This is a genomic window from Streptomyces sp. NPDC126499 (genome assembly GCF_040302485.1).
Taxonomy (GTDB): Bacteria; Actinomycetota; Actinomycetes; order Streptomycetales; family Streptomycetaceae; genus Streptomyces.
The window spans coordinates 1-55561 of sequence record NZ_JBEOUO010000022.1; the positions used below are offsets into that span (position 1 = coordinate 1).

At 73.7% G+C, this 55561-nt stretch carries 51 protein-coding genes and 3 pseudogenes (1 of these 54 cut by a window edge); 26 read left to right on the forward strand and 28 right to left on the reverse strand.

The annotated features are described in order from the left end of the window. Together ABTZ91_RS26745 and ABTZ91_RS26750 are read right to left on the reverse strand one after the other, a co-directional pair. A pseudogene (locus ABTZ91_RS26745) lies at positions 1-195 on the reverse strand (hypothetical protein); the annotation flags it as partial. A gap of 196 nt (positions 196-391) precedes the next feature. Further along, positions 392-1777, reverse strand: coding sequence for an SWIM zinc finger family protein (locus ABTZ91_RS26750; protein WP_352079798.1), 1386 nt, complete (start codon positions 1775-1777; stop codon positions 392-394). A 138-nt stretch (positions 1778-1915) separates the two neighbouring features. Here ABTZ91_RS26750 and ABTZ91_RS26755 point away from each other — a divergent pair, with 138 nt between their 5' ends. Then, entirely contained in the window at positions 1916-3088 is a 1173-nt protein-coding gene (locus ABTZ91_RS26755) for an AAA family ATPase (protein ID WP_352079799.1), read from the forward strand. On the opposite strand, the gene ABTZ91_RS26760 is transcribed toward ABTZ91_RS26755, so the two are convergent. Continuing rightward, entirely contained in the window at positions 3058-3648 is a 591-nt protein-coding gene (locus ABTZ91_RS26760) for a hypothetical protein (protein WP_352079800.1), read from the reverse strand. The two genes, ABTZ91_RS26755 and ABTZ91_RS26760, sit on opposite strands and share 31 nt — an antisense overlap. Here ABTZ91_RS26760 and ABTZ91_RS26765 point away from each other — a divergent pair. The 4 genes from ABTZ91_RS26765 to sucD all read left to right on the forward strand — a co-directional run bounded on the left by ABTZ91_RS26765 (position 3574) and on the right by sucD (position 10064). Continuing rightward, entirely contained in the window at positions 3574-6153 is a 2580-nt protein-coding gene (locus tag ABTZ91_RS26765) for a DUF5682 family protein (protein ID WP_352079801.1), read from the forward strand. The genes ABTZ91_RS26760 and ABTZ91_RS26765 overlap by 75 nt on opposite strands. After that, entirely contained in the window at positions 6150-7358 is a 1209-nt protein-coding gene (locus ABTZ91_RS26770; protein ID WP_407078028.1) for a VWA domain-containing protein, read from the forward strand. The genes ABTZ91_RS26765 and ABTZ91_RS26770 overlap by 4 nt, the downstream gene beginning before the upstream one ends. Before the next feature lie 623 nt (positions 7359-7981). Further along, on the forward strand, positions 7982-9160 hold the full coding sequence (gene sucC, locus ABTZ91_RS26775; protein WP_345486178.1) for an ADP-forming succinate--CoA ligase subunit beta: 1179 nt from the start codon (positions 7982-7984) through the stop codon (positions 9158-9160). Positions 9161-9179: 19 nt separating this feature from the next. Next, a complete protein-coding gene (sucD, locus tag ABTZ91_RS26780) occupies positions 9180-10064 on the forward strand; it encodes a succinate--CoA ligase subunit alpha (protein WP_345486177.1) in 885 nt (294 codons plus the stop codon). A 142-nt stretch (positions 10065-10206) separates the two neighbouring features. Here the strand turns inward: sucD and ABTZ91_RS26785 are convergent, their stop codons facing one another. After that, complete coding sequence (locus tag ABTZ91_RS26785) at positions 10207-11616, reverse strand: sigma factor-like helix-turn-helix DNA-binding protein (protein ID WP_352079802.1); 1410 nt, start codon at positions 11614-11616, stop codon at positions 10207-10209. Between the two features lie 119 nt (positions 11617-11735). Here ABTZ91_RS26785 and ABTZ91_RS26790 point away from each other — a divergent pair, with 119 nt between their 5' ends. After that, entirely contained in the window at positions 11736-13256 is a 1521-nt protein-coding gene (locus ABTZ91_RS26790) for a DUF6350 family protein (RefSeq protein WP_352079803.1), read from the forward strand. Positions 13257-13415: 159 nt separating this feature from the next. Here the strand turns inward: ABTZ91_RS26790 and ABTZ91_RS26795 are convergent, their stop codons facing one another. Continuing rightward, positions 13416-14111, reverse strand: coding sequence for a hypothetical protein (locus ABTZ91_RS26795; RefSeq protein ID WP_352079804.1), 696 nt, complete (start codon positions 14109-14111; stop codon positions 13416-13418). Positions 14112-14318: 207 nt separating this feature from the next. Between ABTZ91_RS26795 and purN the strand changes: the two genes are divergently transcribed. Both purN and purH read left to right on the forward strand, forming a co-directional pair. Then, complete coding sequence (purN, locus tag ABTZ91_RS26800; protein WP_352079805.1) at positions 14319-14948, forward strand: phosphoribosylglycinamide formyltransferase; 630 nt, start codon at positions 14319-14321, stop codon at positions 14946-14948. Further along, a complete protein-coding gene (purH, locus tag ABTZ91_RS26805) occupies positions 14923-16488 on the forward strand; it encodes a bifunctional phosphoribosylaminoimidazolecarboxamide formyltransferase/IMP cyclohydrolase (protein ID WP_352079806.1) in 1566 nt (521 codons plus the stop codon). The genes purN and purH overlap by 26 nt, the downstream gene beginning before the upstream one ends. 72 nt (positions 16489-16560) lie before the next feature. Here purH and ABTZ91_RS26810 read toward each other — a convergent pair whose 3' ends face one another. The 5 genes from ABTZ91_RS26810 to ABTZ91_RS26830 form a co-directional block, all read right to left on the reverse strand. Further along, entirely contained in the window at positions 16561-17019 is a 459-nt protein-coding gene (locus ABTZ91_RS26810) for a hypothetical protein (RefSeq protein WP_352079807.1), read from the reverse strand. A gap of 120 nt (positions 17020-17139) precedes the next feature. Further along, positions 17140-18057 carry a hypothetical protein gene (locus ABTZ91_RS26815; protein ID WP_352079808.1) on the reverse strand — a complete coding sequence of 306 codons (918 nt, stop codon included), beginning with the start codon at positions 18055-18057 and terminating at the stop codon, positions 17140-17142. 96 nt (positions 18058-18153) lie between these two features. After that, positions 18154-19032: a M23 family metallopeptidase gene (locus ABTZ91_RS26820; protein ID WP_352079809.1), complete on the reverse strand. Its 879-nt coding sequence runs from the start codon at positions 19030-19032 to the stop codon at positions 18154-18156. 59 nt (positions 19033-19091) lie between these two features. Then, positions 19092-20597, reverse strand: coding sequence for a protein kinase domain-containing protein (locus tag ABTZ91_RS26825; RefSeq protein ID WP_352079810.1), 1506 nt, complete (start codon positions 20595-20597; stop codon positions 19092-19094). Further along, positions 20594-21406 carry an FHA domain-containing protein gene (locus ABTZ91_RS26830; protein ID WP_352079895.1) on the reverse strand — a complete coding sequence of 271 codons (813 nt, stop codon included), beginning with the start codon at positions 21404-21406 and terminating at the stop codon, positions 20594-20596. The genes ABTZ91_RS26825 and ABTZ91_RS26830 overlap by 4 nt, the downstream gene beginning before the upstream one ends. A 307-nt stretch (positions 21407-21713) precedes the next feature. Here ABTZ91_RS26830 and ABTZ91_RS26835 point away from each other — a divergent pair, with 307 nt between their 5' ends. Further along, positions 21714-23186, forward strand: a complete 1473-nt coding sequence (locus ABTZ91_RS26835) for a DUF2079 domain-containing protein (RefSeq protein ID WP_407078029.1) — start codon at positions 21714-21716, stop codon at positions 23184-23186. Positions 23187-23360: 174 nt separating this feature from the next. Here ABTZ91_RS26835 and ABTZ91_RS26840 read toward each other — a convergent pair whose 3' ends face one another. Beyond that, positions 23361-23999 (reverse strand): RDD family protein, encoded by a 639-nt coding sequence (locus tag ABTZ91_RS26840; protein WP_352079812.1) that lies wholly within the window; start codon positions 23997-23999, stop codon positions 23361-23363. A 228-nt stretch (positions 24000-24227) separates the two neighbouring features. On the opposite strand from ABTZ91_RS26840, the gene ABTZ91_RS26845 reads away from it, so the two are divergent. The 3 genes from ABTZ91_RS26845 (at position 24228) to ABTZ91_RS26855 (ending at position 26981) form a co-directional block, all read left to right on the forward strand. After that, positions 24228-25088, forward strand: coding sequence for a bifunctional methylenetetrahydrofolate dehydrogenase/methenyltetrahydrofolate cyclohydrolase (locus tag ABTZ91_RS26845; RefSeq protein ID WP_345486169.1), 861 nt, complete (start codon positions 24228-24230; stop codon positions 25086-25088). 2 nt (positions 25089-25090) lie between these two features. Then, positions 25091-25675: a DUF3017 domain-containing protein gene (locus tag ABTZ91_RS26850; RefSeq protein ID WP_352079813.1), complete on the forward strand. Its 585-nt coding sequence runs from the start codon at positions 25091-25093 to the stop codon at positions 25673-25675. 316 nt (positions 25676-25991) lie between these two features. Then, positions 25992-26981: a malate dehydrogenase gene (locus ABTZ91_RS26855; protein WP_352079814.1), complete on the forward strand. Its 990-nt coding sequence runs from the start codon at positions 25992-25994 to the stop codon at positions 26979-26981. Between the two features lie 221 nt (positions 26982-27202). Here ABTZ91_RS26855 and ABTZ91_RS26860 read toward each other — a convergent pair. Together ABTZ91_RS26860 and ABTZ91_RS26865 are read right to left on the reverse strand one after the other, a co-directional pair. Next, a pseudogene (locus tag ABTZ91_RS26860) lies at positions 27203-28005 on the reverse strand (isocitrate lyase/phosphoenolpyruvate mutase family protein). Further along, on the reverse strand, positions 28002-28526 hold the full coding sequence (locus ABTZ91_RS26865) for a carboxymuconolactone decarboxylase family protein (protein ID WP_352079815.1): 525 nt from the start codon (positions 28524-28526) through the stop codon (positions 28002-28004). The pseudogene ABTZ91_RS26860 and the gene ABTZ91_RS26865 overlap by 4 nt, the downstream one beginning before the upstream one ends. A gap of 47 nt (positions 28527-28573) precedes the next feature. On the opposite strand from ABTZ91_RS26865, the gene ABTZ91_RS26870 reads away from it, so the two are divergent. Further along, positions 28574-29992: a PLP-dependent aminotransferase family protein gene (locus tag ABTZ91_RS26870; RefSeq protein WP_352079816.1), complete on the forward strand. Its 1419-nt coding sequence runs from the start codon at positions 28574-28576 to the stop codon at positions 29990-29992. Between the two features lie 150 nt (positions 29993-30142). On the opposite strand, the gene ABTZ91_RS26875 is transcribed toward ABTZ91_RS26870, so the two are convergent. Further along, entirely contained in the window at positions 30143-30982 is an 840-nt protein-coding gene (locus tag ABTZ91_RS26875) for a hypothetical protein (RefSeq protein WP_352079896.1), read from the reverse strand. A gap of 132 nt (positions 30983-31114) precedes the next feature. On the opposite strand from ABTZ91_RS26875, the gene ABTZ91_RS26880 reads away from it, so the two are divergent. Next, entirely contained in the window at positions 31115-31399 is a 285-nt protein-coding gene (locus ABTZ91_RS26880; RefSeq protein WP_352079817.1) for a hypothetical protein, read from the forward strand. 8 nt (positions 31400-31407) lie between these two features. Next, positions 31408-32598 (forward strand): glutathionylspermidine synthase family protein, encoded by a 1191-nt coding sequence (locus tag ABTZ91_RS26885; RefSeq protein ID WP_352079818.1) that lies wholly within the window; start codon positions 31408-31410, stop codon positions 32596-32598. A gap of 21 nt (positions 32599-32619) precedes the next feature. On the opposite strand, the gene ABTZ91_RS26890 is transcribed toward ABTZ91_RS26885, so the two are convergent. From ABTZ91_RS26890 to ABTZ91_RS26905, 4 genes are all read right to left on the reverse strand, one after another. Then, a complete protein-coding gene (locus ABTZ91_RS26890; protein WP_352079819.1) occupies positions 32620-33333 on the reverse strand; it encodes a polysaccharide deacetylase family protein in 714 nt (237 codons plus the stop codon). A 162-nt stretch (positions 33334-33495) separates the two neighbouring features. After that, positions 33496-34701, reverse strand: coding sequence for an ornithine--oxo-acid transaminase (gene rocD, locus ABTZ91_RS26895; RefSeq protein ID WP_352079820.1), 1206 nt, complete (start codon positions 34699-34701; stop codon positions 33496-33498). Between the two features lie 277 nt (positions 34702-34978). Continuing rightward, positions 34979-35773: a hypothetical protein gene (locus ABTZ91_RS26900; RefSeq protein ID WP_352079821.1), complete on the reverse strand. Its 795-nt coding sequence runs from the start codon at positions 35771-35773 to the stop codon at positions 34979-34981. Beyond that, positions 35766-36374: a sigma-70 family RNA polymerase sigma factor gene (locus tag ABTZ91_RS26905; RefSeq protein ID WP_352079822.1), complete on the reverse strand. Its 609-nt coding sequence runs from the start codon at positions 36372-36374 to the stop codon at positions 35766-35768. Before ABTZ91_RS26905 ends, ABTZ91_RS26900 begins: the two co-directional genes overlap by 8 nt. A gap of 56 nt (positions 36375-36430) precedes the next feature. Between ABTZ91_RS26905 and trpS the strand changes: the two genes are divergently transcribed. Both trpS and ABTZ91_RS26915 read left to right on the forward strand, forming a co-directional pair. Next, positions 36431-37444: a tryptophan--tRNA ligase gene (trpS, locus tag ABTZ91_RS26910; protein WP_352079823.1), complete on the forward strand. Its 1014-nt coding sequence runs from the start codon at positions 36431-36433 to the stop codon at positions 37442-37444. A gap of 124 nt (positions 37445-37568) precedes the next feature. After that, positions 37569-38165, forward strand: a complete 597-nt coding sequence (locus ABTZ91_RS26915; RefSeq protein WP_352079824.1) for a 2'-5' RNA ligase family protein — start codon at positions 37569-37571, stop codon at positions 38163-38165. 134 nt (positions 38166-38299) lie between these two features. Here ABTZ91_RS26915 and ABTZ91_RS26920 read toward each other — a convergent pair whose 3' ends face one another. After that, complete coding sequence (locus ABTZ91_RS26920; RefSeq protein ID WP_352079825.1) at positions 38300-39055, reverse strand: decaprenylphospho-beta-D-erythro-pentofuranosid-2-ulose 2-reductase; 756 nt, start codon at positions 39053-39055, stop codon at positions 38300-38302. Between the two features lie 9 nt (positions 39056-39064). Beyond that, the gene (locus ABTZ91_RS26925) at positions 39065-40441 is read right to left on the reverse strand and encodes an FAD-binding oxidoreductase (protein WP_352079826.1); all 1377 of its coding nucleotides are present in this window, start codon (positions 40439-40441) and stop codon (positions 39065-39067) included. Between the two features lie 184 nt (positions 40442-40625). Here ABTZ91_RS26925 and ABTZ91_RS26930 point away from each other — a divergent pair. The 4 genes and pseudogenes from ABTZ91_RS26930 to ABTZ91_RS26945 all read left to right on the forward strand — a co-directional run. After that, positions 40626-41144: pseudogene (locus ABTZ91_RS26930) on the forward strand (phosphatase PAP2 family protein); the annotation flags it as partial. Positions 41145-41367: 223 nt separating this feature from the next. Further along, entirely contained in the window at positions 41368-42330 is a 963-nt protein-coding gene (locus tag ABTZ91_RS26935; protein WP_407078030.1) for a decaprenyl-phosphate phosphoribosyltransferase, read from the forward strand. A gap of 185 nt (positions 42331-42515) precedes the next feature. Further along, positions 42516-42905 carry a GtrA family protein gene (locus ABTZ91_RS26940; RefSeq protein WP_352079898.1) on the forward strand — a complete coding sequence of 130 codons (390 nt, stop codon included), beginning with the start codon at positions 42516-42518 and terminating at the stop codon, positions 42903-42905. A 16-nt stretch (positions 42906-42921) separates the two neighbouring features. After that, complete coding sequence (locus ABTZ91_RS26945) at positions 42922-43884, forward strand: YihY/virulence factor BrkB family protein (protein WP_352079827.1); 963 nt, start codon at positions 42922-42924, stop codon at positions 43882-43884. Here the strand turns inward: ABTZ91_RS26945 and ABTZ91_RS26950 are convergent. Continuing rightward, entirely contained in the window at positions 43814-45088 is a 1275-nt protein-coding gene (locus ABTZ91_RS26950) for a D-alanyl-D-alanine carboxypeptidase (RefSeq protein WP_352079828.1), read from the reverse strand. The two genes, ABTZ91_RS26945 and ABTZ91_RS26950, sit on opposite strands and share 71 nt — an antisense overlap. Positions 45089-45221: 133 nt before the next feature. Between ABTZ91_RS26950 and ABTZ91_RS26955 the strand changes: the two genes are divergently transcribed. The 3 genes from ABTZ91_RS26955 (at position 45222) to ABTZ91_RS26965 (ending at position 48614) form a co-directional block, all read left to right on the forward strand. Then, positions 45222-45467, forward strand: a complete 246-nt coding sequence (locus tag ABTZ91_RS26955; RefSeq protein ID WP_352079829.1) for an SCO4848 family membrane protein — start codon at positions 45222-45224, stop codon at positions 45465-45467. A 5-nt stretch (positions 45468-45472) separates the two neighbouring features. Beyond that, positions 45473-46873: a metallophosphoesterase gene (locus tag ABTZ91_RS26960; protein WP_352079830.1), complete on the forward strand. Its 1401-nt coding sequence runs from the start codon at positions 45473-45475 to the stop codon at positions 46871-46873. Between the two features lie 181 nt (positions 46874-47054). After that, positions 47055-48614, forward strand: a complete 1560-nt coding sequence (locus ABTZ91_RS26965; RefSeq protein ID WP_352079831.1) for an ABC transporter substrate-binding protein — start codon at positions 47055-47057, stop codon at positions 48612-48614. Here the strand turns inward: ABTZ91_RS26965 and ABTZ91_RS26970 are convergent. From ABTZ91_RS26970 to ABTZ91_RS26980, 3 genes are read right to left on the reverse strand one after another with little or no spacing between them, the layout of a single operon-like run. Further along, positions 48601-49341: a TetR family transcriptional regulator gene (locus tag ABTZ91_RS26970; RefSeq protein WP_352079832.1), complete on the reverse strand. Its 741-nt coding sequence runs from the start codon at positions 49339-49341 to the stop codon at positions 48601-48603. The two genes, ABTZ91_RS26965 and ABTZ91_RS26970, sit on opposite strands and share 14 nt — an antisense overlap. Before the next feature lie 23 nt (positions 49342-49364). Next, on the reverse strand, positions 49365-49802 hold the full coding sequence (locus tag ABTZ91_RS26975; protein ID WP_352079833.1) for a DCC1-like thiol-disulfide oxidoreductase family protein: 438 nt from the start codon (positions 49800-49802) through the stop codon (positions 49365-49367). A gap of 18 nt (positions 49803-49820) precedes the next feature. Then, positions 49821-50270 (reverse strand): hypothetical protein, encoded by a 450-nt coding sequence (locus ABTZ91_RS26980; protein WP_352079834.1) that lies wholly within the window; start codon positions 50268-50270, stop codon positions 49821-49823. Positions 50271-50395: 125 nt separating this feature from the next. Here ABTZ91_RS26980 and ABTZ91_RS26985 point away from each other — a divergent pair, with 125 nt between their 5' ends. Next, entirely contained in the window at positions 50396-51178 is a 783-nt protein-coding gene (locus tag ABTZ91_RS26985) for an alpha/beta hydrolase (RefSeq protein ID WP_352079835.1), read from the forward strand. Here ABTZ91_RS26985 and ABTZ91_RS26990 read toward each other — a convergent pair. Continuing rightward, positions 51165-52367, reverse strand: a complete 1203-nt coding sequence (locus tag ABTZ91_RS26990) for an MFS transporter (RefSeq protein WP_352079836.1) — start codon at positions 52365-52367, stop codon at positions 51165-51167. The two genes, ABTZ91_RS26985 and ABTZ91_RS26990, sit on opposite strands and share 14 nt — an antisense overlap. Positions 52368-52519: 152 nt before the next feature. On the opposite strand from ABTZ91_RS26990, the gene ABTZ91_RS26995 reads away from it, so the two are divergent. Further along, on the forward strand, positions 52520-53059 hold the full coding sequence (locus ABTZ91_RS26995; protein WP_352079837.1) for a MarR family transcriptional regulator: 540 nt from the start codon (positions 52520-52522) through the stop codon (positions 53057-53059). On the opposite strand, the gene ABTZ91_RS27000 is transcribed toward ABTZ91_RS26995, so the two are convergent. The 3 genes from ABTZ91_RS27000 to sdhA all read right to left on the reverse strand — a co-directional run. Next, on the reverse strand, positions 53060-53584 hold the full coding sequence (locus ABTZ91_RS27000) for a hypothetical protein (RefSeq protein ID WP_352079838.1): 525 nt from the start codon (positions 53582-53584) through the stop codon (positions 53060-53062). A gap of 98 nt (positions 53585-53682) precedes the next feature. Beyond that, positions 53683-54441: a succinate dehydrogenase iron-sulfur subunit gene (locus ABTZ91_RS27005; RefSeq protein WP_352079839.1), complete on the reverse strand. Its 759-nt coding sequence runs from the start codon at positions 54439-54441 to the stop codon at positions 53683-53685. Continuing rightward, positions 54441-55561 carry the 3' portion of a succinate dehydrogenase flavoprotein subunit gene (sdhA, locus tag ABTZ91_RS27010; protein WP_352079840.1) on the reverse strand. Its footprint extends 634 nt past the window's final position, so 1121 of the gene's 1755 nt are visible here — the last part of the coding sequence; the start codon falls outside the window, past its right edge — the gene reads right to left on this strand; it ends in the stop codon at positions 54441-54443. Before sdhA ends, ABTZ91_RS27005 begins: the two co-directional genes overlap by 1 nt.

Here is a 55561-nt window from a genome sequence, read left to right on the forward strand (position 1 = left end):
CCGCCGGCCGTCCTCGGGCGCCGCCTCCAGCGGGGCCGCCGCCGGACCGGGCCGCAGCCCCGCCCGGCGCCGTACGGTGTGCACGGCGGCCGCGTCGAGCAGCGCGACGGCCGCCGCGTCCCCCGCGCTCCCGGCGGGCGGCTTCCGGTCGGTGCCCAGCAGTGCCGACGTGACGAGCTCTTCCCAGGCGTCCATGGACTCCTCCAGACGTGTGTGGCCGAGTGGTCGGCGACGGTCGACGGTCGGCGGTCGGCGTGCGACGTTTCAGACGGGCGGCACCGTCTCCCCGGCGGGCGGCGACGGTCGACGGTCGGCGTGCGACGTTTCAGGCGAGCGGCACCGTCTCCCCGGGCGGGGGGGCGGCGACGTTCGACGGTCGACGTGCGACGTTTCAGACGAGCGGCACCGTCTCCTCGGGCGCCTCCGGAGCCCAGGCGGCCAGCGGGGTGAACCCCTGATGCCCGATCTCTCCGAAGACGGTGATCGGCCCCCCGCCCGACAGGGCGACGAGACGCCACAGCCCGGAACGCCCTTGCGCGCCCCGCGTCAGCGGCACGGCGCCGCGCTCGTCCGCGCGCCCCCCGGCGCTCGGGGGGACCGGCTCCGGCGGCTCCGCTCCACCCGCGTCGGCCAGCTGCCAGCCGTGGTCCGCGCGGGCCGGGACGACGCCGGAGAGGGTGACCGGCCAGGTGTCCAGCCAGGGGTCCTCCTTCAGGACCCGGCCGTAGGCGGCGAGGGCGTCGGCGAGGGAGGTGCCGGAGGGCGGGGCGGTCGAGGGGGAGAGGCCGAAGCGCTCGACCAGCTCCGCGCGGAGGCCGCCCCCGCCCTCGTACGGCCGCAGTGCGGCGTCGAGCACCGACCCGACCGGCAGCGCGAGTTCGGGCGCCCGGCCCGCGGCGCCGAAGGAGAGGAGGAGGGCCGTGCGGCCGCTGGTGCGGCCGTGGAGCCAGACGCGGCGGGTCGTCAGACGGCCGTCCGCCGAGTCGTACTGGGCGAGCACCAGCCACCCGTCGCGCACCACGGGACCCTCCGGCGGCGCCGACAGGCCGACCCGGCTCCGTACCGTCGCCGCCAGCGGGCCGGGCAGCCGGTCGGTGGACAGCCAGGCGCGGTCGAGGAGATGGGTCAGCGCGCACTCCTCCAGGAGGCGCACCGGCCAGCCGGCCCCCGAGCCCGGTATCGCCCCCAACTCCCGCACCCGGCTCGCGAGCCCCGGCGCCTGCGCGTCGACCATGCGGGCCGCGGTCTCCTCCCACAGCCCGTACCCGGCGGTCTCGGCCGAGGCCAGCCCGCCGCGCAGCAGATCCGCGAGCCGCCGCTCCAACTCCTGCGCGCCCGCGGTGATCCGGGCCGCCCTCCGCTCCGAGCGGCGCCGCGCCGCCTCCGGATCGGCCGGGCCGGTGTCCGCCTCGGCGCGCGCCCCCTCGGCCCGCTCGCGCCGCCCCGCCAGCCACTTCTCCGCCCAGTCCGGCGCCCCCGCCTCCGTGTCCGGCACCCCGCCGCCGGCCCACAGCAACAACAGCCCCAGCGCGTGCTTGCACGGAAACTTCCGGCTCGGACAACTGCACGCGTAGGCCGGGCCGGTGGTGTCCACGACCGTCCGGTACGGCGTCCGCCCGCTGCCTCTGCACAGCCCCCACACGGCCCCCCGACCGCCGCAGCCCGTCCCGGACCACGGGCCGGCCACGCCCAGCTTGCCTCCCGCCCTGCGCGACGCGTCGTCAGGAGCCAGTGCCAGCACCTGATCCGCCGTCCAGCGCACCCCCTGCTCAGTCATACGAACGACCGTACGGGCCACCACTGACAATGCCCCTCGACCGCCTCCCACCTGCGGTTTCCCCGGCCGCGAGCCGATTGTCAGTGGCATGGGGCACCGTGGATCGCACAGCAGGTCGAACGATCTGGAGGGGGACCCATGACCCTGCCCGAAACCACCACCGCGACTGCCGGGGCGACCACCGCGACTGCCACGGCGACCACCGCGGCGACCGCCGCGCACACCTCCCGCGAGACGGTCCTGCGGCCGCACGCCGAGGACGCCTTCGCCCACGAACTCACCGCACTCGCCGCCGCCGACGACCGGCCGCGCCCCACCCGCTGGCGCCTCTCGCCCTGGGCCGTCGCCACCTATCTCCTCGGCGGCACGCTCCCCGACGGCACGGTGATCACACCCAAGTACGTCGGTCCGCGTCGCATCGTCGAGGTCGCCGTCACCACCCTCGCCACCGACCGCGCCCTGCTCCTGCTCGGCGTGCCCGGCACCGCCAAGACCTGGGTCTCCGAGCACCTGGCCGCCGCCGTCAGCGGCGACTCCACGCTCCTCGTCCAGGGCACCGCCGGCACCCCCGAGGAGGCCATCCGCTACGGCTGGAACTACGCGCGGCTGCTCGCCCACGGCCCCAGCCGCGACGCCCTCGTGCCCAGCCCCGTCATGCGGGCCATGGCGCACGGCATGACCGCCCGCGTCGAGGAGCTGACCCGCATCCCCGCCGACGTGCAGGACACCCTCATCACGATCCTGTCCGAGAAGACCCTGCCCATCCCGGAGCTGGGCGAGGAGGTGCAGGCCGTCGGCGGCTTCAACCTCATCGCCACGGCCAACGACCGTGACCGCGGCGTCAACGAGCTCTCCAGCGCGCTGCGCCGCCGCTTCAACACCGTCGTGCTGCCGCTGCCCGCCACCCCGGACGCCGAGGTGGACATCGTCGCGCGGCGCGTCGACCAGATCGGGCGCTCGCTCGACCTCCCCGCCGTGCCGGAGGGCGTGGACGAGATCCGCCGGGTCGTCACCGTCTTCCGCGAGCTGCGCGACGGCGTGACCACCGACGGCCGCACCAAGCTCAAGTCGCCCTCCGGGACGCTCTCGACGGCCGAGGCGATCTCCGTCGTCACCGGCGGACTCGCCCTCGCCGCCCACTTCGGCGACGGCGTGCTGCGCTCCGCCGACGTCGCCGCCGGTCTGCTCGGCGCGGTGATCCGTGACCCGGCGGCCGACCGGGTGATCTGGCAGGAGTACCTGGAGACGGTGGTCCGCGAGAGAGACGGCTGGAAGGACTTCTACCGCGCCTGCCGCGAGGTGAGCGCATGACGCGGCGCATGGGCGGCCCGGCCGCGCGGGTCAGGGGCGCGGGAATCGGTGCGGGTGAGGCGCTGGGTGGCGAGGTGCGTGCTGCCGTTGCGCGGGGCGGGGAGCTCCGCGTCGGCGGTGAGGCGCTGGGGGGTGAGGTGCGTGCTGCCGGTGCGTGGGCCGGCGAGGCCCGCGTCGGCGAGGTGGCCGGTGGTGAGGCGCTGGGTGGTGAGGGCCGTGCGGCGGCCGTCGCCCGCGCCGGAGCGGCTCGCGTCGGGGAGGTGGCCGGTGGTGAGGTACGTGCCGGGGAGGTCCGCGTCGGCCGGGCGGCCGGCCGTGAGGTACGTGCCGGCGTCGGCCGGGGCGGAGAGGGCCGGGCCCGGGCCGTTGGGACGAGCGTCGGCGGCGGGGCCCGCTCCACCGAGGCCGGTGCCGGCACGGTGGACGCCCGCGTGGGCGAGGGCCCCCTCGGCGAGGCCCGCACCGCCGTCGCCGGTGCCGTCGGCGTGCGTACCCCCGTCGGTGCACGCCGTGCCGGCACCACCGGCCCCGGGCCACTCGTGCTCGGCGTGCGGCACCACGGGCCCGGCTCGGCCCGGGCCGTGGCCGCGGCCTTGGAGGCGGGGCGGCCCAAGGCCGTGCTCATCGAGGGGCCGCCCGAAGGCGACGCGCTGGTCGCGCTCGCTGCGGACGAGGAGATGCGGCCTCCCGTCGCCCTGCTCGCGCACGCCGCGGACGACCCGGGGCGGGCCGCGTTCTGGCCCATGGCCGAGTTCTCGCCCGAGTGGGTCGCCATCCGCTGGGCCCTCGCCCACGGCGCCGCCGTCCGCTTCATCGACCTGCCCGCCGCCCACACCCTCGCCGCCACGGACCCCACCTGGGGCGACGAGGACGAGGTCGCCGGCCAGGGACTGCGCGTCGACCCCGTCGCCGAGCTCGCCGGCGCCGCGGGCTACGACGACGCCGAGCGCTGGTGGGAGGACGTCGTGGAACTGCGCGGCGCCGCCGACCCCTTCGCCCCCTTCGAGGCCCTCGCCGACGCCATGGGCGCGCTGCGCGAGGCGTACGGGGACGGGGGCCACCCGCGCGACCTGGTGCGCGAGGCGTACATGCGGATCCAGCTGCGGGCCGCGCAGAAGGAGTTCGGCGACGACGTGGCCGTCGTCTGCGGTGCCTGGCACGTGCCCGCGTTGCTCCGCAGGAGCCGGGTCACCGCCGACCGGGCCCTGCTCAAGGGGCTGCCCAAGGTGAAGACCGAGCTGACCTGGGTGCCGTGGACCCACCGCCGCCTCGCCCGCCGCTCCGGTTACGGCGCGGGCATCGACGCCCCCGGCTGGTACGCGCACCTGTTCTCCGCCCCCGACCGGCCCGTGGAGCGGTGGATGACGAAGGTCGCCGGGCTCTTCCGGGACGAGGACCTGCCCGTCTCCTCCGCCCATGTCATCGAGGCGGTGCGGCTCGCCGACACCCTCGCCGTGCTGCGTGGCCGGCCGCTGCCCGGCCTGGGCGAGACCATCGACGCCGTCCGGGCCGTCATGGGCGACGGCTCCGACGTGCCCCTCGACCTGGTCCGCGACCGGCTCGTCGTCGGCGACGTCCTCGGCACGGTCCCGGCCGGCGCCCCCGCCGTACCGCTCCAGCGCGACCTCGAACGGCTCCAGCGAGCGTTGCGCCTCAAGCCCGAGGCGCACGAGCGCGAGCTCGACCTCGACCTGCGCAGGGACAACGACGCGGCCCGCAGCCGGCTGCTCCATCGGCTCCGGCTGCTGGGCGTCGGCTGGGGCACACCCGTGGCGGGCCGCGGCTCCACCGGCACCTTCCGGGAGAGCTGGCGGCTTCGCTGGGAGCCCGAGCTCCACGTCCAGGTCGCCGAGGCGGGCGTCTGGGGCACCACCGTCGAGGCCGCGGCCACCGCCAAGGCAGCCGCGCAGGCCGCCGCGGCGGAGGACCTCGCGACCGTCACCGCCCTCGCCGAGCAGTGCCTGCTCGCCGGGCTCGGTGACGCCCTGCCCGCCGTGCTGCACGCGCTCGCCGACCGCGCCGCCCTCGACGCGGACGTCGCCCACCTCGCCCAGGCCCTGCCCGCGCTCGCCCGCTCCCTCCGCTACGGCGACGTGCGCGCCACCGACACGACCGCCCTCGCCGAGGTCGCCACCGGCCTCGCCGAACGCATCTGCGTCGGCCTTCCACCCGCTTGCACGGGCCTCGACCCGGACGCCGCCGCCGACATGCGCGACCGAATCGACGCCGTCCACACGGCGATCGGCCTGCTCGCGCCCCTGGCCGGCCCCCCAGCGGTCCGCCCCGACGGGCTGCCCCCGTCCCCCGCCACCGGCCCCGAGGAACGGCCCGCGCCGGAGGACGACGGGCCGGCCCAGGCCCACGACGGCGGACCGGCCGGGGCCGAGGCAGCCCCGCCCGCCACCGCCCTGCCCGCCGGCGCCCAGGCCGTCCAGGCCGTCCAGGGCGCCGGTCCCGCCGCCCGGACCGTCGACGACATCGAGACCGCCACGGCCCGGCTCTCCCCAGGGCACAACGGGCCGCCCGTCAGGGGGGAGGCCCCCGACCACGACACCGGGCTCGCCGCACGGTGGAGCGGCGTGCTGGGGCGGCTGGTCGGGCGGGAGCGGGTGCCGGGGGTGGTGCGGGGGCGGGCCGCGCGGTTGCTGTTCGACGAGGGGCGGATCGCCGAGGGGGAGGCCGCGCGGCTGATGGGTCTCGCGTTGTCGCCCGGTGCCCCGCCCGCCGACGCCGCCGCGTGGATCGAGGGCTTCGTCGGCGGCGCCTCCGGAGGCGGTCTGCTCCTCGTCCACGACGAGCGGCTGCTCGGTCTGGTCGACGACTGGCTGGGCGCCGTACCGGCCGAGGCGTTCACCGACGTGCTGCCCCTGCTGCGCCGGACCTTCGCCGCGTACGAGTCCGGCGTACGCCGCGCCCTCGGCGAGCTCGTCGCCCGTGGCCCCGCCGTCGGCGGCCCCGGCCAGGCCGCCGCCGTCCCCGGCTTCGCGCCGGACGCCGACGAGCGGCGCGCCGACGCCGTCCTGCCCCTGCTCCACCTCATCCTCGGCACGGAGGCACCCGCATGAACGCGACCCCGCACCCGCCCGTCCCCGTCCCCGACCATGTCCCCGTTCCCGTCCCCGACCTCGTGACCGCCGACGACGAGCGGCTGCGCCGCTGGCGGCTGGTCCTCGGCGGCGGTGAGGCCGACGGCACCGGCCGCGCCCTCACCGGCACCGACGCCGCCATGGACGGCGCCCTCGCCGCCCTGTACGACAAGGCGCCGCGCGGCCGCGAGCGCTCGGCCGGGCTCGGCGGATCCGCGCCCTCCGTGGCCCGCTGGCTCGGCGACATCCGCAGGTACTTCCCCAGCACCGTCGTCCAGGTCATGCAGCGCGACGCGATCGACCGCCTCGGGCTCGCCACCCTGCTCCTGGAGCCCGAGACGCTGGAGGCCGTCGAGCCGGACGTCCATCTCGTCGGCACCCTGCTGTCCCTGAACAAGGCCATGCCGGAGACCACCAAGGAGACCGCTCGGGCCGTCGTCCGCAAGGTCGTCGACGACCTGGAGAGGCGGCTCGCCACCCGCACCCGGGCCACCCTCACCGGCGCCCTGGACCGCTCGGCCCGCATCAGCCGCCCCCGCCACCGGGACATCGACTGGGACCGCACCATCCGCGCCAACCTCGCGCACTACCTGCCGGAGTACGGCACGGTCGTCCCCGAGCGGCTGATCGGCTACGGCAGGGCGTCCAGAGCGGTCAGGAAGGAGGTCGTCCTGTGCATCGACCAGTCCGGCTCCATGGCCGCCTCCGTCGTCTACGCCTCCGTCTTCGGCGCCGTCCTCGCCTCCCTGCGGGCGATCACCACCCGACTCGTCGTCTTCGACACCTCCGTCGTCGACCTCACCGACCGGCTCGACGACCCCGTCGACGTGCTCTTCGGCACCCGGCTCGGCGGCGGCACGGACATCAACCGCGCGCTCGCCTACTGCCAGTCGAGGATCACCCGCCCGGCCGACACCGTCGTCGTCCTGATCAGCGACCTCTACGAGGGCGGCATCCGCGACGAGATGCTCAAGCGGGTCGCCGCGATGAAGGCCTCGGGCGTGCAGTTCGTCGCGCTGCTGGCGCTCTCCGACGAGGGCGCGCCCGCCTACGACCGGGAGCACGCGGCCGCGCTCGCGGCCCTCGGCGCCCCCGCCTTCGCCTGCACCCCCGACCTCTTCCCCGAGGTGATGGCCGCCGCCCTCGAGAAGCGCCCGCTGCCGATACCCGCCGCCGACGCGTGAGCCCCGCCGCCTTGCGCCTGCCCCCCGACACGCGCCCCCCCGACACTTGGCCCCGGACACTTGCCCCCCGACACTGGCCCCCGCCGCTTGACCCCCACCCCCGGACGCCCGCCCGGCCCCGCCCCGGCGCACGTAGGAGGAAACCCGCACGACACTGGCCGGCCCCTACGGAATCCGTCACCGGACCCGTACGGAATCCGCACGACCCCCGTTCACCGGACCCGTACGGAATCCGTTGCCGCGACACCACCCGGACGGGTGCCCCATGTGCGGCCGACCTGTCACTGAGGGCCATATCACACTCCGGCCCCGGCGGCCCTCACGTCACCGCACGGCGCGCCGTGAGGGGCCGGACGCCCGCGCGCGGCCTGCCCCGAGGGCGCCGGGAGCCGCCGTCGCAGGGCCTACGGAACGCCCCGTCGCCCCTACGATCTGTGACCCGTATCACCGCTCCGTTGTGACCTGCGATTTAGGGACCCACGGCCCTCGGGGATAACCTGCGAGACGGACATGCCGCGTCCACGGACACCGTGTACGCCTCCCTAGTGACAGCGCAGTCACGTTGCCCTTCGCGGCACGCCCACGCAGACAACGAACCGCGATCATCTAGAAAAGGGACGCGCGTGGACCTGTTCGAGTACCAGGCGAGGGACCTCTTCGCCAAGCACGGTGTACCGGTGCTGGCCGGTGAAGTCATCGACACGCCTGAGGCGGCGCGCGAGGCCACCGAGCGGCTTGGCGGCAAGTCGGTCGTCAAGGCGCAGGTGAAGGTCGGCGGCCGCGGCAAGGCCGGCGGCGTCAAGCTGGCCGCCACCCCGGACGAGGCCGTCGCCCGCGCGACGGACATCCTGGGCATGGACATCAAGGGCCACACGGTCCACAAGGTGATGATCGCGGAGACCGCTCCGGAGATCCTCGAGGAGTACTACGTCTCGTACCTCCTCGACCGCACCAACCGCACCTTCCTCGCCATGGCCTCCGTCGCCGGTGGCATGGACATCGAGGAGGTCGCCGCGACGACCCCCGAGAAGCTGGCGAAGGTGCCGGTCGACGCCAACAACGGCGTCGACATCGAGAAGGCCCGCGAGATCGTCGCGCAGGCGAAGTTCCCGGCCGACGTGGCCGAGAAGGTCGCCGAGATCCTCGTGACCCTGTGGAAGACCTTCGTCGCCGAGGACGCCCTCCTCGTCGAGGTCAACCCGCTGGCGAAGGTCGCCTCCGGCGACGTCATCGCCCTCGACGGCAAGGTGTCCCTGGACGCCAACGCCGACTTCCGTCAGCCCGAGCACGAGGCGCTCGAGGACAAGGCCGCAGCCAACCCGCTCGAGGCTGCTGCCAAGGCCAAGGGCCTCAACTACGTCAAGCTCGACGGCGAGGTCGGCATCATCGGCAACGGCGCCGGCCTGGTCATGTCGACCCTGGACGTCGTCGCGTACGCCGGTGAGAACCACGGCGGCGTGAAGCCCGCCAACTTCCTCGACATCGGCGGCGGCGCCTCCGCCGAGGTCATGGCGAACGGCCTGGAGATCATCCTCGGCGACCCGGACGTCAAGTCCGTGTTCGTCAACGTCTTCGGCGGCATCACCGCCTGTGACGAGGTCGCCAACGGCATCGTGCAGGCCCTGGAGCTTCTCGCCTCCCGTGGCGACGAGGTCACCAAGCCGCTGGTCGTGCGCCTCGACGGCAACAACGCGGAGCTGGGTCGCAAGATCCTGTCGGACGCCAACCACCCGCTGGTCCAGCGCGTGGACACCATGGACGGCGCGGCCGACAAGGCCGCCGAGCTCGCGGCTGCGAAGTAAGGGACGAGGACAAACAGCCATGGCTATCTTCCTCAACAAGGACAGCAAGGTCATCGTCCAGGGCATGACCGGTGCCACGGGCATGAAGCACACCAAGCTCATGCTGGGTGACGGCACCAACATCGTCGGCGGCGTGAACCCGCGCAAGGCCGGCACCAAGGTCGACTTCGACGGCACCGAGGTCCCGGTCTTCGGCACCGTCGCCGAGGCGATGAAGGAGACCGGCGCCAACGTCTCGGTCCTCTTCGTCCCGCCGGCCTTCGCCAAGGCCGCCGTGGTCGAGGCGATCGACGCCGAGATCCCGCTCGCCGTGGTCATCACCGAGGGCATCGCGGTCCACGACTCCGCCGCGTTCTACGCGTACGCGGTGGAGAAGGGCAACAAGACCCGCCTCATCGGCCCGAACTGCCCCGGTCTCATCACCCCGGGCCAGTCCAACGCCGGCATCATCCCGGGCGACATCACCAAGCCGGGCCGCATCGGCCTGGTCTCGAAGTCCGGCACGCTGACGTACCAGATGATGTACGAGCTCCGTGACATCGGCTTCTCCTCCGCCGTCGGCATCGGTGGCGACCCGGTCATCGGCACCACGCACATCGACTGCCTGGCGGCCTTCGAGGCCGACCCGGACACCGACCTGATCGTCATGATCGGCGAGATCGGCGGCGACGCCGAGGAGCGTGCGGCCGACTTCATCAAGGCCAACGTCACCAAGCCGGTCGTCGGGTACGTCGCGGGCTTCACCGCCCCCGAGGGCAAGACCATGGGCCACGCCGGCGCCATCGTCTCCGGCTCCTCCGGCACCGCCCAGGCGAAGAAGGAGGCCCTGGAGGCCGCCGGTGTCAAGGTCGGCAAGACCCCGACCGAGACCGCCAAGCTGGCGCGCGCCATCCTCGCGGGCTGACTCGCACAGCAGCCTGACAGGTCGCCACGAAGCTGACGGCCGTACGTGAGTGGGCCCCGCCCCTCCCGGGAGACCGGGCGGGGGCGGGGCCCACTCACGTACGCGTCACCTCATGTGCCCATGCACGCGCTCACCGACGCGCTCACTCGGGGCGCGGGACCAGCCGCTCAGGACCCGGGTTCGGGGCGGAGCGCAGCTTGTCGCGGAGTTCCCTGTCCTCCGGGCGCAGCTTCTGCGGGCCGCCGCGGACCGGGACGCCGTCGACGACCTGGCCGGGCACGTTGACGGGGATGTACCGGGTCGGCGCGGTCGCCGCCGTGAAGGCCGTGACGCCGATCAGCGCGGCCGTCACCCCCATCACCGCCCGGGTGAACAACCGGGTCCGCCGCTCGCTGCCGGTCCGCACACTGCTCGCCGGGGCCAGCGTCGCCGTCGGCGCCTCCGCGACGAGCGCGCTCAGCCGGCGCTGCAGGGCCTCGGGGTCCGCCAGCTCCGGCACCCGCCGCCCGATGACCGCGCGGGCGTGCAGCAGCCGGTTGCCGGCCGCCGGTGTGCTCGCCTCGGTCTCCGCGGCCGTCTCCGGCAGGTCGAGGCCGAGGCCGTCGTAGAGCAGGACGGTACGGCGGTACGGGGGCGGCAGCTCCAGGAGCGCCCCCAGCAGGGCGCGCCGGGACGCGTCGGTCGGCGGCGAGTCGGGGTGCCGGTGGCGGCGCCGGAAGCGGTGCCAGGGCGAGAGCGCGTACTCGTACGCCGCCGCGCGCACCCAGCCCACCGGATCGCGGTCGACGGCGACCTCGGGCCAGTGCTGCCAGGCGTGGTGGAAGGCGTGCTCGACCGACTCGCGGGAGAGCCGGCGGCGGCCCGTGAGCAAATAGGTCTGGTGGACGAGCCCGGGGGCCGCGTACGCGTACAGCGCGTCGAAGGCCGCCTCCGGGGTGAGCGCGGGCCGATCCGGCTCGTCGGCCTCATCGGCCGCATCGGCCTCGTCCGCCTTGGCGGGCGCGATGGTGTCCGCGAACGCGGCCGACTCGTGGCGCCCGACGGCGTCCCCGGCCGCGACCGGCTCGGCGGTGAGCTCTCCGGACGCGCGCTCCGCCGCCTCGGCGCCCCGTTCGCCCCGCACCACGGTCCGCGGCGCGGGGGAGCCCTCCGGGCCCTCCTCGGACGACTCCGCGGTGGTCGGGTCCACAGGGGCCGGTTCCAGACGCTCCCGCGGCGGGCGGGAGGCGTCCCGAGCTCCGGAGGGCACCACGGCCTTCGGGGGCCGGGCCGTGCCCTTGGCGGCCGGGCGCGGTCGGGTGGCGGCGGGTGCCGGGCGGGCGGGCTTCTCCGTGCGGGGCGCCGTCGGCTCCTCGTACACGCCGAGCAGCTTCGCGTACGCCTCCCGCTTGCGCCCCCTCGGGGAACTGCGGCCGGTCTCCCAGGCGCGGACGGTGGCACGGGTGACCCCCAGAGCCTCCGCGACCTGCTCCTCGCTCAGCGAGAGCACCTCACGCAACCGGCGCCTCTCCTTGGGCGAAGGCAGCGAGACGGACGGACTCGTCGGACTCATCGGCGTCGACCTCCCGCGGCGCAGCTCTGGGCGGAAAAGTACATAAACGTATATTGATCGACACAACGGTCATTCGCCTGTTACGAGGACGAACAGCGTGTCGCTGGCAGCATGGCCCCGTGACGTACGCGACCGAGCAGCGCCCGCCGCTGGCGCCCGACACCGCCGCGACCCGGGGTCTCCGTTCCGCGGCCCTGGCCACCGCCGTCGTGCGCGGCGGCGTCGCGGCCGGCCTCGGACTCGGCGCGCTCTCCGTCCTCGTGATCGCCGCCTGGATCGCCTCGCCCTTCTCCGGCAGCGGCCCCGGCGGCGCCCTGCACACCGCCGCCGGCCTGTGGCTGCTCGCCCACGGCGCGGACCTGATCCGCACCGACACCGTGTCCGGTGTCCCCGCGCCCCTCGGCGTCACCCCGCTGCTGCTCAGCGTCCTGCCGCTGTGGCTCGCGCACCGGGCGGTCCGCGACACCCTCGATCCGGACGACGGCGCTCCCGCGCCCTCGACGGCCGGTGCCGTCGCCGCCGTCGCCGGGGGATACCTGCTGGTCGCGGCCGTGGTCCTGGTCTACACGGAGGCCGGGACGCTGCCCGCGGACCTGCCCACCGCCGGCGCCTGGACCCCGGCCACCGTCCTCGCCGCCGCGGCGGCGGGCGCCTGGACGGCGCACGGCCGCCCGCTGCCCGGCCGGGAGCAGAGCGCGGTCGCCCTGCGCGCGGCCGGACTGGCGCTGGCCGGCCTCCTCGGCGGCGCCTCCCTGCTCACGGCCGTCTCGCTGCTCTGGCACGTCGGCGCGGCACAGGCGTCCTTCCACGGCCTGGCGGGGGAGTGGTCCGGGCGGGCGTCCCTGGCCCTGCTGGTGCTGGCGCTGCTGCCGAACGCCGTCGTCTGGAGCGTCTCGTACGAGCTCGGCCCCGGTTTCTCGCTCGGTACCGACGCCCTGGTCACCCCGCTCGGCTTCACCGGCACCCCGGCCGTGCCCGACTTCCCGCTGCTCGCCGCGCTCCCCGGCGAGGGCCCCACCCGGTGGCTGCACTGGACGGCGGCGGTGATCCCGGCGGTGGCCGCCCTGGCGCTCGGGCGCCGCGTGGGCGGGGCGGCCCGCGCCTGGACGGGCCGGGAGACGGTGCTGGCCGTGCTCGGGGCGTCCTGGGCCTGCGGCGCGGCCGTCGCGGCCCTCGCGGCGGCGGCCGGTGGCCCGCTGGGATCGGACCGGCTCGCGGCCTTCGGCCCGGTGTGGTGGCAGACGGGCGCGGCGGCGGTGCTGTGGTGCACGGCCCTGGGCGCGCCGACGGCCCTGGCGGTACGGGCCTGGGGGCGCCGCCGCCTGCGCCGCGCGTCCGAACGGGCGTCCGACCGGGTGGCCGCCTCGGCCGCGTCCCCGGCCGCACCGGCGCCCTCCGCCTCACGTCCGGGTGCTGGAACGGGCTCCGGAACGGGGCCGGGCGCCTCCGCCGGCAAGAACCGACAGGGGACCGGCTCCCCGCACGCTTCCCTCGCGACCGCCGGCGCCCTCGCCGCCCTCGATGCCCTGGACGCCCTGGACGACGACGCGTCCGACGAGGCCTACGGCTTCCTCCCCGCGGCGTGGGAGCCCTCGGCCGAGCCCGCCACACCGCCGCCGCCCCCAGCTGCGGAGAGCTGACCTCCGCCGTACTCGGTCCCGGTCCGCGCACCGCCGTACGCGTGCCATCGCACGACGTGGCACCGCGAGCACGGCATGGGCACCGCCCGCACGGCATGGCACCGCCCGCGCGGGGCCGACCCGCTCCCGCCCGCCGTCGTCCGCCGCCGCCCCGCCGTCCTACTCCCGCACCCCGAACGTGTCCTGCAGCGGCTTCGGCAGCAGGTCGTTGCAGGCCAGCTGGCTCTGCTTGGTCAGGGCGTCGGCGCGGCACTCGTAGAAGTCCCGGTAGACCAGGTGCATCGCGAAGCCGCTCGCGACGATCAGCAGCGCCACCGCGGAGGCGACCAGGCCGCTGATCGCGGCCGTGCGCTGGGAGCGGGCCGCGCCCGAGGCGGCGGCCGTCTGGGCGGGGGACTGCGGGCCCTCCGGGCTCTTCGGGGCGGCGCGCAGGCCGCTGATCGCCCAGTACACGCCGAGCGCGCCGAGCAGCAGCGCCAGTTCGGGGATGGCGAAGATCGCGAAGAAGAACGCCCACATGCCCGAGAGCACCGCGTACCGCGCCCGCCGCTGGGCCGGGTCGGTCGGGTCCCAGCGGAGGCCCGGACCCTGACCGCCCTCGGGGCCGCCCTGGCCGCCGCCCGAGGGCTGCTCGGGACGGCGGCCGAAACCGTCGGAGGAACGTCCGGGCTGGCTGCTGCTCCAGCCCGGACCGGACGCCGAACCGTCCCCCTGGGAACCCTGCTCCCCCTGTCCCCCCTGTCCCTGCTGCCCTTCCTGACCCTCCGGGCGCCGCGGCTGCCACGGCTGGTCCGGCTGCCCCTCCGGGGGCGGTGCGAACGGGTTGTCGTCGTTCGTGGACTGGCGATCCGGCATGTGCTGGATGTCTTCCCTCTGTCTGTCGTGCGCGGGTGTGGCGTGTCGTCGGACCCAGACGCTACCGCCCGGCCCCGCCCCCGTCCCGTGGGGGCCGTCCGGAGTGCCGGTATCGTTGCTGACGGTCGGCCCCTTCGTAGGGTTCCCCGTATCGAGGGACGCGATTCGTTCGTACGACCGCACAAACACCACGGAAAGAGTGACCCAGTGGCTGCCGCCCGCCTCGTCGTCCTGGTCTCCGGTTCCGGCACGAACCTCCAGGCACTGCTCGACGCGATCGCCGCCGACCCCGAGGGCTACGGCGCCGAGATCGTCGCCGTCGGCGCCGACCGCGACGGCATCGCCGGACTCGACCGGGCCGAACGCGCCGGGCTCCCCACCTTCGTGTGCCGCGTCAAGGACTACGCGACGCGCGAGCTGTGGGACCGCTCCCTGGCCGAGGCCACCGCCGCGTACGAGCCGGACCTCGTCGTCTCGGCCGGCTTCATGAAGATCGTCGGCAAGGAGTTCCTCGCCCGCTTCGGAGGCCGGTTCGTCAACACCCACCCGGCGCTGCTCCCCAGTTTTCCCGGTGCCCACGGCGTGCGCGACGCGCTCGCCTACGGGGCGAAGGTCACCGGATGCACCGTCCACTTCGTCGACGACGGTGTCGACACCGGCCCGATCATCGCGCAGGGCGTGGTCGAGGTGCGGGACGAGGACGATGAAGCCGCGCTCCACGAGCGCATCAAGGAAGTCGAGCGCTCGCTGCTCGTCGAGGTCGTGGGGCGCCTCGCCCGCAACGGCTACAGCATTGAGGGACGAAAGGTTCATGTCGGTGAACACGGACACCGTTAAGCCCATCCGCCGCGCGCTGGTCAGCGTCTACGACAAGACGGGGCTCGAGGAGCTGGCCCGCGGTCTGCACGAGGCCGGGGTCGAGCTGGTCTCCACCGGCTCCACCGCGTCGAAGATCGCCGCGGCCGGCGTTCCGGTCACCAAGGTCGAGGAGCTGACCGGCTTCCCCGAGTGCCTGGACGGCCGGGTCAAGACCCTCCACCCGCGCGTGCACGCCGGCATCCTCGCCGACCTGCGCCTGGAGTCCCACCGCGAGCAGCTGGCCGAGCTGGGCGTCGAGCCCTTCGACCTGGTCGTCGTGAACCTCTACCCGTTCCGGGAGACCGTCGCCTCCGGCGCCACCCCCGACGAGTGCGTCGAGCAGATCGACATCGGCGGCCCGTCCATGGTCCGCGCCGCCGCCAAGAACCACCCGTCGGTGGCCATCGTCACCAGCCCCGAGCGCTACGCCGACGTCCTCGGCGCGGTCAAGGCCGGCGGCTTCGACCTGGCCGCCCGCAAGCGGCTGGCCGCCGAGGCCTTCCGGCACACCGCCGCGTACGACGTGGCCGTCGCCGGCTGGTTCGCCGACGACTACGCGGCGGCCGACGACAGCGGCTTCCCCGGCTTCCTCGGCGCCACCTACGAGCGCAAGAACGTGCTCCGCTACGGCGAGAACCCCCACCAGGGCGCCGCGCTGTACGTCGACGGCACGGGCGGCCTCGCCGAGGCAGAGCAGCTGCACGGCAAGGAGATGTCGTACAACAACTTCACGGACACCGACGCCGCGCGCCGGGCCGCGTACGACCACGACGAGCCGTGCGTCGCGATCATCAAGCACGCCAACCCGTGCGGCATCGCGGTCGGCGCCGACGTCGCCGAGGCGCACCGCAAGGCCCACGCCTGCGACCCGCTGTCCGCGTTCGGCGGCGTGATCGCCGTCAACCGCCCGGTGTCGGTCGAGATGGCCGAGCAGGTCGCCGAGATCTTCACCGAGGTCATCGTGGCCCCCGGCTACGAGGACGGCGCGGTGGAGATCCTCGCCCGCAAGAAGAACATCCGCGTGCTGCGCGCCGAGGGCGCCCCGGCGAACCCGGTCGAGGTCAAGCCCATCGACGGCGGCGCCCTCCTCCAGGTCACCGACCGCCTCCAGGCCGACGGCGACGACCCGGCCCACTGGACCCTCGCCACCGGCGAGGCCCTCTCGGCCGAGGAGCTGGCCGAGCTGTCCTTCGCCTGGAAGGCGTGCCGCGCGGTCAAGTCCAACGCGATCCTGCTCGCCAAGGACGGCGCCTCGGTCGGCGTCGGCATGGGCCAGGTCAACCGCGTCGACTCCGCGAAGCTGGCCGTCGAGCGGGCCGGCGAGGAGCGGGCCCGCGGCTCGTACGCCGCCTCCGACGCGTTCTTCCCCTTCCCCGACGGCCTGGAGATCCTGACCGCCGCCGGCGTGAAGGCGGTCGTCCAGCCGGGCGGTTCGGTGCGGGACGAGCAGGTGATCGAGGCCGCGAAGAAGGCGGGCGTGACGATGTACTTCACGGGCACGCGCCACTTCTTCCACTGATCCCCGCGTCGAGCGACGCCGGGGCCCGCCGGTACGAGCCGCGTACCGGCGGGCCCTGGCGTGCGTCCGTGGTCAGCTCATCCAGCGGTCGCAGGTGTTGACCCACTTGTGGGACACGATGTTGTCGTTCATGTTGCGGCCGTTGCTGAAGGTGTTGCGGGACAGGTCGTCGACGTAGTACTCGTACGGCGACAGGCAGCTGTAGCCGCCGCCGTAGCCCGCGTAGTAGTAGAACGCCACGATGGCGTAGCTGCCCGTGTAGCCGGCGTTCATCACGGACGAGGCCCTGTTGGCCGCGTTGGTGAAGCCGCCGCCCGCCGCGTTCCAGTCGGCGTCGTCGCCCGGCGTACCGCCGAGGTAGCCGGAACAGTGCGTCTGGTCGTACGCGTACACATTGCCGTTGCGACCCGGCCAGACGCTGTCGCAGTTGCCGGTCGCGCCGGTGCCGGCGGCCTGGGCGGAGGCCGCGGGGGCCACCAGGCCGGCGACGGCCAGGCCGAGCGCGGCGAGGGACTTGCCGAACGTGCGCATGGAGCACTCCCATCGGTAGTGGAGCATTTCGGAACATTCGGGATATCGCGTGGTGGGGTACCTCGGGATATCCGGGTCATTGCGCGGTGGGACAACTCGGGGCATGGCCGTGGTGGGGCGTCAGACGCGGGGGCCGGTGATCCGGGCCGCGCGCTCGAGGGCCTGGCGCTGCAGCCGCCGATGGGTGTCGAGCGTCTCGCCGTACTCGGGGCGCAGGGCGTTCAGGTAGTGGGTCTGGCGCTCACGGGCGACCGAGGCGAGGCCGGTCGTCCGGGCGCACTCCGCCTCCGCGACCGCGGTGCGGACCTCGGTGGCGAAGTCTCCGGCCCGGCCCGCCGCCTCGCGGGCGGCCGTCGGATCGGGATACGGGAACCCGGACCGCTTCATGCACGCGGCCCACGACGCGAGGGCGGCGGTGAACCGCTCGTCGCGCAGGATCCGGGGGACGTACAGCGGCTGGAGGTTGCCGGCCGCCTTGTCGGCCCGGAACCAGGCCTCCGGGGCGCCGTACAGCGTCTTCTCGGCCTCCAGGGAGCAGCCGCCGAGGCGTTTTCGGATGGAGCCGCGCCCGTCCGGGAGCCGGGCGGTGAGCACGGTCGCCTCCGAGCCGCCGTCGAGCGCCTGGTCGTACGCCCGGCGGCGCTCGGCGGAGAGCCGGGCCCGGTAGGTGCCGTTCGGGTTCGCCTGCCGGGCCCGGTCCACTTTCCCCTGGATCCGGCTGCCGTAGCCGTGCGTCCGGGCCCAGGCGAGGTCGTCGCTGACGTATCCCGGCGTGCGGCTCTCGGCCAGGCTCAGGCGCGGACCGGTCCAGTACGAGAAGCCGGCCCGGTTCATGCACCGCTTGATCAGCACCTCGTGGGCGTCGGAGATCCGCAGCTTCTCGGCCTCGGTCAGCTCGGGCCCCGGACCGGCCGCGGGCCGCGCCCCGGACCCGGACCCGGACCCCGGTCCGGGCCGGGAGGTCTCCTCGGCGCATCCGGTCGTGACGGCCGCGACGACCGCCACGACCGCGCACAGCCGCACGAACACGCGTTTCATCCTCGGTCCCCCTCGTGGCCGCGCCGTTCCTCCGCGGCGCAGTCACACCATGAGGCCGCGGCCCGGCCGGGGGTACCTCGTAACTCCTAGGGAGCCCTACGGGCACTCCCCGCCCCACCGCACCGACGCGATCGTCCGGCCACCGGGCGGGAAGTCGCCGCGTCCCTCCGCCCAGCCGTAGTGCAGGCACTGTGAGCCGCCCTCGGCGAAGCCGACGTAGACGTGGTCGTAACCGGGTTGGGGGTTGCCGTTGTTGAAGAAGGACCGGCGCAGACCGCAGGTGCCGGAGGGGGCGTCCGTGGCGGTCGTGCAGACCGTGCCCGTGCCGCCGGTGCCGGAGTAGAAGCAGACGTGACCGGCCGGGCAGCCCGCCCACGGCGCCGGCTGCGGGGCGGAGCAGTTCCGGCTGGTGACGGACGGCCACTCGGCGTGGGGGCCGCTGTACTCGACGCCGTCGAAGTGGACCGGCACGCGGTGGGACTCGTCGGTGAAGTCCCCGGAGGCGCGGTGGCGCTGCTCGTAGTGGAGGTGGGCCCAGGTGGACGCACCCGTGGTGCCGACGCTGCCGATCCGGGTCGCGCCGGTGACCGCCTGGCCCACGCGCACGAAGGCGTCGGGGGCCTCCTGGAGGTGGTAGTAGGCGGTGAACCAGCCGTTGCCGTGGTTGATCTGGAGGGTGTTGCCGGAGCCGTTGTTCCAGTACGCGGCGGAGACGGTGCCGGGCGCGGAGGCGTACACCGGGCGGCCGGCCGAGCCCGGGTTCCCCTCGGCGACGATGTCGAGGGCGGGGTCGTGGCCCCAGGTGTCGAGCTGCCACGTCGTCCCGCAGGCGAAGGGCAGTTGGAAGGCCGGCTTGCCCGGCGGCGGGGCGGCGGCCCGTGCGGTGCCGGTGCCGGCGGTGAGGAGGACACCAGCGGCGACGGCCGCGAGGGCCAGAAGCAGCGCGAGGGCGGCGCGCGGTGATGTGAAGGACATGGGAACCCCTTTCTTCCGAGGAGTCACCACCGTCACCGCGCGCGCCGCCCCGTGCGTACTCACAACTCAGAGGGTGCGGTGCACCGGGTGACCCACGCGTGTGAGCGCGGGCGCACCGGCGCCGAGAAGTTCAGCCGGGTCCCCCGGCGCAGACAGCCGAGGTGCTGCTGGTGCGCGCCCTCGGCGTAGTAGTCGACGTCGGGGAGGGAGGTCCCTTCCTCGGGTCCGAACCCGTTGTTGAACACCGACCTGACCGGGCCGGTGATCGCCCAGGGGCAGCGCGTGGCGTCACTCGCGGCCCAGTCCTTCGCGCTGCCCTGCCACAGGCACATCTCGCCCTTGCCGTCGCGCTTGCCGAAGAAGCACACGGCGCCGGGCGTACACCGTTCGTAGCCCGGCTCCGGGGCCCCGCCGCCCGAGGTGACCGGACCCGCCCCGAGACCGAGCACGGCCCCGGCCGCGACCAGCACCGTCCCGCGTACCAGCGCCCGGGCCCGGCCGCGCCGCCGCGGCACCCGCCCCCGCGCCGCCTCCCGCACCCGCTCCAGGAGCAGGGTGGCGTCGTGCGGGTAACGGGTCTCGTGGGTGCGTCCGAGGCAGTCGGCGACGATCCGGCGCCAGGGTTCGGGCAGGGCGGGGGAGAGGCGCAGGTCCTCGGTGCCGCGGGCGTAGCCGAGGGCGGCGTCGCGGCGGGCGGCCGGGGTGCCGCCGGGCAGCGGGTGGGTGCCGGTGAGGACGAGGTGGGCGAGGACGCCGAAGGCCCAGATGTCGCCGCTGGGCCGGACCCGGACACCGCGGACGCCGGTCTCCGGCCAGAGCAGCTCGGGCGGGGTGTAGTCGGGCGTGGCGAAGCCGGGACCATAGGCGTGGGTGCCCTCCAGCTCGCAGGCGGTGCTGAAGTCGCCGAGCCGTACGCCGCCGTCGGCCATCAGGAGCACGTTGCCGGGTTTGAGGTCGCCGTGGACCCAGCCGGCGTCGTGGAGCTGGTGGAGGCCCTCGCAGATCTGCACGAGCAGGGCGGGCCCGTCGGGCAGGGGCGTGGGGCCGGCCGCGTCGAGAACGGACTGCAGGGACCGTTCGGCCTGTTCGAGTACGAGGACGGTGGCGCCGTCCAGTTCCGGGTCGGCGGGGTCGTCGACGGTGAGCGTCTCGTACAGCCGGATGAGCCGGGGCGCCCGCAACCGGCTCAGGAGCTCGATCTCGCGCTCGGCGAGATCCTTGAGATGGCGCAGCCCACGCGGGGTGCGGGTGCCGGTCGGCAGGAATTTCAGTGCCACGGTCTCCGGGAGGTCGGTGCCGGGGACGCGGTGGCCGGTGCCGGTGCCGGTGCCGGGGGCGCGGTCGTCGGTCGCGGGGGCACGGTGGTCCGTGGCGGGGACGCGGTGGCCGGTGCCGGGGGTCCGGGGTGTCGTGGCGGGGGCCGTGGTCCGGTGTGCCGCGTACACGCTGGCGAAGGCGCCCGCGCCGAGCGGCCGCTCGACCGTCCAGGCGCCGACCCGGTAGCCCGGCTCCACGACCAGCGGGAAGCCGTCGAGGGCGGAGGAGTCGCGGGGCAGAGCGGTCACCGGGCCACCGCCAGGGCCGTCAGGTCGTCCTCGCGGACGAGGTCGAAGCGGAGGGCGAGGGAGACCAGCGTCTCCTTCTTGCCGTTGAGGCGGGGCCCCGCGTCCGCGTGCTCGGGGCCGGGTTTGAGCCGCAGTTTCACGGCCAGGTAGTCGATGTTCCACTGCACCGCCGCCCGGTTGGCGCCCGGCCACACCGGCTTCAGGCGGGTGGCCACCGCGTCGACGGTGGGCAGCGGGGCGTGCGGGTTGCCCCGCAGCCGTGGCTCGCACAGCGCGGCCAGGACCAGGAAGTACCGCTTGGTCCGGTCGAGCGGGAAGGCGAGCGCGGTCGGCTCGCCGCCGTCGGCGCCGGGCAGGTGCTCCACGTAGTCGTGGCGCGGCGCCCACACCGAGAAGTCGATCAGCTCCCCGCCGGCCGGCAGCACGACCCGGGAGAACTCGAACGGTACGGGCGCGCCGACCCGCCCCGGCGCGATCTTGATGTGTTCTCCGGCGCCCTCCGGGTTCTCCACGACGTAGGTGGCGGCGCGGCTGAAGTTGCTGAGGACCCAGTGGTCGCCGGTGGCGCCGATCTCGCCCGCCGAGCGGGACACCCCGGGATGCGGGATGTCCAGATGCCGCCGCGGGCCGATGACGGCTCCCGCGGGGCCGGTGGCCGGGCGGGGGGCCGTCCGGCCGAAGTGGAGCCGGTCGCCGGGGGCCAGCCTGATCTGGTCGGTGGTCCCCGCGGAGTGGGCGGGCACCACGATGATGCTGTACCGGGTGTCGTACGGCGTGCTGTGCAGGGTGCTGTGTGTGGAGCCGGACATGTCGGTGGACATGGCGCTTCCTTTCCCCGAGGTCTGCCGAGGCGAGGGTAGGGAGCCGCGATAAACGACCGCGGAACGCCGGCCACCGATCCGCCGGCCCTCCGCCACCGCCTGCCGGCGGACCGCCGCGCCGTCACCGGCTCCCGGCCCCCGCCCCCGGCTCCCGGACACCCGCGTCCCCTGCCCCCGCCCCCGGCTCCCGGACACCCGCGTCCCCTGCCCCCGCCCCCCGCCGTCGATTCCGCCGGTCGAGTGGACTCTGTTCTAATGGGTTGCTCTTTGTCGGCGGCTGGTCCATGGGGGCACGGTGTTGGATGTGCACGACGGTTCCGCGGCGGAGCCCTCCGCCCCGGCGGACGGCCGGCGGCCGTCCGGCGAGGACGTTCCCGCGGCGCCGCCGGAGCCCGCGCCCGCGCCCCTCCTCCCGTACGCGCTGATCGCGACCGTCCTCTGCGGGCTCTACTTCCTCTACTCGTGGGTCCAGTACGAGCGCTTCCGCACGCCCTCCTGGGACCTCGGGATCTTCGAGCAGTCCGTCCGGGCCTACGCCGAGCTGCGCGCGCCGATCGTCGACATCAAGGGCCCCGGCTTCCTCATACTCGGGGACCATTTCAGCCCGGTGACCGCGCTCCTCGCGCCGCTCTACTGGGTCTGGTCCTCCCCGCTCGTCCTGCTGCTCGCCCAGGCGGCGCTGTTCGCCGCCTCCGCCGTCGTCGTCGGCCGCACCGCCCAGCAGGTGCTCGGCAGCCGGGCGGCCGGGATCGGCCTCACCGTGGCGTACGGGCTGTCCTGGGGGCTCCAGGAAGCGGTCAAGTCCGACTTCCACGAGATCGCCTTCGCCGTCCCGCTGCTCGCCCTGACCTGCCGGGCCCTGCTCCTGGGCCGCTGGAACGCGGCCGTCGCCTGGTCCGTGCCGCTCGTCCTCGTCAAGGAGGACATGGGCCTGACCGTCGCCATGGTCGGCGCCGTCCTCGTCGTCAAGGGCCAGAAGCGGCTCGGCGCCGCCCTCGCCGGATTCGGCGCGGCGTTCTTCGCGCTGACCGTGCTGGTCCTCATCCCGGCCGCGAGCCGGGTGGGCCAGTACGACTACTGGGCCAAGATCGAGAAGACCGGCGACGGCGCCGAGGTCTCCTTCCTCGACTCCGTCCTCGGGGCCTTCGCGCACGGCGAGAAGTGGGAGATGCTCCTCTTCCTCGTCGGCATCACCGGCTTCCTGTGCCTGCGGTCGCCGCTGATGCTGCTCGTGCTGCCGACGCTCGGCTGGCGCTTCCTCTCCCACGACCCCAACCACTGGGGCATGCTCTGGCACTACAGCGCCATCCTCATGCCGGTCGTCTTCCTCGCCCTGGTCGACGCGGTCCGCGCCGTCCGCAGCTCGCCGCGCCCCTGGCTCTCGGCGTACGGGAAGGTCGTCGTCCCCGTCGTCACGGCGATCGCGATCGTGCACGCCCTGGACATGCCGCTGCGCGAGCTGCTGCGCTCCGAGACCTACCGCACCGACGCCCGCACCCTGGACGCGCGGCGGGCGGTGGCCGCGGTGCCGGAGGGCACGAGCGTGGAGACCAACGTGACGCTGATGGCCCATCTGACCGGGGACCGCAAGGTCTACTGGGTCGGCGGGGCCCAGGGTGTCAGCCCCGACTATCTCGCCCTCGACCTCGCCTCCGGCTGGTCCCAGCCGGTCACCGACCCGGTCGGCCTGGCCGCCCAGCTCCACCCGGAGGCGCGCTACGAGCTCTCGGCGCAGGCGGGGCAGTTCGTGGTGCTGAAGCGGAAATAGGCGCGTACGCGCACGAGGCGCGTACGGACGGAGACGCATACGCAAGAGGCCCCGTACGAGCGGAGCCGCGTACGCGAGAGGCGCGTACGGAACGACACGCGCACGCACGCGGGCGGGCCCCCGGTTCTCCTCGAACCGGGGGCCCGCCCGCATCCGTCCGTCAGGGTGCCGCGGTCAGCGGTTCTCCTTGACGACGACGGTGCTGCAGATCTTGTCGGAGAAGGTCTGCTTCTTGGCGTCCCAGATGGGCCACAGGTAGCCGAGGTAGCAGGCGATGCTGTCGACGAAGTGGGCCAGCTGGCGCAGGAAGGCCATGCCGAAGCCGAGCGGGGCACCGGTCGCCTCGCGCAGCGTGCGCGTGCCGACGATCTTCTTGCCGATGGTCTGGCCGGTGGCGCCCTCCTTGTAGACCTGGAAGAAGAACATGCCGACCATGTAGAGGAACGCGACCAGGGCCAGGACGCCGCCCACACCGCCGCCCTCGTTGTCGACCGCCACGCCGATGCCGACCAGCAGGTAGTACGGGCCCATCATGATGACCGTGTCGATCAGGCGGGACAGGAAGCGCCAGCCCCAGTGGGCCAGCGGCGGCTGGGCCCCGTAGCCCATCGGGGCCTGCGGGTAGCCACCGCCGTACGGCTGCTGGACCGGCGGCGCCTGCGGGTAGCCGTACTGCTGCGGCACGCCCTGGGGGGCCTGCTGGGGGTAGCCGTATCCGGGCTGACCCTGGGGCTGGCCGTATCCGGGCTGTCCCTGGGGCTGGCCGTAACCGGGCTGCTGCCCGTAGGGGTTGTTCGGGTCGCCGAAGCTCATCGAGGGGTTCCTCCGTGGGGTATCTCGCGGGGACGACGCGGCCCGCACCGAGGAAAGCCAGCGAACACGAAGAGCGGTCTGTCCCCCCAGCACTGCCCGCGGCACTGCGCAGATCATCGTGGTCAAAGTGCGGACCCCTTGTCCAGTCGATACGCAGTGCGGTTGTGCATCTGCAATCTCCGCTTCCGAATTGGAAACCGGCGGGGGTCATCCGGGAGGATGGCCCGCATGAGCGCCCAGATTCTCGATGGCAAGGCCACCGCAGCCGCGATCAAGTCCGACCTGACCGCCCGTGTGGCGGCCCTCAAAGAGCGGGGCGTGACGCCCGGTCTCGGCACCGTCCTGGTCGGCGACGACCCGGGCAGCCAGAAGTACGTCGCGGGCAAGCACCGCGACTGCGCCCAGGTCGGCATCGCCTCCATCCAGCGCGAGCTGCCCGCCTCCGCCACCCAGGAGGAGATCGAGGCGGTCGTACGGGAGCTCAACGAGGACCCGGCCTGCACCGGGTACATCGTGCAGCTGCCGCTGCCCAAGGGCATCGACGAGAACCGCATCCTGGAGCTGATGGACCCGGCCAAGGACGCCGACGGCCTGCACCCGATGAACCTCGGCCGGCTGGTCCTCAACGAGCCCGCGCCGCTGCCGTGCACGCCGAACGGCGTGATCACGCTGCTGCGCCGGCACGGTGTGGAGATCAAGGGCGCGGAGGTCGTGGTCGTCGGCCGCGGTGTCACCATCGGGCGCCCGATGCCGCTGCTGCTGACCCGCCGCTCCGAGAACGCCACCGTGACGCAGTGCCACACCGGCACCAAGGACCTCGCTGCGCACCTGCGGCGCGCCGACATCATCGTCGCGGCGGCCGGTGTGCCGCACCTGATCAAGCCGGAGGACGTGAAGCCGGGCGCGGCCGTGCTCGACGTCGGCGTCTCCCGCAACGACGAGGGCAAGATCGTCGGGGATGTGCACCCGGGCGTCGCCGAGGTCGCCGGCTGGATCTCGCCGAACCCCGGCGGCGTCGGCCCGATGACCCGCGCCCAGCTCCTGGTGAACGTCGTCGAGGCCGCGGAGCGCGCGGCCGGGATCCGCTGACCGTGTCCTCCTCCGTGTCCTCCGCCGCCACGCCGGAGGAGCCGGGCCGTACGGACGGTGCGAGCGGTGCGAGCGCTGCCGACGCGACGGACGGTGCGAGCGGTTCCGGCGCGACGGGCGGTGCGGGCGGTTCCGGTGGTACGGGCGGGGCCGGTGGCGCCGCCGCTGGTGCCGACGAGGCGCCCGTCTCGCGCCGGCACCCCCGCGCGAAGCTGACCACCACGACCGCACGCCCCGAGGGCGGCGGCCGGGCGGCACCCGGGGACGCCCCGGCGCCGGCCCGTCAGTGGCCGCTGCTCACCGTGCTCGGGATGACCGCGCTCGGGCTGCTCGTCACCGGCACCGACCTGTTCCCGCAGTCGTTCCGGGTCGGCACCCTGCTGGTCGGGATCGCGCTCCTGACCGGGGCGGTGCTGCGGCGCGCCCTGCCTTCCGTCGGCATGCTGGCGGTGCGCTCCCGGTTCACCGACATGATCACGTACGGGGTGATGGGCGGCCTGATCGTGCTGCTCGCGCTCATGGTGCAGCCCGAACCGTGGCTGCGGATCCCGTTCCTGGAGGACATCCTCCACCTCACGGTGACGTAGCGGACGGGAGGACGGGGCGCCCGTCCCCTCCCCCGAGGGAGGACGGGCGCCCCGCGATCAAGGGTCATGTACGTGCCAAGGGTGGTTCAAGGGCTGCGGGACCGCTGTGGCACGGAGGTGACCATTCCGGTACGTGCCTGTCCGGTAGCCGGGTGGCAGTGAGCCGTCCCACAAGGGGGCGGGGATTGGGCGGGCCCCGGGTCGGATAGCCTGACCGCCGGATATCTCTTCACGTCGAGACACCGATCGATCAAGAGGGGTTATCCCACCACCAGGGGCAGGGACCCCCACCGCCAGCTGTCTTACGGAGATCGCCATGACCCGCACTCCCGTGAATGTCACCGTGACCGGCGCGGCCGGCCAGATCGGCTACGCGCTGCTCTTCCGCATCGCCTCCGGCCACCTGCTCGGCGCCGACGTGCCGGTCAAGCTGCGCCTCCTCGAGATCCCGCAGGGCGTCAAGGCCGCCGAGGGCACCGCCATGGAGCTCGACGACTGCGCGTTCCCGCTGCTCAAGGGCATCGACATCTTCGACGACCCGAACCAGGGCTTCGAGGGCGCCAACATCGCCCTGCTCGTCGGCGCCCGCCCGCGCACCGCCGGCATGGAGCGCGGCGACCTGCTCTCCGCGAACGGCGGCATCTTCAAGCCGCAGGGCAAGGCCATCAACGACCACGCCGCGGACGACATCAAGGTCCTCGTCGTCGGCAACCCGGCCAACACCAACGCCCTCATCGCCCAGCAGTCGGCCCCGGACGTCCCGGCCGAGCGCTTCACCGCGATGACCCGCCTGGACCACAACCGCGCCCTGTCGCAGCTGGCCCGGAAGACCGGCGCCTCCGTCGAGGACATCAAGCGCCTCACCATCTGGGGCAACCACTCCGCCACCCAGTACCCGGACATCTTCCACGCGGAGATCGCCGGCAAGAACGCCGCCGAGGTCGTGAACGACGAGGCGTGGCTGGCCGACACCTTCATCCCGACCGTCGCCAAGCGCGGCGCCGCGATCATCGAGGCCCGTGGCGCGTCCTCCGCCGCCTCCGCCGCCAACGCCGCCATCGACCACGTCCACACCTGGGTGAACGGCACCCGCGAGGGCGACTGGACCTCCATGGGCATTCCGTCGGACGGCTCCTACGGCGTCCCGGAGGGCCTGATCTCCTCCTTCCCGGTCGTCTGCAAGGACGGCAAGTACGAGATCGTCCAGGGCCTGGACATCAACGAGTTCTCCCGCGCCCGCATCGACGCCTCCGTCAAGGAGCTCGCCGAGGAGCGCGACGCGGTGCGCGAGCTCGGCCTCATCTGAGCCCGCCGGCCCCGCCGACCCGCGGAGGCCGCTGAGCTCACCGGGTCTTCGATCCGTACGCGGCGCCCCCGGCCCAAGCGGCCGGGGGCGCCGTGCGTTTCCCGCGGCCGCGGCCGGATTACCGCTTCGAAAAGCCGTTCCTGTCCGTTCCCTCTCGGCTTTTCGGCTTCCTTCCGGCTTCCTTCCGGCTTCCTTTCGGTCCGCCGGCCCTGTCCGCTCCGTCAGGGCGTGAGCACGTCCTCGGCCAGCTCACCGAGGTGCGCGAGGGTGCGCAGCAGCAGTCCCGGCCCGAAGGTGATCCGGGTCGCGCCGAGCCGCCCGAGCTCCGCGAACGGCGGATCCCCGGGCCGGAAGAGGAAGTTGAGCGGTCCGGAGACCGCCGCCCGGATCTCCGCAGGTCCTCGGCCGGGGCCGTGATCGGATAGACGCAGTCGGCGCCGGCCGCCTCGTAGAGCAGGGCCCGCTCGACCGCCGCGGTCACCGGGTCCCCGTGCACAGCGGTGTCCCCGTACACAGCGGTGTCCCCGGACGCAGCGGTGTCCGCGTACAGATACGTGTCCACGCGCGCGTTGACGAAGAGCTCCGGTCCGGCCTCCGCCCGTACCGCCGCGAGGAAGTCCGCGTGCGCGGCCGGGTCCCTGAGCCCATGCGCACGGTCGGAGTCCTCCAGGTTCACCCCGACCGCGCCGGTCTCCAGGACCCGGTGCACCAGCTCCTTCGGGGGCAGGCCGTAGCCGCCTTCGACGTCGGCGGTGACCGGTACGGAGACGGCCCGGGCGATGCGCGCCACGGCCGCGAACATCTCCGCGGCCGGCATCTCGCCGTCCTCGTGGCCCAGCGCGGCCGCCACGCCCGCGCTCGGGACCGCCAGGGCCGGGAACCCGGCCCGCTCGAGGACCCGCGCGGAGGCCGCGTCCCACGGGCCGGGCAGGACCAGCGGGCGGTCGGCGTCCCGGCCGAGGTGCAGCGCCCGCAGCACCTGGACGCCTGCCCCCTCCGCCCTTGGTGCCTCCGCGTCGCTCACCGCTTGTACGCGCCCGGGGTGTAGTGACCCGGCGTCGTACGGGTCGTGACGCCGATCCGGTTCCAGGCGTTGATGACCGTGATCGCGCCGATGACCTGCGCGAGCTCGGTCTCGTCGAAGTGCGCGGCGGCCTCCCCGTACACCTCGTCGGGGACGAAGCCGTCGGTGAGGACGGTGACGGCCTCGGTCAGGGCGAGGGCGGCCAGTTCGCGCTCGGTGTAGAAGTGCCGCGACTCGCGCCAGGCGGACAGCTGGACGATCCGCTGCACGCTCTCCCCGGCCGCCAGCGCGTCCTTGCTGTGCATGTCCAGGCAGAACGCGCAGTTGTTGATCTGCGAGGCGCGGATCTTGATCAGCTCGTAGAGCGTCGGGTCGATGTGCCTCGACGCGGCGATCTCCAGGCCGACCATGGCCTTGTAGAACTCCGGGTGCCGCTCGGCGAAGGCGAGCCGGGGCGGGTGTTCGGCGGCGTACGGGGCAGAGGTCCGCGGCCGGTGGTGTGCGTGGGCGATGCTCGTCATGACGATGACCGTACGGGCCGAGTGGCGCCCGGGTATGGTCCACTTCCATGGGGAACGACTGGGCCACTTTCGGCTCCGACCTGCATCTGGAGCTGTCCGGGAAGGGGCTGCGCAACGGGCTCATGGACGCGCTGCGGGAGGCCGTGCGCAGCGGTCGGCTCGCGGCGGGCGTACGGCTGCCGTCCTCGCGTTCCCTCGCCGCCGACCTGGGCGTGGCCCGCAACACCGTCGCCGACGCGTACGCGGAGCTGGTCGCCGAAGGGTGGCTCACGGCCCGGCAGGGCTCGGGGACCCGGGTGGCCCAGCGGTCCGTCCCACGCTCTCCCACACCCCCGCACCGGGCCCCCGCCTCGCCCCCGCCGACCGGGAGGCCCACGTACAACCTGCGGCCCGGCACCCCCGACCTCGCCTCCTTCCCGCGCGCCGAATGGCTCAGGGCCTCCCGCAAGGCCCTCATGGCCGCGCCCCACGAGGCCTTCGGCTATGGCGACCCGCGCGGCCGGATCGAACTGCGCACCGTGCTCGCCGAGTACCTGGCCAGGGCGCGGGGCGTGTACGCGACGCCGGAACGGATCGTCGTCTGCTCGGGGTTCGTGCACGGGCTGATGCTCATCGGGCAGGTGTTGCGGGCCCGTGGCGTGCGGGAGGTGGCCGTCGAGTCGTACGGGCTCGACATCCACTGGGACCTGCTGGGCCGCGCGGGCATCCGGATGCCCGCCCTGCCCCTGGACGAACACGGCACCCGCACCGAGGAGTTGGGCTCCGGGGAGCTGGCCGGTGTGGGGGCGGTCCTGATGACGCCCGCCCACCAGTTCCCGCTGGGCGGTGCGCTGCTGCCCGACCGGCGGGCGGCGGCGGTCGACTGGGCGCGGGCGGCGGGCGGTCTGATCCTGGAGGACGACTACGACGGGGAGTTCCGATACGACCGGCAGCCGGTGGGCGTGCTCCAGGGCCTCGACCCGGAGCGGGTGGTCTACCTGGGCACCGCGAGCAAGTCGCTCGCGCCGGGGCTCCGGCTGGCGTGGATGGTGCTGCCGGAGCACCTCGTCGAGGAGGTGGCGGCGGCGAAGGGGACGGTCGACTGGATGTCCAGCGCGACGGACCAGCTGACCTTCGCGGAGTTCCTCGCCTCGGGGGCCTACGACCGGCACGTCCGCGCGATGCGGCTGCGCTACCGGCGCCGCCGCGACCAGCTGGTGGAGGCGGTCGCCGCCCGTTCGCCCGCGACCCGCGTCAGCGGGATCGCCGCCGGGCTCCACGCGGTCCTCCGCCTCCCGGCCGGCACCGAGTCCTCGGTCCTCACCTCCGCCGCCTTCCAGGGCCTCGCCCTCCTGGGCGTCAACCGCTTCCGCCACCCCACCGTCCCGCCGACGATCGACGCCCTGGTCGTCGGCTACGCGACACCGCCGGACAGCGCGTGGTCGGGGGCACTGGACGCGCTGATGCGGGCCCTGCCGGAGCCGTGACGCGAAAGCGCCCCGCCCGCCGCCGTGTTCTCCTCGTTCATCGCGGGCGTCAAGGACGGCGAGCTCGACGTCTGAAGCTCCGAGGGCCCGCCCCTCCTCGTTCGGGAGCCGGGCGGGGCTTTGTCGTGCGGCGGCACGCCGACGGGCCCGTCACCGGCCGCCGCCCGCCCCCGCCGCCCGTCCCCCCGTCGGGGGCTCGCCGAAGCGGGCCAGGGTCAGAGAGCCCGTGACCGCGAGGATGAAGCCGAGGACGGCGAGCCAGGTGAGGCCGGGGCGGGTGCGGTCGCCGAGCCAGGCGACGCCGGCGAGGGCGGGGCCGATCGTTTCGCCGAGGACGAGGCCCGCCGTCGCGGTGGTGACCGAGCCGCTGTGGAGGGCGGAGGTGTAGAGCAGGTAGGCCGCGCCGCCGCCGAGGAGGAGGGCGAAGAGGGCGGGGTCGGCCAGGTCGGCTCCGTCGATCAGGCGGACCGCGACCTCGACCACGCCGAAGCCGAAGCCACCCGCGAGCCCCAGCGTCAGCGCGCGCGGCCGTCCCGGCAGGCGCCCCGCCGCCGCGCCGGCGAGCAGCACGCCGAAGGCCGCCGCCAGCAGCCCCCACTCCAGCGCGGCACCGGGGTGCTCGTGCCCCTCCTTGCCGGAGGCGAGCGCCAGCATCGCGAGCCCGAGGCACACCACCACGACCGCCGCCCACTCGACCCGGCGAAGCCGCACCCCGAGCAGCCGGGAGGCGATGACCGCCGTCACGGCGAGACTGGCCGCGAGCGACGCCCCCACCACGTAGATGGGCAGCGTCCGCAGGGCGACGATCTGGAGCAGGAAGCCCAGACCGTCCATGCCGAGCCCGGCCACGTACCGCCACTGCCGCAGCGCCCGCCACATCAGGGCGACGTCGACCCCGCCGCCCGTGCCCGGCACGGCGGCACGGGCGCCGAGCGCCTGGAACACCGACGCGGCGCCGAAGCAGAGCGCGGAGGCCAGTGCGCACACCATCCCAAGAAGCACGAAAGGGACTCTAGTGCGACGGGGCGCGGGCGCCCCTTCACACCGGGCCTACACTGTGCGATCGCAACCAGGCACGCGCGGCGTCGCCGGGCGGACAGGGCGGACAGGGGAGAACGGGACATGCGCAGACTGAGGTCCGGCACGGTGGTGCTCGGCGGCGTGAGCGTGCTCGCGGCCACGCTCACCGCGTGCGGCTCGGAACCCGACCGCCGCTGCGTCGACCCGGTGACCTACAAGGAACTCCCGGACTACAAGTGCGAGTCCGACGGCGACGGCTCGTCCACGTCCGGCCGCTACTACTACGGCGGCTCGGTCAGCGGCGGGCGCGCCAGCGGCGGCAGCTTCGACAAGTCGGCCGTCGACAGCGGCGGCTTCGGCGGCGGATCCTCCTCCTCCGGCGGCTGATCCCCGCCATGGAGCGCCACACCATCGAGCCCCGCCCCGGCTGGCAGCAGACGGTCGAGGAGCAGGGGCTGATCTATCCGCTGACCCGCTACCCCGACGGCTCGCTGCGCCCCTACTGGGACGAGAGCGCCTACTACTCCTTCAGCCTGCCCGAGGTCGAGGCCCTGGAGGAGGTCGTCGAGGAGCTGCACGCCCTGTGTCTGGCGGCGGCGGCCCACATCGTCGAGAAGGATCGTTTCGCCGAGCTCGGCATCACCGATCCCCGTCTCGCCGCCAAGGTCGCCGAGGCATGGCGCCGCCGGGCCGAACTCCCCACCCTCTACGGCCGCTTCGACCTCCGCTACGACGGTACGGGCCCGGCCAAGATGCTGGAGTACAACGCCGACACGCCCACCTCCCTGGTGGAGGCCGCGAGCCCGCAGTGGTTCTGGATGGAGGAGCGCTTCCCCGGCGCCGACCAGTGGAACTCCCTCCACGAACGGCTCGTCGACGCCTGGAAGCGGCAGGCGCACCTGCTGCCGCCCGGCAGCCCGGTGCACTTCGTGCACTCCGAGGGCGACGAGCTCGGCGAGGACCTGATGACCGTCGCGTATCTGCGCGAGACCGCCCAGCAGGCCGGTCTCGACACGGAGGCGCTCTCCGTCGAGCGGATCGGCTGGGACCGGATCTCCGGCCGTTTCGTCGACGACCGGCTGCGGTTCATCCGGGCCTGCTTCAAGCTCTATCCGTGGGAGTGGCTGACCACGGACCGCTTCGGCCCGTACGTCCTCGACACCCTCGACAACGGCGGCGGCACCGGCACCACCTGCTGGATCGAGCCCGCCTGGAAGATGCTCCTGTCCAACAAGGCGCTGCTCGCGATCCTGTGGGAGCTGAACCCGGGCCACCCCAACCTGCTGCCCGCCTACCTCGACGGGCCGCGCGATCTCGCCGCCGCCGGCGGCCCCGGCTATGTCGCCAAGCCGCTGCTCGGCCGCGAGGGCGCCGGCGTCACCCTCCACGAGCCGGGCGCCGAGCCGGTACGGCGCGAGGAGCCCTGCTGCTACCAGGAGCTGGCCCCACTGCCCGACTTCGACGGAAACCGGGTGGTGCTCGGCGCGTGGACGGTCGGCGACGAGGCGGCCGGGCTCGGCATCCGCGAGTCGGCGGGGCTCGTCACGGACGAGTACGCCCGCTTCGTCCCGCACGTCATCCTCTGACCCGGGGGTACGGCGCGGGGCCTACTCGCCGACGTAGCCCCGCAGCGGGGCCGGCCTCAGACCGGCCGCCTCCGCCGCGTCCAGGACACGGCGGAGGTCCTGCTCGACGGTGCCGTTGAAGTGCAGCAGGACGATGTCGCCCGCCTTCAGCCGGGGCATCGGTACGGGGTCGGTGCCCCAGGTCGTCAGGTCGTGGGTCCAGGTCACCACGGCCTTCGCGCCACAGGCGCGGGCGGTCGTCCGGGTCGTGGCGTCGTACGCGCCGTAGGGCGGCCGCAGCAGGCGCGGGCCGTCGCCGAACTCTGCCAGGTGCGCCTCGCGCGCCCCGCAGACCTCGGCCTTCTGTCCGGCGGCGTCGAGGGCGGTGAGGTCCGGGTGGCTCACGGTGTGGTTCTCGACGCGGGAGGGGCCCTGGTCGAGCAGGGTGTGGAAGTAGCCGGAGTCGTACGCGTACGCGCCCGGCAGCAGGAACAGCGAGGCGGGGACCCGGCGGTCGAGCAGCAGCTTCGCGGCGGCCGGGTCGTGGTTCCAGCCGTCGTCGAGGGTGACGAAGACGACCGGGTCGGTCGTCTCCACGCGGGAGACGACCGCCACGGGCTCGGGCCAGGCCGCCTTCGGCACGGCGTGCGCGGAGCCGGCGCACGTGCCCAGCAGCGAGACGGGCACGAGGGCGGCGAGCGCGGCGCGCAGGGCGCGGCGGCGCGGACGGGGCCTCGGCGGGCGGGGGCTCGACATGGCCGCAACATTGGCCTAGACCAACTGGGGTGTCAATGGGCCGAGTTGAGCCACCCGAACCGGACGCCGCGCATCCGCCGCCCGCCACCCGAACCGGACGCCGCGCATCCGCGCCCGCCGCCCGGCTCGGACGGCGTCCCGTCGAACGGCGGGCGCCCGGCCTCAGGCCGACAGAACCGCGCGCAGTTGCTCCAGGCCCCAGTCCAGGTCCTCCTTGCCGATCACCAGGGGTGGAGCGATGCGGATCGTCGAGCCGTGGGTGTCCTTCACCAGCACGCCCCGCTCCATCAGCCGCTCCGAGATCTCCCGTCCCGTGCCCTTCGCGGGGGTGATGTCCACGCCCGCCCACAGGCCGCGCCCACGGACCGCCTCCACGGCCCCGCCGCCCACCAGCAGGCCCAGCTCCGCGTGCAGGTGCTCGCCCAGCTCGGTCGCCCGCTGCTGGTACTCGCCGGTGCGCAGCATCGCGATCACCTCCAGGCCCACCGCGCAGGCCAGCGGATTGCCGCCGAACGTCGACCCGTGCTCCCCGGGCCGGAACACACCGAGCACGTCCGCGTCCGCGACCACCGCCGACACCGGCACGACGCCGCCGCCGAGCGCCTTGCCCAGGATGTAGACGTCCGGCACCACGTCCTCGTGCTCGCAGGCGAAGGTCTTCCCCGTACGGCCCAGGCCCGACTGGATCTCGTCCGCCATGAACAGCACGTTCCGCCGGGCCGTCAGCTCCCGCACCCCGCGCAGATATCCGGCCGGCGGGACCAGGACCCCGGCCTCGCCCTGGATCGGTTCGAGCAGCACCGCCACCGTGTTCTCCGTGACCGCCCTCTCCAGCGCGGTCAGGTCCCCGTACGGCACGATCTCGAACCCCGGCGTGTAGGGGCCGTAGTGGTCCCGCGCCTCGTGGTCCGTGGAGAAGCTGACGATCGTCGTGGTCCGGCCGTGGAAGTTGTTGGCCGCCACCACGATCTTCGCGTGCCCGTCGGGCACGCCCTTCACCTCGTACCCCCACTTGCGGGCGGTCTTCACCGCCGTCTCCACGGCCTCCGCCCCCGTGTTCATCGGCAGCACCATCTCCTTGCCGCACAGCTCGGCCAGGCGCGCGCAGAACTCGGCGAACCGGTCGTGCTGGAAGGCGCGCGAGGTGAGCGTCACCCGCTCCAGCTGGGCTCTGGCGGCGTCGATGAGACGCCGGTTGCCATGGCCGAAGTTCAGCGCCGAGTACCCGGCGAGCATGTCGAGGAAGCGGCGTCCCTCGACATCGGTCATCCACGCCCCTTCGGCGGTGGCGACCACCACGGGCAGCGGGTGGTAGTTGTGGGCGCTGTGCGCGTCCGCGGCAGCGATCTCGTCTTGCGTCCTCGACACGGGATCTCCGTTCGTCCTGCGGCAGGAGCGGGTGTGGCTCCCTTTCTTATCGTCGCTCGGATACCGGACGGGGAAACCTGCGCGACGGCGCGCCCGACACGGTGAAAACACGAGGACGGTGACAACACGGCCGAGGTGACAACACGGCGACGGTGACGCACGGCCGCGGTGACCCACGGCCGAGGTGACAGCACCACGGCGACCGGCGTACGGGCCGCGGCCCCGTCCCGGAGGGCGGAACGCCAGGGGCGACGGCACCGCCCGGAACGACCCGGCCCTACCGCACCGAGCCCGCGATCCGTATCGCCTCCTCCCGGTCCGTCACCCCCTCCAGGCGGAAGGTCAGCGCACCTCCGCTCCTCGTCCACAGGAGCGTGGGGCCCGCCGTGCGGGTCGAAGCGGTCCAGCTCCCGCCGGCCGCGTCCGTCATCGGGAAGGTCAGCAGATGCGGCCGGGCGAACCAGTACGCCTCCGTCCCGTCCGGCAGCGCCACCCACTCCGGAGGCGATCGCACCGACTTCGCGAAGCCCAGGTCGAGCCGGCCCGGGAACACGTCGAGCCGCACCGCGCTCCCCTTCTCCTTCCCCTCGCCGGCCCGCCAGCACAGGCCGACCACCGCGCGCGGTCTGACCCCCGTGACCGCCACCCCGTCCGGCGCGCCGAGCGCCCCCGGCAGCACCGGCGCGAACCCGGCCCTCCGCCCGGCCTCCGCGAGCCCCGTCCCCGCGCCCCGGTCCGGGCAGCCCGGCACCGCGGCCCCCGGCGCGGGCCGCGCACCCGGCTCGTACCGCACGTCGACCCCGCCGAAGCCCAGCCACTCGACCACCCCGGCCCGCACCGGCGGCGTCAGCACCAGCACCACCAGCAGCCCGGACAGCGCGGCGAGCAGCCGCTTCCAGCGGTCCCGCAGCCAGGCGAAGCGGCGCGGGGGCGGAGCGGGCGGGGGCACCTGCTCGGCGAGCAGCTGGGCCAGCACCCGCTCGGCCATCGTCTCGCCGTCCACGTCCGGCACCCGCAGCCGGCGCCCCAGTTCCCGCAGCTCCTCCGGCAGCCCGCCGTCCCGGTCACCCATGCTCCTCACCCCCTTCCTCCGGAAGCCGCGCTCCCAGCTTCTTCAGCGCCCGGCTCAGCCGGGACTTCACCGTCCCCCGCGGCCAGCCCAGCGCCGCGGCCGTCTCCCCCTCGTCCATCTCCAGCAGATAGCGGTGGACCACCACCAGGCGGTGCTCCTCGCCGAGCCCGTCGAGCGCCGCAAGCAGCTGCCGCCGCCGCTCGTGCTCCTCCGCCGCCACCGCGGGGTCGGCGCCCTCCGGTATCAGCGGCTCGCCCGCCAGCAGCTCCGCCTCCCGGCCCGCCACCGCCCGCTGCCGGCCCGCCGAGCGCAGTGTGTTCCTCGTCTCATTGGCCACGATGCTCAGCAGCCACGGCCGGAACGACGCCCCTTCCTTGAAGCGCCCCAGCGAGCGGTACGCCTTGAAGAAGGCCTGCTGCACCACGTCCTCCGCGTCCGCGCCCGCCCCACAGGCCACCGCCGCCCGCAGCGCGACCCCGGTGTGGGCGCGGACCAGCTCCGCGTACGCCTCCGGCTCTCCGGCGCGCACGCGTGCGATCACCACGGCCTCGGCCTCGTCGACGACCAGGCCCCCCTCCCGGGTCCCCTCCCGCGTCCTCACACCTCTGATACACCGGCAGTCCGGGATCGGTTCCCACACCTGAGAGAATGATGGGCATGGCCTCTGAACGTCCTCGCGTGCTCTCCGGAATCCAGCCCACGGCAGGCTCGTTCCACCTCGGCAACTACCTCGGTGCGGTGCGTCAGTGGGTCGCGCTGCAGGAGTCCCACGACGCCTTCTACATGGTGGTGGACCTGCACGCGATCACGGTCCCGCAGGACCCCGCGGAGCTGCGCGCCAACACCCGGCTCGCGGCCGCCCAGCTGCTCGCCGCCGGCCTCGACCCGGAGCGCTGCACCCTCTTCGTCCAGAGCCACGTCCCCGAGCACGCGCAGCTCGGCTGGGTCATGAACTGCCTCACCGGCTTCGGCGAGGCCTCCCGCATGACCCAGTTCAAGGACAAGTCCGCCAAGCAGGGCGCCGACCGCGCCACCGTCGGCCTCTTCACGTACCCGATCCTCCAGGTCGCCGACATCCTGCTCTACCAGGCGAACGAGGTCCCGGTCGGCGAGGACCAGCGCCAGCACATCGAGCTGACCCGCGACCTCGCGGAGCGGTTCAACGGCCGCTTCGGCGACACGTTCACGATCCCGGCGCCGTACATCCTCAAGGAGACGGCGAAGATCTACGACCTCCAGGACCCGGCGATCAAGATGAGCAAGTCGGCGTCCACGCCGAAGGGCCTCATCAACCTGCTCGACGACCCGAAGACGACCGCGAAGAAGGTCAAGAGCGCGGTCACGGACACCGACACGGTCATCCGCTTCGACCCGGAGAACAAGGCCGGCGTCTCCAACCTCCTGACGATCATGTCCGTGCTCACCGACACGTCGATCGCCGACCTGGAGAAGAGCTACGAGGGCAAGATGTACGGCGCCCTCAAGACCGACCTGGCCGAGGTCATGGTGGACTTCGTCACGCCGTTCCGGACCCGCACCCAGGAATACCTGGACGACCCCGAGACGCTGGACTCGGTCCTGGCCAAGGGCGCCGAGAAGGCGCGGGCGGTCGCCGCGGAGACCCTGGCGCAGACGTACGAGAAGGTGGGCTTCCTGCCCGCCAAGCACTGAGTCCGAGGACCCTGGCCGAAAAGGTGGTGCAGGCCGCACACTGGCGGCTGCACCACCACACGGGTTTCGACGGACGACGACGCACGACGGACGACGACGCACGACGGACGATGGAGGAGAACGAGTGGGGACCGTAACGATCGGCGTCTCGATCGCGGTCCCGGAGCCTCACGGCAGCCTGCTCCAGGAGCGGCGCGCGGGCTTCGGGGATCCCGCCGCGCACGGCATTCCCACGCACGTCACGCTGCTCCCGCCGACCGAGGTCGACCAGGAGCGGCTGCCCGAGATCGGGGAGCACCTCGCCGCGATCGCCGCGGTCAGCGACCCCTTCGCGATGCGTCTGGAAGGCACCGGAACGTTCCGGCCGCTGTCCCCGGTCGTCTTCGTGAAGCTCGCCGAGGGCGCCCTCGGCTGCGACCGGCTCCAGCAGCGCATCCGCGACGAGGCGGGCCCGGTCCCGCGCGAGCTGCAGTTCCCGTACCACCCGCACGTCACCGTCGCCCACGGCATCCCCGACGAGGCGATGGACCGCGCCTTCGAGGAACTGGCCGGTTACACGGCGCAGTGGACCTGCCGCTCCTTCGCGCTGTACGAGCAGGGCGCCGACGCGGTGTGGCGCAAACTGTACGACTACGAGTTCGGCAGCGGCCGCCCCGCCTCGGCCGTCCCGGCGCAGGGCGGCAGCCCGGTCGAGAGCCCCGCCGCCTCTCCCGCCGGCTGACGAGGCCGTACGGGACGGTCCGGTCGGCCGGCTGGCGAGGCTGTACGGAAGGGCCCGGCCGGCCCGGCTGACGAGGCCGTACGGGAGGTGTCGCCCCGCCCGGCGGGCGGACCGCACCCGGCAGGCGCGGCGGCCTACACCGGCAGGCGGCGGAACAGCGGCCTCGGCACGTGGCGCAGGGCCGACATCACCATCCGTAGCGCGCCCGGCACCCACACCGTCTCCGAGCGGCGCCGCAGCCCCAGCTCGATCGCCGTCGCGACCGCCTCCGGGGTGGTCGCGAGCGGCGCCTCCTCCAACCCCTCGGTCATCTTCGAGCGGACGAAGCCGGGCCGCACCACCATCACGTGCACCCCGGTGCCGTGCAGCGCGTCCCCGAGGCCCTGCGCGAAGGCGTCCAGGCCGGCCTTCGAGGAGCCGTAGATGAAGTTCGCCCGCCGGGCCCGCTCGCCCGCCACCGACGACAGCACCACGAGCGAGCCGTGCCCCTGCGCCTGGAGGGCCTGCGCGCAGACCAGACCGGCCGAGACGGCGCCCGTGTAGTTGGTCTGGGCGACCCGGACGGCGGCGAGCGGGTCGGCCTCGTCGCGCGCCTGGTCGCCGAGGACGCCGAAGGCGAGCAGCACCATGTCGATGTCGCCCTCCGCGAAGAGCTTGCCGAGCCGTTCCTCGTGGGACTCGGTGTCCAGGGCGTCGAACGGCACGGTCCGCACGTCCGCGCCGAGCGCGCGCAGCGACTCCGCGGCGGCGGTCAGGGCGGGGGAGGGGCGGCCGGCCAGCCACACCGTGCGGGTGCGGCGGGCGATCAGCCGGCGGGCGGTGGCGAGCCCGATCTCGGAGGTGCCGCCGAGAACGAGCAGGGACTGGGGGGCGCCGAAGGCGTCCTTCACGGCGATCTCCTAGAGGTCGAGACGGCGGGCCAGGTCCGAGACGAAGACGGACCGCGGGTCGAGGGCGGCGCGCAGCTCGCGGAAGTCGGCGAGCCGCGGGTACATCGCGGCGAGCAGCTCCGGCCGCAGCCGCGAGTCCTTGGCGAGGTACACCCGGCCGCCGGCGGCGACGACCTCCTCGTCCAGCTCGTCCAGGAAGGCGCCGAGGCCGCTGAGCGAGGCCGGGATGTCGAGGGCGAGGGTCCAGCCGGGCAGCGGGAAGGACAGCCAGCCGGGATCGGCCTCGCCGAAGCGCTTCAGTACGGCGAGGAAGGACGGGCAGCCCCGGGTCGCGATCCGCCGTACGACCCGGCGCAGGGTCTCCTCCTGCCCGTACCCGACGACGAACTGGTACTGCACGAAGCCACCGCGCCCGTACAGCCGGTTCCAGTGCGGCACCCCGTCGAGGGGGTGGAAGAAGGACGAGAGCCGCTGGAGGCGGCCGGTGGAGCGGCGGGGGGCCTTGCGGTACCAGAGCTCGTTGAACAGGCTCACGCCCGTGCGGCCGAGCAGCCCCTCGGGGACGTACGCGGGGGCCGCCGGCAGCTGCCCCGGCCGGAAGGCGAGCGGCGCGCGGCGGGCCCGGCGGGCGCGCACCGGCAGGGCGTCGTACGGGGCGTGGTCGCCGCGGGTGAGGACGGCGCGGCCGGTCGAGGCGCCGCGCGCGAGCAGGTCGATCCAGGCGACGGAGTAGCGGTAGCGGTGGTCGCCCTCGGTGAGACGGGCCATCAGGTCGTCGAGATCGCTGGCGCGTTCGGTGTCGACGCTCATCAGGGAGGTCTCGACGGGCAGCAGCCGCAGGGTGACCGACAGGATCACCCCGGTCAGGCCCATGCCGCCGGCGGTCGCCTCGAACAGCGGCGTGCCGGGGACGACCGTCCGCAGCTCCCCGTCGGCGGTGAGCAGGTCCAGGGAGACGACGTGCCGCGAGAAGGAGCCGGAGACGTGGTGGTTCTTGCCGTGGATGTCGGCGCCGAGCGCTCCGCCGACGGTCACGTACCGCGTGCCGGGGGTGACGGGCACGAACCAGCCGAGCGGCAGCAGCGCCTCCATCAGGTGGTGCAGGCTGACGCCCGCGTCGCAGACGACGAGCCCGGCCTCGGCGTCGACGGCGCGGATCCGGGCGAGCCCGGTCATGTCGAGCACGGCGCCGCCGGCGTTCTGGGCGGCGTCGCCGTAGGCCCGGCCGAGCCCGCGCGCGATCGACCCGCGGGCACCGCACGCGCGGACGGCGGCGGCGGCCTCCTCGTACGTGCGGGGGCGGATCACGCGGGCGAGGGTGGGGGCGGTGCGGCCCCAGCCGGTGAGGGTGTCGAAGTCCTCGTCGACGTGTGTGTCGGCTGCCATGAGCTGACCGTATCGTCGCGACTGTCGGTTATGCCGGGATTGGTGGGCGGTTCGTCGAAATGGGTGATTAAACGAGTGTCAGGAAAGAGTCCCGAGCCGTACGACACCTGAGGGCGTCAGAGTCGCCCGTGGTTGACGCAGCGCAACGGCAGCACACGGCAGTACGGGGAGGCGGGCGACACTCATGCGGCACCGGGACTGGACCGTGGCCGACCATCGGACCCTGGCCGCGCTGCGGGCCTGCGGGCGGCGCCCCGCCGTGGCCGCCGCCGCCCGCGCGCTCTCGCACGGCGGCGAACACGCGGCGCTCTGGCTCGCCGCCGGGCTCACCGCCGCCGCCCTTGACCCGCCGCGCCGCGCCGGCTGGCTGCGCGCCACCGCCCTGGTCGGCGGCGCGCACCTGGCCGGATCGGTCGTCAAGCGGGTCGTACGAAGGCCCCGGCCGTGCGCCGAGACGTACGCGCCGCTGGTGCGCACCCTCGGCCGGCATTCCTTTCCCAGCGCGCACGCCGGCTCCGCCGCGGCGGCCGCCGTCGCCTTCGGCGCCCTGTACCCGCCCGCCCGGCACGTCGCCGTCCCGGCCGCCGCCGCGATGTGCCTCTCCCGCCTCGTCGTCGGCGTGCACTACCCGACGGACGTCGCCGCGGGCGCGCTGCTGGGCGCCGTCACGGCGGCGGCGGGCCGCGCGTGGGTACGGGCGGGGGCCGCGCCGGCCCGGCCCGCTGGGGGCACCGAGTCCATCTGGGCCGCCTGGGCCGTCTCGGCCCGGCGGGCCTTGGCGGCCCCGCACCCGACGCCAGGCCAGCCCCTGACCGTGACGGCCCCGTCGGCGTCGGCCTTGACGGCCCCGGCTCCGACAGCCCCGCACGCGGTCCCGACGCCCCCGCCCCCGCCACCGACACCCCCCGCTCGCACCGGAGGCCGCCGTGGCTGAGCGCACCACCGGGCTCGCCGTCCTCGCCCCGGAGCCCGCCGTCGCGCGCCAGGCGCCGGGGCGCCCAGGAGCCCTCGCCGTCGCCCGGGGGCTCGTGCGGACCGCCCGGCCGCGCCAGTGGGTGAAGAACACCCTCGTCCTCGCGGCGCCCCTCGCCGCGGGCCAGCTCGCCTCCTGGTCCGGCGCGGCCCGACTCGGCCTCGTCTTCGCCCTGTTCACGGCCGCCGCCTCCGCCGTCTACCTGGTCAACGACGCCCGCGACGCCGAGGCCGACCGCGCCCACCCCGTGAAACGGCACCGCCCCGTCGCCGCGGGGCTCGTCCCCGTACCCCTCGCGTACGTCACCGGCACCGTGCTCGGCCTCGGGGCGGCGGTCGCGAGCGCCGTGCTGTGCAACGCGATGACGGCGCTGCTCCTGACCGCGTACCTCGCGATGCAACTCGCCTACTGCGTCCGCCTCAAGCACGTCCTCGTCGTCGACCTCACCGTCGTCACCACCGGCTTCCTCATGCGCGCGATGATCGGCGGGATCGCGCTCGGGATCCCGCTCTCGCGCTGGTTCCTCATCACCACGGGCTTCGGCGCGCTCTTCATGGTCGCGGCCAAGCGCTACTCCGAGGCCGTGCAGATGGAGACCGCCGACGGCGCGACCCGGGCGCTGCTCACGCAGTACACGACCGGCTACCTCCGCTTCGTCTGGCAGCTGGCGGCCGGGGTCGCCGTCCTCGGCTACTGCCTGTGGGCCCTGGAGAGCGGTGGCGTGGCCGCCGGCTCGCTGCTGCCGTGGCGTCAGCTCTCCGTCGTCGCCTTCGTCCTCGCCGTGCTGCGCTACGCCGTCTTCGCCGACCGCGGCACGGCGGGCGAACCCGAGGACGTCGTCCTGCGCGACCGCCCCCTCGCCGTCATCGGGCTGGTGTGGGCGGCGATGTACGGCATGGCGGTCGCGGACCTGTGACCGGGCGTTCCCCGGACACACGGCGCACCGACGGCCGCCCCGATGGCCGCATCGGCAGCCGTCCCGCCGATCCCACCGCCGACCGTCCCGGTGACCGTCCCGCCGACCCCACCGCCGGCCGTCCCGGTGACCGCCCCGCCGGCCGTCCCGCCGGCCGCCCCGGCACCCGCCCCGGTCCGCGCGAGGTGCTCGGCTTCCTCGCCGTCGGGGCCGTGGCCTACGCCGTCGACCTGGGCGTCTTCCTGTGGCTGCGGGCCGCCCTCGGGCAGGACCCGATCGCCGCCAAGGTCTGCTCCTTCGTGGCCGGCTGCACCGTCGCGTACCTCGGCAACGCCCTCGGCACCTACCGCCGCCGCGCCACGCCCGCCCTGCGCGAGTACGCCGCCTTCTTCGCCGTGAACCTCGCGGGCGCCGCCGTCCAGCTGCTCTGCCTCGCCGTCTCCCATCACGGCCTCGGGCTCACCTCCGCCCGCGCCGACACGGTGTCAGGACTCGGCGTGGGCATGTTCCTGGCGACCTGTCTGCGATTCTGGGGTACGCGGACCCTTGTGTTCCGGAAGAACCCCGCCGCCTGAGGGAGACGCGTACGACATGGACTGGCTGACCAAGCTCCCCGTCGTCGGCCCCTGGGCCGCCCGCCTCATGAAGACCCACGCCTGGCGCTCGTACGAGACCCTCGACCAGGTCCACTGGACCCGGCTCGCCGCCGCGCTCACCTTCATCAGCTTCCTGTCGCTGTTCCCGCTGATCACCGTCGGTGCCGCGATCGGCGCCGCGCTGCTGTCCGCCGAACAGCTCGACCGGATCGAGGCGAAGATCGCCGACCAGGTCCCCGGCATCTCCGAACAGCTCGACATCGGCGGCCTCGTCGACAACGCCGGCACCGTCGGCCTCGTCGCCGGTGCCGTGCTGCTCTTCACGGGCATCGGCTGGGTCGGCTCGATGCGCGAGTGCCTGCGGGCGGTGTGGGGCCTGGACGACGCCGACGAGGACAACCCGATCCTGCGCAAGGGCAAGGACGCGGTCGTGCTGCTCGGACTCGGCGGGGTCATGCTCGGCTCGCTCGCCGCGTCCTGGCTCGGCTCCACCGCCGTCGGCTGGTCCGCCGAACGGGTCGGCGTCTCGCACGAGGGCGCCGGCGGGATCCTGCTGGAGGTCGCCGCCGTCCTGGTGGCGGTCGTCGCCGACTTCCTGATCCTGTCGTACGTCCTGACGCTGCTGCCCGGCGTCGAGCCGCGGCGCCGCGACCTGGTGGTCGCGGCGCTGCTCGGGGCGGTCGGCTTCGAGCTGCTCAAGCTGCTGCTCGGCGGCTACATGAAGGGCGTCGCGGCGAAGTCGATGTACGGGGCGTTCGGCGTCCCGGTCGCCCTGCTCCTGTGGATCAACTTCATGGCGAAACTGCTGCTGTTCTGCGCGGCCTGGACGGCCACCGGCGCCAGGGATTCCCGCGACGGTGACGCACCCGGCGACGCGGACTCCGACCTCAGGGATTCACGCTCTCGTCGACCGGAGGGGCCGTCCGAGCGGAAGCCGCCTGCGGCCAGCGCCGGTTGACCAGGAAGACGGCGCCCGCGATCAGCACGAGCATGCCGCCCGCCACGGCGAGCGCGATGCCCGCGCCGCCCGACTTCTCCTGCGCCACGGCCGCCTGGTCGGTGCCGGCCGGCGCGTTCTTGCCCGGTGCGGGCGTGGAGCCGTCGTCCGACGTGCCCGAGTCGGAGCCCGGCGTCGTCCGCACCGACTTCGGCGGCACCAGCTCGCCCACCGGCGTCACCTTGCCGGCCGCCGCGAAGCCCCAGTCGAGCAGCCGCGCGGTCTCCTTGTAGACGGCGTGCTGCTCCTTCGACGAGGGGTTCATGACGGTGACGAGCAGCACCCGGCCGTTGCGCTCGGCGACACCCGTGAAGGTCGCGCCGGCGTGCGTGGTGTTGCCGTTCTTGACGCCGGCGATGCCCTGGTACGCGGGGACGCCGAGGTCGCCGGTGAGCAGCCGGTTGGTGTTCTGGATCTCGAAGGTCTCGCGCTTCTTGCCGGGCTTGAGCTCACCGGGGAACTGTGCGCGCGGGGTCGCGGCGTACTCGCGGAAGTCCGGGTTCTGCATGCCGCTGCGGGCGATGAGGGTGAGGTCGTACGCGGAGGAGACCTGGTGCGGGTCGTCGTAGCCGTCCGGGGACTTCACGACGGTGTCCAGGGCCTGGAGCTCGTCCGCACGCGCCTGCATGTCCCGGACGGTCTGCTCCTTGCCGTTGTTCATCGCGGTGAGGACGTGGACGGCGTCGTTGCCGGAGCGCAGGAAGACGCCCAGCCACAGGTCGTGGACGCTGTAGGTCTGCTTCTCCTTGATGCCGACCAGGCTGGATCCGGCGCCGACGCCGGCCAGGTCCTCGGGCTTGACGGTGTAGTTCTGCGTCCGGGGGAACTTCGGCAGCAGGGTGTCCGCGAAGAGCATCTTCAGCGTGGAGGCCGGGGCGAGCTTCCAGTGCGCGTTGTGCGCGGCGAGGACCTGGCCGCTCTCCGCGTCCGCGACGATCCAGGAGCGCGCGCTGAGCTCCTTCGGCAGCACCGGGGCGCCGGGGCCGAGCCGCACCTGGGTGCCGGGGAGGCTGAGCAGCCTGCCGCCGACGGACGACATGCCGGAGGGCGGCTTGGGCTGCTTGTCCTTGCCGTCCGCCTGGGCGGGATGCACGGCGAGGAGGGGGAGCAGCGCGGCGGCGGTGACCGTCAATGCGGTCTTCACGGTCTTTTTCGAAGCGGACACGGTCGAGAACGTACATCGCCGGAACCTGCCGCCGAACCCCGCGGGGCGGTTCGTCCCCGCTCGTCCACCCGTCCGCAGGTCCCCGCGCGGGCCCGTCGGCAGGGACCGTGGGGCGGGTGGGGATACTGGGACCATGAAGCTCAGTCGGCCGGTCTCCTGGTTCCTGCTCGCGTTCGGGGTGTGGAGCTGGTTCATCTGGATCACTTTCGTCAAGAACCTGTGGAACGACGCGAGCGGTCTCGCCTTCGACGACGCGGGCGATCCGACGGCCTACTTCTGGGTTCACCTGCTGCTGGCCATCACGTCCTTTGTCCTGGGGACGGTCGTCGGGGCGATCGGGTTGCGTGGCGTGCGCGCACTTCGGCGCGAGCGCGGATAAGGGGTATGTGGGGCGTGGTCGTCTTCCTGCTGGTGCTGGTCGTGGTCCTCGCCCTCCTGGGCGCGGTCCACTGGTACGTGTGGCGGCGTCTGGTGCGTGACCTGACGGCGCCGGGCGGTGTGGCGCGCCGTATCGGCACGGCCGCGGCGGTCGTGCTGCCGCTGCTGTCGGTCGCGGCGCTGGTCTCCGGGCGGGCCGGCGCCCCCTTCGTCCTCCAGCAGACCGTCGCCTGGCCGGGCTTCCTGTGGCTCGCGCTGCTGCTGTACGTGACGCTCGCCCTTGCGGTGACGGAGCCGCTGCGGCCGCTGCTGCGGCGGTGGGCGGCCCGCCGTGCCCAGGCCCGGGCCCGGGCCGCGGCGCCGGTCACGGCCCTGGTGCGGGCCCCCGCCGCCCCGTCCCCGGCCGCCGCCCCCGCCACCGCCGCCCCCGAGCCCGTCCCCGCCACCGTGCCGGCGGCCGTGCCCGCGCCCGTGGAGGCGACGGACCCGGCGCCCCCGCCCGTACCCGAGCCGGTGTCCGAGCCGCGGCCCGAGCCCGTGTCCGAGCCCCGGCCCGAGTCCGTGTCCGGAGGGCCCGACCTTTCGCGGCGGCTCTTCGTCAACCGCCTCGTCTCCGGCACTGCCGCCGCCGTCGCCGTCGGGACCGTGGGCCACGGCACGTACGGGGTGCTGCGCGGCCCCCGGGTGAAGCGCGTCACCGTGCCGCTGGCCAAGCTGCCGCGCGGCGCGCACGGCTACCGCGTCGCGGTCGTCTCCGACATCCACCTCGGCCCGATCCTCGGCCGCGCCCACACGCAGCGGATCGTCGACACGATCAACGCCACCCAGCCCGACCTGGTCGCCGTCGTCGGCGACCTGGTCGACGGCACCGTGGAGAACCTCGGGTCCGCCGCCGAGCCGCTCGCGCGGCTGCGGGCCCGGGACGGCGCGTTCTTCGTGACGGGCAACCACGAGTACTTCTCCGGCGCCGACGCCTGGGTCGACCACGTCCGCGAGCTCGGCCTGCGGCCGCTGCGCAACGCGCGCGTGGAGATCGGCGCGGGCTTCGACCTCGCCGGGGTCGACGACGTGGCGGGCGAGAGCGAGGGGCAGGGCCCCGACTTCGTGAAGGCGCTCGGGGACCGGGACCGGTCCCGTACCGCCGTGCTGCTCGCGCACCAGCCCATCGTCATCGACGACGCCGTCCGGCACGGCGTCGACCTCCAGCTCTCCGGGCACACCCACGGCGGCCAGCTGTGGCCCGGCAACTTCCTCGCCGAGCTCGCCAATCCGACGGTCGCGGGGCTGGAACGCTACGGCGACACGCAGCTGTATGTGTCGCGCGGCGCGGGTGCCTGGGGGCCGCCGGTCCGGGTCGGCGCGCCCTCCGACATCACCGTCGTGGAGCTGGCGTCCAAGCAGGCGTGACGGAGCGCTTGGTGACTGATACGTACGGTTCGGTCACCGAAATCCCTTATCCCTGGACATATGCGTGCGGTGTGAAGGTTTACCCTTCCACCAGTGAAGGTCGTGTGGTTGGGTGGCGCCATCGCGGCGGGCGGAGGCCGGCCGTGACAGGGGTGGGTACGCGACAAAGGAAGCACGTCTCATGCGGTCGACGGTCCGTCTGCGCGTTCTGGTCACTTGTGGGGTCGTCCTGGCCGCCGGAATCGGGGGCTGGCAGCTGCTGCCCTCCGACGACGTGCGGACCGATCCCATCACCGTCGGCACCACGGACGAGGTGACCTCGCTCGATCCGGCCGGTGCCTACGACGCCGGTTCCTGGGCGATGTACAGCAACGTCTACCAGTCGCTCCTGACCTTCAAGCCCGGCTTCACCACGCCGGTGCCGGACGCGGCCGAGAGCTGCGGGTTCGTCGGCACGCGGTTGACCGTGTACCAGTGCACGCTCCGCGACGACCTCAGCTTCGCGAGCGGCCGCAAGATCACCGGGGACGACGTCCGCTACTCGTTCGAGCGGATGCTGGCGATCAAGACGGACGTCGGTCCGCAGCCGCTGTTCCCGACCCTGAAGAAGGTGGCGGCCGACGGGCAGAAGGTCACCTTCCACCTCAGCGGCCGGGACGCCACCTTCCCGCTGAAGCTCGCCACCGGCGCCGGCTCGATCGTCGACCGCACCACGTACCCGGCCAGGGCGCTGCGCGGCGGCAACGCGGTCGACGGCTCGGGGCCGTACGTGCTGAAGGACTACCGGCCGGGCGTCAGCGCCCGCCTGGAGCCCAACCCCCGCTACCGGGGCGCCATCGCGAAGGCCGGGCGGACGGTGGTCGTGAAGTACTTCAAGGAGTCCGAGCAGCTCGCCGAGGCATGGAAGAAGAAGCAGGTGGAGGTGACGCACCGGCAGATGCCACCGGCCTTCATCAACGCGATGGAGCAGGGCCCGCAGCAGGGCGTCCGGGTCACCGAGGCCGCCAGTGCCGAGACCCGCAACCTCAACTTCAACGTGCGGCCCGGCTCGGCGATGGCGAAGAAGGCGGTCCGGCAGGCCGTCGCCGCCGTGATCGACCGCCCGGCCATCACCACCGGGCCGTACAAGGGCACCGTCGAGCCGCTGTACTCCCTCATTCCGCAGGGCTTCCTCGGCCACAGCACTTCCTTCTACGACCGCTATCCGGAGCCCAGCACCGACACCGCGAAGAAGCTGCTGAAGGACGCGGACGTCGAGACGCCGGTGAAGTTCACGCTCGGCCACCGGGAGGACGTCACCTACGCGGCCGAGGCCGCCGAGCTGAAGAAGCAGCTGGAGGAGACGGGGCTGTTCGAGGTCGAGGTGCGGTCCGTGGCGTGGCAGTCCTTCCAGAAGAAGTACGCGGCGGGCGAGTTCGACGCGTACACGGTCGGCTGGCTCCCTGACTTCCCGGACTCCGACAGCTTCACCGCCCCGCTCGTCGGCAAGGACAACACCCTGCACAACGGCTTCTCCAGCCCCGTGATCGACGCGCTGATCACGGCGACGCAGCAGTACGGCGACCGCGCGCGGGCGGTCGCCGACTTCAAGTCCATCCAGGCCGAGGTCGCCAAGGAGGTGCCGCTGGTGCCGCTGTGGCAGAAGAAGGACTACGTGCTGTCGACGGAGGCCGTGGCCGGCTCGCAGTACCTGTCGGACGGCACGGGCATCTGGCGGCTGTGGGAGCTCAGCTGGATCTAGAGCCGCGCTTCGGCTTGCCCGAGGCCGCCATCCCGGCAGCCGTCGGCATGAAGTCGGACAGGACGTCGTGGACGTCGGTGACCAGCGGGCGCAGGATCCGGAAGCGGGAGAGCGAGATGGCGCGGGCGGTGACCGGGGCCAGCCGTCCGACCAGGCGGCGGCTGTTGGCGGCGTTCTCGGAGCGGTCGTAGACCCAGAACAGCACGAGGCCCATCTGCTGGAGCCACAGCAGGCGGGGGAGCGGCTCGGCCAGTTCGGGGTCGACCTTGACCGAGGCGCCGCGGATGACCCGCCGGTGGACCTCGATCGCCGCCTCGCGCGGGCCCTCCGACTCGGGGGAGAAGGGGCTGAGCGGGCTGTCCGGGTCGGCGGCGTTCTTGAAGAACTGGGCGGCGAACTCGTGGTACGGCTCGGCGATGTCGAGCCAGGCGAGGAGCACCCCGCGGATCCGGGCGGCCAGGTCCTTCTCGCCGCCCTCCAGGATGGGTTCGACGGCCGCCTGGTGCTCCTCGGCGATCCGGTCGTAGAAGCCCTGGACGAGGTGCTCCTTGGAGGAGAAGTAGTAGTACGCGTTGCCGACGGAGACCCCGGCCTCCTGCGCGATGGCCCGCATCGTGGTCTTGTCGTAGCCGCGCTCCTTGAACAGCCGGAGCGCGGTCTCCAGGATGAGGGCGCGGGTCTGCTCGCTCTTGGGCGCCTTGGCGGGCCGGTCCTGCTTCTCTTCCATCGCGTTCTCCACGGGTCCTGAGCCTAGCCGGACGCGCCGGGTGCCTCGCACCGCCCGTCCCCGCAGCCCCCGTCCGCGCCTGCCCCGTCTGCGGGCTCCGTCCTTCGGAGCTCGCGCCACCTGGCGGCGGCGAGGACGGTGGCGCGGGCGAAGGGCTGCCCCGCCGGGGTGGCCAGCCAGTGGGCCCTGGGCCGGTGTTCGGCCAGTGCCCAGAGGCAGACGATCCAGGCGGCGGTGGAGCGGTAGATCTGGCCGCCGTCCCCGACCACGGTGATCTCCCGCAGGGTGGAGGCGTGGTCGAGGGCGGGGAAGCGCCGCCGCGCCTCCTGCGAGCCGGCCGGGACGAGGTGCAGCGGTACGAGCTGGGGCTGGCGGAGCAGCCAGTGCCGCAGGTGGACGCAGAGCGGGCAGTCGGCGTCGTAGAGGACGGTCAGGTGCCGTACCGGCGCGTTCGGCTTCATCGGGTGCCCGGCCGGGGTTCAGGCGCCGGTGGCCGGGGTGGCCCAGGGGCCGGGGCCCTGGGGGCCGGGCCTGCCGGGGGCGGTCCAGCCCTGCGGCGGGACCGGCGGGACCTGTTCGCGCTCCATGACGCCCCGGCGGCGGATCTTGTTGAGGACGTACACGTTGGCGAGGTGCATCACGCCGAGGACGAGCAGGACCACTCCGAGCTTGACCGAGAGGGCCTCGAAGAGCCGGCGGGCGTCGAGGACGGCCTCGTCCTGGCTCAGGTAGAGGGCGACGAAGCCGAAGTTGACGAGGTAGAAGCCGACGACGAGCAGATGGTTCACGGCGTCGGCGAGCTTCTCGTTGCCGCGCAGGACGTCGGCGAGGAAGACCTTGCCGTTGCGGCTGAGGGTGCGGGCGACCCAGACGGTGAGCCCGACGCTGATGAGCAGATAGACGACGTACGCGACGACAGTGAGGTCCATGCCCTCACGCTCCCTTGAACGCGTTCAAAGCTGACGGTCATGACTGTAGACCCGCCTTTGAACATGTTCAAGCCGGGGGTGGAAAACACGGGCGGCCAAGGGGGACACCTCGTAGGGTCAGGGCCATGACACTTGCTCACGACGTGGCCGGCGACGGCCCCTCGACCGTTCTGCTGCTCCACTCCGGCGTCTGCGACCGGCGCATGTGGGACGGTCAGTTCCACGCCCTCGCCGAGGCCGGGCACCGCGTGGTGCGCTGCGACCTCCGCGGCTTCGGCGACACCCCGGTCGACGGCCCCCACGTCCACGCCGACGACGTGGCCGCCCTGCTCGACGCTCTCGGCGCCGAACGCGCCGCACTCGTGGGCTCCTCCTTCGGCGGCGAGGTCGCCCTCGAGTTCGCCGCCCGCCACCCCGGGCGGGCCACCGCCCTCGCACTGCTCTGCGCCGCCGCCCCGGTGGACCTCGAACCCGGCGAGCGGCTGCGGGCCTTCGGCAGGCGCGAGGACGAACTGATCGAGGCCGGCGACCTCGACGCCGCCGTCGACCTCAACGTGGACTTCTGGCTCGGCCCCGAGGCCGACGCGGGGGCCCGCGAACTCGTCCGGCGGATGCAGCGCCGCGCCTTCGAGCTCCAGCTCGCCGCCCCCGAGGCGTTCGGGCCCGCCCCCGCCGGGGTCACCGAGGCCGACCTCGCCCGGATCGACGTCCCGGTCCTCGCGGTCTCCGGCGACCATGACGTCCCCGTCTTCCGGGAGCTCGCGGCCCGGCTCGCCGAGCTGCTCCCGTACGCCCGGCACGTCCCCCTCGACTGGGCCGGTCATCTGCCCGCCCTGGAGCGCCCCGAGGAGACCGCGCGCCTGCTCGCCGGCTTCCTCGGTTCCCTGGCTCCCGTCAGCCGGCCCTGAAGCCGCGCACCCCCGGCACGAACGCCGTCGCCAGGCAGCAGCCCGCCACCGCCACCGCCGCGGCCGTCAGCGGCACCCCCGGGCCCCACGCCGAGGCGGCGAGCGGGGCCAGGGCGTAACCCAGCGGCATCGCCGCGAGGGAGAGCAGCCAGTCGTACGAGGTCACCCGCGCGAGGGCGTGCGCCGGGACGGCCCGCTGCACCGCCGTCTCCCACACCGGGGTGAGGAAACCGAGACCGACCTGGGCGAGCCCGTACGCGCCGATCACCAGCGGTGCGGGGGCGCCGGCCGCCAGGAGCAGCAGCGGCAGCGCGTACGTGGCGAGGCCGAGGTTCGCCGCGAGGATCGGGCGGCCGGGCCGGACCCGGTCGGCGGCCAGGGAGCCGAGCAGCAGCCCGACCGCGCCCACCTGGAGGAGCACCGCCCAGGCGAGGTCACCGCCCAGCCGGTCCAGGGCGATCGCCGGACCGAGCGTCATCAGCACGGCGGCGGCCCCGTTCCAGGCGCTGTGCCCGATCAGGCTGGTCCAGTACCAGTCCCGGGCGCGGACCTCGTGCCAGCCCTCCTTGAGGTCGGCGAGGACCGAGCGCCGGGGCACCTTCACCCGCTCGACCCGTACGGCGCACAGCAGCGCGGCGCTGACGGCGAAGCTCACCGCGTCCAGGACGAACGCCCAGCCCGGCCCCACGGTCAGGATCAGCGTCCCGGCGAGGGCCGGCCCGCCGATCCTGCTCGCGCTGTGGGCGACGGCCATCGCCGCGTTGGCCCGCTGCAGCGACTCGGCCGGGACCGTGCCCTTGACCAGCGGGGCGGAGGTGGGCGCCGCGAACGCCCCGGCCGCGCCGCCGACGACCTCGACGGCGGCGATGACGGCCAGCGAGGGCGTGCCACCGAGGAGCTGGACGCCGACGACCAGTTGGGTGACGCACCGGACGAGGTCCGTCGCCAGCGCGACCGTACGGGCGTCGAAGCGGTCGCCGACGACGCCGCCCAGCGGCAGCAGGAGCAGCTTCGGCACCATCGCGCAGGCCAGGACGAGCGCCAGGGCCGAGGGGGAGCCGGTCGCCTTCAGCACCGCGAGGGCGAGGGCGGCCGGGACGACGGCGTCGCCGAGGACGGAGAGCGTGCGCCCGGCGAACAGCAGCCGGAAGGAGCGCGTGCGCAGCGGATGAGGAGCGGTGGCAGGCATACGGGAACAGTATTTCGGTTCCGAATAATTCGTCAACGAAATACTTTTGCTGACGCCGACGCCGACGCCGACGCCGACGCCGACCCCGACGCCGATGCCGGCACCGGTGCGGGTGCCGTTGCCGCGCCGCACCGGCGCCGTACGATCAGCCCATGGCCCCCACCGGCGAACCCCGCGCGACCCCGCACGACTGGACCGACGAGCACGTGGCCCGCTGGAAGCCGGTCCTGCCCGGCCTCGACCCGGTCGTCGAGGGCGCGGTCACCCGCATGAAGAAGCTGTCCGTGCACCTGCGCCGGGTGCGCGAGCAGTCCCTCGTCGACTTCGACCTCGAACGCCACGAGTTCGACACCCTGCACAAGCTCGCCGGCCGCGGCGGCAGCGCCGCGCCCTCGGAGCTCGCCCAGGACCTCGACCTGGCCCCCGCCTCCGTCACCGGCCGCCTCGACGCCCTGGAGAAGCGCGGCTTCGTCCGCCGCACCCCCTCCACCACCGACCGCCGCCGTGTCATCGTCGAACTGACCGAAGCGGGCCGCGCGACCTGGCTCGGCGCGATGGACGTCCTCGGCCACGAGGAGGAACGCCTCCTCGGCGTCCTGAGCCCCGAGGAACGCGACACGCTCAACGACCTGCTCCGCCGCGTCATGCTCGCCGCCGAACAGGACAGCGCCGAGCACTGGCCCGGCGGCTGATCACATGCTGAGCGACCGCGCGTAGTTCAGCTGCCCCATCACCCAGTGGATCGTGTCCGGGCCGGTCGCCGGGATCATCGTCGCGTGGTGGCGGCCGCCGCTGGTCACCGTGACCTGGATGAAGCCGGTCGTCTGCTTCTCCTTCATCAACAGGAACAGCAGGCCCAGCAGGCAGAAGAGGAAGAACACGATCGCGAGCACGATCGCCACCGTCGGCATCTTCTCCTCGGTCCGCGACATGTCCATCGCGTTCCACACCGCGCCCTTGAGCGGCATCGGCCCGGCCGGCGTCATGATCTGGTCGCCCACCACGGTGATGTCCCCGAGGCTCAACAGCGGCGCGCCCGCGCCGAGCGGGACCGGCGCGTGCTGCGGCGGCACCGGGACCCCGCCCGCGAGGGTCGGCCGGTAGGCGGGCGGCGGGGGCGTGTGCGGATAGCCGTAACCGGGCGTACCGGCCTGGTGGCCCGGGCCCCATTCGTAGGCCCCGGAGTCCTCCGACTTGTAAGGGTTCGGCTCGCTCATCAGTCCCCGTCTCCCCGCACACGACCGTGCGGACGCGAAAAAGCCCGCTTCTGCACGACGCAGCGTACAGAAGCGGGCTTCCCCGTCGTGACCAGGTGTCAGAAGCGGCGGGTGATGAGCGCGCGCTTCACTTCCTGGATCGCCTTGGTGACCTCGATGCCACGCGGGCAGGCGTCCGTGCAGTTGAACGTCGTGCGGCAGCGCCACACGCCGTCCTTGTCGTTCAGGATCTCCAGGCGCTGCTCGCCCGCCTCGTCACGGCTGTCGAAGATGAAGCGGTGCGCGTTGACGATCGCGGCCGGGCCGAAGTACTGGCCGTCGTTCCAGAAGACCGGGCAGGACGACGTGCACGCGGCGCACAGGATGCACTTGGTGGTGTCGTCGAAACGCTCACGGTCCTCGGCGGACTGCAGGCGCTCGCGGGTCGGCTCGTTGCCCTTGGTGACCAGGAACGGCATGACGTCCCGGTACGCCTGGAAGAACGGCTCCATGTCGACCACGAGGTCCTTCATCACCGTCAGGCCCTTGATGGCCTCGATGGTGATCGGCTTCTCGGGGTTGATGTCCTTGATCAGCGTCTTGCAGGCGAGCCTGTTCTTGCCGTTGATCCGCATCGCGTCCGAGCCGCAGATGCCGTGCGCGCAGGAGCGGCGGAAGGTCAGCGTGCCGTCCAGGTCCCACTTGATCTTGTGGAGACCGTCGAGCACGCGCTCCTTCGGGTCGATCTCGATCTGGAAGTCCTCCCAGACCGCCGCGTCCGAGATCTCCGGGTTGAACCGGCGGATGCGGAAGGTGACCGTGATGTAGGGGGACGCGGCGGAGTCCTTCTCCACCTTGTCCAGTACGGGGGTAGCCATCAGTACTTACGCTCCATCGGCTGGTAGCGGGTCTGGACGACCGGCTTGTAGTCGAGACGGACGGTCTCGGAGCCGTCCTCGCCGACCTCGCGGTACGCCATGGTGTGGCGCATGAAGTTGACGTCGTCGCGGTTCGGGTAGTCCTCGCGGTAGTGACCGCCGCGGGACTCCTTGCGCGCCAGGGCCGAGACGGCCATGACCTCGGCCAGGTCGAGCAGGTTGCCCAGCTCGATGGCCTCCAGGAGGTCGGTGTTGAAGCGCTTGCCCTTGTCCTGGATGGACACGTTCTTGTAGCGCTCGCGCAGCTCGGTGATCTTCTCGACGGCCGTCTTGATGGTCTGCTCCGTACGGAACACCATCACGTTGGCGTCCATCGTCTCCTGGAGCTCTCGGCGCAGCTCCGCGACCCGCTCGTTGCCCGTGGAGTTGCGCAGGCGCTCGACCTGCTCCTGGACGAAGGAGGCGGGGTTCTCGGGCAGCTCGACGTAGTCGGCCTTGGCCGCGTACTCGGCCGCCGCGATGCCCGACCGCTTGCCGAACACGTTGATGTCGAGCAGCGAGTTGGTGCCGAGGCGGTTGGCGCCGTGCACGGAGACACAGGCGACCTCGCCGGCCGCGTACAGACCCGGGACGACGGTGGTGTTGTCGCTGAGGACCTCACCCATCACGTTGGTCGGGATGCCGCCCATGGCGTAGTGCGCGGTGGGCTGGATCGGGATCGGGTCCGTGTACGGCTCGATGCCGAGGTACGTACGGGCGAACTCGGTGATGTCCGGGAGCTTGGCGTCCAGCTGCTCCGGCGGGAGGTGCGTCAGGTCCAGGTAGACGTGGTCGCCCTCGGGACCGCAGCCGCGGCCCTCACGGATCTCCGTGTAGATGGAGCGGGAGACGACGTCACGGGACGCGAGGTCCTTCATGACCGGCGCGTACTTCTCCATGAAGCGCTCGCCGTCCTTGTTGCGCAGGATGCCGCCCTCACCGCGGGCGCCCTCCGTGAGCAGGATGCCCATGCGCCAGATGCCCGTCGGGTGGAACTGGAAGAACTCCATGTCCTCCAGCGGGATGCCCCGGCGGTAGCAGGCGGCCTGGCCGTCACCGGTCAGGGTGTGGGCGTTGGACG

Bases quoted from the DNA above. Each gene is read 5' to 3' on its own strand.
- ABTZ91_RS26820 (WP_352079809.1), bottom strand. From the start codon at position 19,032: ATGTCCTTCACATCACCGCGCGCCGCCCTCGCGCTGCTTCTGGCCCTC.
- purH (WP_352079806.1), top strand. From the start codon at position 14,923: ATGTCGGTGAACACGGACACCGTTAAGCCCATCCGCCGCGCGCTGGTC.
- ABTZ91_RS26945 (WP_352079827.1), top strand. From the start codon at position 42,922: ATGGACTGGCTGACCAAGCTCCCCGTCGTCGGCCCCTGGGCCGCCCGC.
- ABTZ91_RS27005 (WP_352079839.1), bottom strand. From the start codon at position 54,441: ATGGCTACCCCCGTACTGGACAAGGTGGAGAAGGACTCCGCCGCGTCC.
- ABTZ91_RS26795 (WP_352079804.1), bottom strand. From the start codon at position 14,111: ATGCCGGATCGCCAGTCCACGAACGACGACAACCCGTTCGCACCGCCC.
- ABTZ91_RS26925 (WP_352079826.1), bottom strand. From the start codon at position 40,441: ATGGCAGCCGACACACACGTCGACGAGGACTTCGACACCCTCACCGGC.
- ABTZ91_RS26880 (WP_352079817.1), top strand. From the start codon at position 31,115: ATGCGCAGACTGAGGTCCGGCACGGTGGTGCTCGGCGGCGTGAGCGTG.
- ABTZ91_RS26875 (WP_352079896.1), bottom strand. From the start codon at position 30,982: ATGGTGTGCGCACTGGCCTCCGCGCTCTGCTTCGGCGCCGCGTCGGTG.
- ABTZ91_RS26855 (WP_352079814.1), top strand. From the start codon at position 25,992: ATGACCCGCACTCCCGTGAATGTCACCGTGACCGGCGCGGCCGGCCAG.
- ABTZ91_RS26890 (WP_352079819.1), bottom strand. From the start codon at position 33,333: ATGTCGAGCCCCCGCCCGCCGAGGCCCCGTCCGCGCCGCCGCGCCCTG.
- ABTZ91_RS26960 (WP_352079830.1), top strand. From the start codon at position 45,473: ATGTGGGGCGTGGTCGTCTTCCTGCTGGTGCTGGTCGTGGTCCTCGCC.
- sucD (WP_345486177.1), top strand. From the start codon at position 9,180: ATGGCTATCTTCCTCAACAAGGACAGCAAGGTCATCGTCCAGGGCATG.
- ABTZ91_RS26810 (WP_352079807.1), bottom strand. From the start codon at position 17,019: ATGCGCACGTTCGGCAAGTCCCTCGCCGCGCTCGGCCTGGCCGTCGCC.
- ABTZ91_RS26830 (WP_352079895.1), bottom strand. From the start codon at position 21,406: ATGTCCGGCTCCACACACAGCACCCTGCACAGCACGCCGTACGACACC.
- ABTZ91_RS26845 (WP_345486169.1), top strand. From the start codon at position 24,228: ATGAGCGCCCAGATTCTCGATGGCAAGGCCACCGCAGCCGCGATCAAG.
- ABTZ91_RS26770 (WP_407078028.1), top strand. From the start codon at position 6,150: ATGAACGCGACCCCGCACCCGCCCGTCCCCGTCCCCGACCATGTCCCC.
- ABTZ91_RS26840 (WP_352079812.1), bottom strand. From the start codon at position 23,999: ATGAGCTTCGGCGACCCGAACAACCCCTACGGGCAGCAGCCCGGTTAC.
- ABTZ91_RS26965 (WP_352079831.1), top strand. From the start codon at position 47,055: ATGCGGTCGACGGTCCGTCTGCGCGTTCTGGTCACTTGTGGGGTCGTC.
- ABTZ91_RS26885 (WP_352079818.1), top strand. From the start codon at position 31,408: ATGGAGCGCCACACCATCGAGCCCCGCCCCGGCTGGCAGCAGACGGTC.
- ABTZ91_RS27000 (WP_352079838.1), bottom strand. From the start codon at position 53,584: ATGAGCGAGCCGAACCCTTACAAGTCGGAGGACTCCGGGGCCTACGAA.
- ABTZ91_RS26815 (WP_352079808.1), bottom strand. From the start codon at position 18,057: ATGAAACGCGTGTTCGTGCGGCTGTGCGCGGTCGTGGCGGTCGTCGCG.
- ABTZ91_RS26870 (WP_352079816.1), top strand. From the start codon at position 28,574: ATGGGGAACGACTGGGCCACTTTCGGCTCCGACCTGCATCTGGAGCTG.
- ABTZ91_RS26995 (WP_352079837.1), top strand. From the start codon at position 52,520: ATGGCCCCCACCGGCGAACCCCGCGCGACCCCGCACGACTGGACCGAC.
- ABTZ91_RS26755 (WP_352079799.1), top strand. From the start codon at position 1,916: ATGACCCTGCCCGAAACCACCACCGCGACTGCCGGGGCGACCACCGCG.
- ABTZ91_RS26785 (WP_352079802.1), bottom strand. From the start codon at position 11,616: ATGAGTCCGACGAGTCCGTCCGTCTCGCTGCCTTCGCCCAAGGAGAGG.
- ABTZ91_RS26970 (WP_352079832.1), bottom strand. From the start codon at position 49,341: ATGGAAGAGAAGCAGGACCGGCCCGCCAAGGCGCCCAAGAGCGAGCAG.
- ABTZ91_RS26900 (WP_352079821.1), bottom strand. From the start codon at position 35,773: ATGGGTGACCGGGACGGCGGGCTGCCGGAGGAGCTGCGGGAACTGGGG.
- ABTZ91_RS26975 (WP_352079833.1), bottom strand. From the start codon at position 49,802: ATGAAGCCGAACGCGCCGGTACGGCACCTGACCGTCCTCTACGACGCC.
- ABTZ91_RS26980 (WP_352079834.1), bottom strand. From the start codon at position 50,270: ATGGACCTCACTGTCGTCGCGTACGTCGTCTATCTGCTCATCAGCGTC.
- ABTZ91_RS26865 (WP_352079815.1), bottom strand. From the start codon at position 28,526: ATGACGAGCATCGCCCACGCACACCACCGGCCGCGGACCTCTGCCCCG.
- trpS (WP_352079823.1), top strand. From the start codon at position 36,431: ATGGCCTCTGAACGTCCTCGCGTGCTCTCCGGAATCCAGCCCACGGCA.
- ABTZ91_RS26750 (WP_352079798.1), bottom strand. From the start codon at position 1,777: ATGACTGAGCAGGGGGTGCGCTGGACGGCGGATCAGGTGCTGGCACTG.
- ABTZ91_RS26990 (WP_352079836.1), bottom strand. From the start codon at position 52,367: ATGCCTGCCACCGCTCCTCATCCGCTGCGCACGCGCTCCTTCCGGCTG.
- ABTZ91_RS26955 (WP_352079829.1), top strand. From the start codon at position 45,222: ATGAAGCTCAGTCGGCCGGTCTCCTGGTTCCTGCTCGCGTTCGGGGTG.
- ABTZ91_RS26985 (WP_352079835.1), top strand. From the start codon at position 50,396: ATGACACTTGCTCACGACGTGGCCGGCGACGGCCCCTCGACCGTTCTG.